Below are 55952 nucleotides of genomic sequence, written 5' to 3'. Positions count from 1 at the left end.
GGCCAGGGTGACCGCGCCGACCGCGAAGACCACCATGGTGCCCAGCCCCCACAGGGCCGCCGTCCCGCCTGGCAGCGCCCCCAGCACCGGGCCCGCGACGACCGCGCCGAGCAGCCCGGCGGCGGCCGCGTACACCAGCAGCGCGCCGAGCCGGATCGCGGCGCGGACGGTGTTCGCCGGGCGGGCGCCGGCGCTGACCGCGAGGGCCGCGGCGCAGAGGTAGCCGCCCACGCACCAGCCGACGACGAGGTAGAAGGCGCTCAGGCCCCGGGCGTCGCCCGCGGCGGCCGGGGCGGCGTCGACGACCTGGAGTGTGCGGCCCCGGGACTCCTCGGCGAGGGCGACGACCTGCTCCAGGGCCTGGGAGAGGGAGGCGCCGGCGCCGCTCGCGACGAGCAGCCGGTCGGGCCCGCCGCCCGGCCGGACGATCAGGGCTCCGTCCGCCTCGCGGGTGCGGACCCGGCGGAGCGCGGCGGCCTCGCCGGACACCGCGTATGCGTCGAGCGGGTCGCCCTCCAGGCCGTCGAGCTGCCGCGCGGTCTCCTCGGCGGCCGGCGCGGAGGGGGCGGCGACGGCGAGGCGGATCCCGCTGGGGCGGGGGTCGTGGAAGGCCCCGACGTAGGAGAGGGAGAAGGCGAGCTGGAGGGCCAGCACGCCCAGTACCAGCAGGGCGGCCCGGGCGGTCACGGCGTCCTTGACCTCCGCGGCGAACCCGCCGGGCGCGGGCGCGTCGCGGCCCTCTTCGGTGCTCTGGGTCATGTCTCACACGCTCGGCGGGCAGGAGGGGGAGCGCAGCAGGGGAGTGCCGGACGGGTGACGGCTGAAGCGGAGGGTCCCGCGGAGCGGACCGCCGGATGATCGAACAACTGTTTCGCACGGGTATTCGAATTGCCTTATGGTGGAGAGAAGGGGGAGGTGACACCTAGGGAGAGCAGGAGGCGCGGGTGCCAGGGTTCACGCATCTGCACACCGTTTCGGGGTTCTCCATGCGCTACGGAGGCTCCCATCCGGAACGGCTCGCGGAGCGTGCCGCGGAGCGGGGCATGGACGCCCTCGCCCTGACCGACCGCGACACCCTCGCGGGCGCGGTGCGGTTCGCGAAGGCCTGCGCCAAGGCCGGGGTCCGGCCGCTGTTCGGGGTGGACCTCGCCGTGGCCGCCGCCCCCGCCCCGGGGTCCGCCGCCGCTGCCGGGCCGGCCGCGGAGGCGTCCCACCGCCGCCGGACCCCCGTCAAGGGCGGGGCCTTCGTCGACGAGTCCGCCCCCCGGGCCGTCTTCCTCGCCCGCGACGGCGCCGCCGGCTGGGCGGAGCTGTGCCGGATGGTCACCGCCGCCCACGCGGGTGCCCCCGGCGCCGCCGCCCCGACCGCCCCGTCCGGCCCGCCCGTACTGCCCTGGGGGGAACTGGCCGGCACCGGCGTGTTCGCCCTGCTCGGCCCCGGCTCCGAGGTCGGCCGGGCCCTGGCCGCCGGCCGGCCCGACCGGGCCGCGCGGCTGCTCGCGCCCTGGCGGGAGGTGTACGGGGACGCCCTGCGGCTGGAGGCCGTCCACCACGGCCGCACCGGCACCGGGCCCGGCTCCCTGCGGCTGGCCGCCCGTACGGTCGGCTTCGCCGCCGAGCAGGGCGTGCCGGCCGTGCTCACCAACGCCGTCCGCTACGCCGATCCCGGGCAGGGGCCCGTCGCCGACATCCTCGACGCGGCCCGCCGCCTGGTGCCCGTCGACCCGCGGGGCCCCCTCGACAGCGGCGAGCGCTGGCTCAAGGACCCGGCCGCCATGGCCGACGCCGCCGAGCGGATCACCCGGGCCGCCGGCCTCGGGCCGGGCGACGCCCGCCGGCTCCTCGCGGAGACCCGGCGCACCGCCGAAGCGTGCGCGGTGGACCCCGAGGACGACCTCGGCATCGGCTCCGTGCACTTCCCCGAGGCCCGCCTCGTCGGCGCCGGCCACCGCACCGCCCAGCGGGTCCTCGCCTCGCGGGCCGCCGCCGGCATGGTGCTGCGCGGCTACGCCGGCAAGCCCGCGTACTGGGAGCGGATGCACCACGAACTCGACATCATCGCCTACCACGGCTTCGCCCCGTACTTCCTGACGGTGGCCCAGGTCGTCGACGACGTACGCGCGATGGGCATCCGCACCGCCGCCCGGGGATCCGGCGCCGGATCCCTCGTCAACCACCTCCTGGGGATCGCCCACGCCGACCCCGTCGAGCAGGGCCTGCTGATGGAGCGGTTCCTCTCCCGGCGCCGCCGCGTCCTGCCCGACATCGACATCGACGTGGAGTCCGCCCGCCGGCTGGAGGTCTACCGGCGCATCATCGACCGGTTCGGCGCCGAGCGCGTCGCGACCGTCGCCATGCCCGAGACCTACCGCGTCCGGCACGCCATCCGCGACGTGGGCGCCGCCCTGTCCATGGACCCGGCCGCCGTCGACCGCCTCGCCAAGGCCTTCCCGCACATCCGCGCCCGCGACGCCCGCGCCGCCCTGGCCGAACTCCCCGAACTGCGTGCCGTCCGCGAGGAGCCGCACGGGCGGCTGTGGGAACTCGTCGAGGCACTGGACGCGCTGCCCCGCGGGATCGCCATGCACCCGTGCGGGGTACTCCTCTCCGACGCCTCCCTGCTCGCCCGCACCCCCGTGGTGCCCACCAGCGGCGAGGGCTTCCCCATGTCCCAGTTCGACAAGGACGACGTGGAGGAGCTCGGCCTGCTCAAGCTCGACGTGCTCGGCGTGCGGATGCAGTCCGCGATGGCGCACGCCGTCGCCGAGATCCGGCGGGCCACGGGGAAGGAGCTCGACCTGGACGACCCGGCACAGGTGCCGCCGGGCGACCCGGCGACGTACGCGCTCATCCGCTCCGCCGAGACCCTGGGCTGCTTCCAGATCGAGTCGCCGGGCCAGCGCGACCTGGTGGGCCGGCTCCAGCCGTCGACCTTCCACGACCTCGTCGTGGACATCTCCCTCTTCCGGCCCGGCCCGGTCGCCGCCGACATGGTCCGGCCGTTCATCGAGGCCCGGCACGGGCGGGCCCCGGTCCGCTTCCCGCACCCGCACCTGGAGCCCGCGCTGGCGGAGACGTACGGGGTGGTGGTCTTCCACGAGCAGGTCATCGAGATCGTGCACGTCATGACCGGCTGCGGGCGGGACGAGGCGGACCGGGTGCGGCGCGGGCTCTCCGACGCGGACTCCCAGCCGCGGATCAAGGTGTGGTTCGCGGCGAAGGCCGCCGAGCGGGGCTACCCGGCCGAGGTGATCACCCGCACCTGGGAGATCGTCGAGGCGTTCGGCAGCTACGGCTTCTGCAAGGCGCATGCCGTGGCGTTCGCGGTGCCGACGTACCAGTCGGCGTGGCTCAAGGCCCACCACCCGGCCGCGTTCTACGCCGGGCTGCTCACCCACGACCCGGGCATGTACCCCAAGCGGCTGCTGCTCGCCGACGCCCGGCGGCGGGGCGTGCCGGTGCTGCCCCTGGACGTGAACCGCTCGGCGGCCGCCCATCGCATCGAACTGGTGTCCGATCAGGGGGGCGGGCCGCCGGTGTGGGGGCTCCGGCTCGCCCTCGACGACGTCCACGGCATCAGCGGCGCGGAGGCGGCGCGGATCGAGGCGGGACAGCCGTACGGGTCGCTGCGCGACTTCTGGGAGCGGGCGCACCCCGGGCACCCCGTCGCCCAGCGCCTGGCTCAGGTCGGCGCACTGGACTCCTTCGGCGCCAACCGGCGCGACCTGCTGCTGCACCTGTCCGAACTGCACGGCGCGCAGCGCGCCGCCGGAGCCCGCGGCGGCGGCCCCCGCAGCGCCCAGCTCCCCCTGGACGGCGGCCGGTCCACGGCCGCGGTCGGCCTGCCCGACCTGACCGACGCGGAGCGGCTCAGCGCCGAGCTGGGCGTCCTCGGCATGGACGCCTCCCGCCACCTGATGGGGGACCACCGGGCCTTCCTGGCGGAGCTGGGCGTCGTCCCCGCCGACCGGCTGCGCGAGGTCGGGCACGGCCGGACGGTCCTGGTCGCGGGCGCCAAGGCGGCCACCCAGACCCCGCCGATCCGGTCCGGCCGGCGGGTCATCTTCAGCACCCTCGACGACGGGACCGGCCTGGTCGACCTGGCCTTCTTCGACGACAGCCACGAGGCGTGCGCGCACACCGTCTTCCACTCGTTCCTGCTGCTGGTCAGGGGCGTCGTGCAGCGCCGCGGCCCGCAGAGCCTGAGCGTCGTCGCCTCGGCCGCCTGGAACCTGGCCGAACTGGTCGAACTGCGCGAGGCCGGCGGGCTGGACGCCGTCGCGCAGCGGCTCGCCGAACCCGCCGCGCCCGCAGGCGGCGAGGCCGGCGCGGACCCCTCCGGCGGCCGCCGGGTCCACCTGCCCACGGGCTACGAGATGAACCCGTGGGCGGACCTCCGGCCGGCCGGGGAAGGGGCGGCGACGGGGCGCCGGCTCTGGCACGCGAGCCCGGGGAGTGCGGGATGACCGGGCAGCAGCAGCCCCGCACCACCGGGCAGCGCGGAGCCGTCGGGCAGCGCGGAGCCGCCGAGCAGCCGGCCGCCCGGCGGCCGGCCGTCAGGCCCGCCCCCGCGGCCGGCCCGGAGGCCGCCGCCGGCGCCGCCGTGCTGTGCGTCCGCCTGCGCCGGCTGGACGGGGAGCCGCTCGGCGCATCCCTCTACACCGGCCTGCTCGAACTGCTCGGCGAACTCACCCCCCTCGTGCAGCCCGCCCCGCCCGACACCGCGCTCCTCGACGTCCGCGGCGCCCTGCGCTACTTCGGCCGCAGCGCACCCGAACTGGCCGCCCTGATACGGGTCCGCGCCCTCGCCCGGTACGGCGTCGACTGCGCGATCGGCATCGCCGGCAACCCGATGCTGGCCCGGATGGCCGCCGCCGGTGCCGCGTACGGGCGCACCGTCCGCGTCGGCCCGGAGCCGGGCGCGGTACGGGAGTTCCTGGACCGCAAGCCCGTCGCCGCCCTCCACGGCGTCGGCCCCAAGGCCGCCCGCACCCTGTGCGCGTACGGCCTCGACTCGGTCGGCCGCGTCGCCGCCGCACCGCCCGCCGTCCTGCGCCGCCTCCTCGGCGCCCGCGCCGGCCGCGAGGTCCACGAACGCGCCCTCGGCATCGACCGCACCCCGGTCCGGCCCGGCGCCGCGGCCCGCTCCCTGGCCGCCGAGCGGCCCTTCACCCGCGACGAGCTGGACCCCGTACGGCACCGCAGCGCGCTGCTCTCGCTGACCGAGGAGCTCGGCGCGCTCCTCCGGGCCCGCGGACAGGTCTGCCGGGCCGTCTCCCTCACCGTGCGCTGCGCCGACCGCACCGGCCTCACCCGCACGAGGACCCTGGCCGAACCCACCGCGCACTCCGCCGACTTGACCGCCGCGGCCTACGCCCTGTACGCGGCGCTGGGCCTCCAGCGGGCCCGCGTGCGGGCGCTGTCGCTGCGGGTCGAGGAGCTCGCCCCGGGCGAACGGGCGGCGCACCAGCTGAGCTTCGACCCCGAGGACGAGAAGGCGCGGCGCCTGGAAGAGGTCACCGACCGCGTCCGAGCGCGCTTCGGCCCGCACGCCATCGCTCGCGGCTCGCTAGCGGCCTAGCAGCAGAGCGGTCGGGGCGCAGTGGACACGTGACTTTTTTACCGACGCGTAACTTCCCTGTATTGCTACCCGCCCGTAATTTGGCCTGAGCAGCACTCCTTGTGATCCGGATCACGGGATTGAACCCCCACGTCCCTTCCCCTTGACCCGCAAGGAGATCACCCGATGCTGCCCTGGCGACGCCTGCTCCGCCCGCTGGCCGTCCTCGTCCTCACCGCCGCCGCACTCGCCGCCCCGTCCGGAACCGCCCAGGCCGCCACCGGCCCGAGCAGCGGCTGGAACAACTTCTCCTGCAAGCCCTCCGCCGCCCACCCCCGCCCGGTCGTCCTCGTCCACGGAACCCTCGGCAACTCCGTCGACAACTGGCTCGGATTCGCCCCGTACCTCGTCCACCGCGGGTACTGCGTCTTCTCCCTCGACTACGGCCAGCTGCCCGGCGTGCCGTTCTTCCACGGGCTCGGCCCGGTCGACAAGTCCGCCGAGCAGCTCTCCGCGTACGTCGACCGGGTGCTCGGCGCGACCGGGGCGCGCAAGGTCGACATCGTCGGCCACTCCCAGGGCGGCATGATGCCGAACTACTACCTGAAGTTCCTCGGCGGCGCCGACAAGGTCAACGCGCTCGTCGGCCTCGCCCCCGACAACCACGGCACCACACTGAGCGGCCTCACCAAGCTGCTGCCCTACTTCCCCGGAGCCGAGGAGCTGATCAGCACGAAGACCCCCGCGCTCGCCGACCAGATCGCCGGATCGCCCTTCCTCACCAAGCTCAACGCGCCCGGCGACACCGTGCCCGGAGTCCGGTACACGGTGATCGCCACCAAGTACGACCAGGTGGTCACCCCGTACCGCACCGGGTTCCTCCAGGGCACCGGGTCCCAGGTGCGCAACGTCGTCCTCCAGGACCTGTGCCCCCTGGACCTCTCCGAGCACCTCACCATCGCGCTCACCGACCGGATCGCCTGGCACGAGGCGCTCAACGCCCTCGACCCGGCGAACGCCGAACCGACCACCTGCGCCTCGGTCTTCGACTGAGCCGCCCGGGCCGGGTCACGGCAGCAGGGCGCGGAGGCCTTCCGCGGTGCGGGCCTGCCGGTCGAGGGCGTCCAGCGCGCGGACGGCCTCGGCGGCAGCCCCCGGGTCGCGGTCGGCCAGCCCGCTCGCCGCGAACTCGTCCTCGTCCAGGCGCAGGACGGCCGACGCGTCCGCCGAGACCCACAGGTCGAGGTCGAGGTCCTCGACGCGGATCTCGCCGCCCGCGACTGCCGCCGGGCGCGTGATGTCGCAGTACCAGCCCTTCAGCACGCCGTCGCCGGCCCGCACCTCCTTCACCGCGTACCAGCGCGAGCGCCAGTAGTGCTCGGTGAAGACGTCGCCCGGCTCGAAGCGGACGAAGCCGAAGTCGCGGACGCCGTCGGCGGCCCACCGGGCGCGGACCGTGATCCGGTCGCCGTCGTCGGACAGCACCCGCGCCGGGTAGCGGATCTTGGTGCGGCCCGCCTTCGAGAGGGCGACGGCCACGTCGTCCGCCGCGCCGGCCCCGTCCGCGGGGCCGGCCAGCGGCTTCGCGTAGCGGACCTCCGTCGCGCAGACCTCGTACCCGAACCACTCGTTGACCGCGAGCATCGGCCCGTTCCCGGTGTCGTTGCCGGTGAAGGCCTCCCGGTAGCCGGCCGCGCGGGCCCGGCGCAGCGAGTCCGCCTTGGCGAGCTTGGCCAGGCCGCGCCCGCGGAAGGCCCGCGCGGTGCCGGTCATCGCCGAGCCGTAGCGCGCGGCCCCGTCGGTGCGGGCCGCGCTGAACGCGGCGACGGCCCCGTCCACCACCACGACGGAGGTCAGCTCCCTGTCGAGCTCCGGGTCGTTCCAGACGGTCCGCAACCAGTCCTCGTAGTCGTCCAGCAGCAGCGGCACGTCCCCCGGCTCGTCCGCGGAGGCCTCCGCGTCCGCCTCGAACAGCGGGCGCGGGTCGTCCGCGAACGCCGAGCCGGGGCGCAGCCCGACGCCCGGAGGCAGCTCGGCGGGGGCCGGAGGCAGTGCCGCCTCGGACAGGTCCAGACGCAGGAAGTGCGCGGAGCGGCTCGCCCGGTAGCCGTGCCGCTCGGCGAACGCCCGCGCCGGCTCCTCGTCCAGCACCCACGCGTACACCTCCACCGCCCCGCAGGCGGCGAGGTGCTCCTCGGCCGCCCGCAGCAGCGCCGTCCCCGCCCCGCGCCGCCGGTGCGCCGGGTCCACCTGGGCGTTGACGAAGGCCCGGCCCGGCTCGGCGCCGTCGTGGGCGATGCCGGTCTGCGCCGTGCCGACCACCCGCCCCGCGCCGTCCTCGGCGACGAGGATCCGCGCCCGCCGTGCGGCGGGCGCGGAGGCCAGCTCGAAGGCGACCCCGGCAGGCGTGGAGATCATGAACGGCAGCGCCGCACGGCGGATCCGTACGACTGCCTCCACGTCGGCGGGGTCGAGCGGACGGAGATCACGGATCGAGACGGTCATGGGCCGACCGTAGGCGCCGGGACCTGCCCGACGCCTGCGAATATCCCGGCGGATGGGGGAGAATCGGCCCGTGACCTCGATGAACCCGACGAACCTGAGCATCCGGATCGACGGCTCGGCCGGCGCCCCCGCCCCGTACGAGCAGCTGCGCGCCCAGATCGCCGACGCGGCGCTGGCGGGCCGGCTGCCGGTCGGACACAAGCTGCCGACGGTCCGGGGCCTCGCCGAGGAGCTGGGGCTCGCCGCGAACACGGTCGCCAAGGCCTACCGGATCCTGGAGGGGGACGGCGTGGTCGAGACGCGGGGCCGGCACGGCACGTTCATCGCGGCCGCCGCCGACTCCGCCGCGCGGGAGGCGGCCGCCGCCGCCCAGGCCTACGCCGAACGCGCCCGCCGCCTGGGCCTCACCTTCGACGAGGCCGCCGCCGCGGCCATGGACGCCCTCCGCGCCCGCTTCAACTGATCAGACCTCAGAGGTACAGGCCAGCCTCCGCCGTGTGGTGCTGGGGCGGCAGCAGCGGGCCGGCCGGGCCGGTGCCGCGGAGGCGGGCGTACAGTTCCGCCAGCGTCGCGCCGTCCCGGGGGACGTCCTCCTGCGTGCCCAGCCAGGCCGCGGCCTCGCCGTGCGTGAGCCGGCCGACCTCGATGCGGGCCAGGCACCGGCCGGGGCGCACCACGGCGGGGTGCAGCCGCTCCAGGTCCTCGTTGGTCGTCACGCCGACGAGGACGTTGCGGCCCTGGCCCAGCAGGCCGTCCGTCAGGTTCAGCAGCCGCGACAGGGCCTGCCCGGCGGTGTGCCGGGCCTCGCCTCGGATCAGCTCGTCGCAGTCCTCCAGCAGCAGCAGCCGCCACCGGCCGCGGGCCGTGCCGTCGTCCTCGCCGATGGCGATGTCCATCAGGTAGCCGACGTCGTTGAAGAGCCGCTCGGGGTCGAGGACGCAGTCCACCTGGCACCAGTCCCGCCAGGACCGGGCCAGCGTCCGCAGCGCGGACGTCTTCCCCGTCCCGGGCGGGCCGTGCAGCAGCAGGAGCCGCCCGGTGATGTCGTCCGGGGTCACCTTCATCAGGCGGTCCATGGCGGACGCCACCGGCGCCGTGTAGTTCCGGCGGACCTCCTCCCAGGTGCCCGCGGAGATCTGACGGGTCGTGCGGTGGGGGCCGCGGCGCGGTGAGACGTACCAGAAGCCCATGGTGACGTTCTCCGGCTGCGGCTCCGGCTCGTCCTGCGCGCCGTCGACGGCCTCGCCGAGGACGCCCTCGGCGAGTTCGTCGCTGACGGCGGTCACCGTCACGTCCGCGCCGCGGCTCCAGCGCGAGACGAGCACCGTCCAGCCCTCGCCCTCCGCCAGGACGGCGCTGCGGTCGGAGTCGCGCGCCGCGCGGAGCACGGCGGCGCCGGGCGGCAGCAGCGTCGCCTCGGCCTTCACCCGCTCGATGCTCACGCTCCGCGAGTAGGGCTGCTCGCCGGACGCGAACCGGCCGAGGAACAGCGCGTCGACGACGTCCGCCGGCGAGTCGCTGTCGTCGACGGTGAGCCGGATCGGCAGGGAGTCATGGGGGTTGGCTGGCATGGCGCCCATGATCCGGCACGGGCCGTCGCGGCGCACCGGTGTTTCCCCGGAACGGCCCAGGGGCTCCCCGTTCGGCTCCCACCCCAAACGCCGGCGGGGTGAAGGTCCGGCGCCCAATCCTGCGCCGAACCTCCTTGGCATGAACACTTCCGGCCAATCGCGGCTCCTTGTACCACGGACTCAGGAGTAACCCCGACTCCCGAGTAACCCCCCCCACGAACACCCCCACGAGGAGCCGCACATGCCCCTGCGCAGCATGCCCCGCCTCGCCGCCTGGACCTCCTCCCTGCTGCTCGCCGCCGGCGCCGCCCTGTTCGGATCCGGCCAAGCAGCCGCCGCCTCGGCCGACTTCGGCTACGCCGCCCTGGGCGACTCGTACTCCTCCGGCCTCGGCGCCGGCGGCTACGACTCCACCAGCGGCAACTGCAAGCGCACCCCCCGCGCCTACCCGGCCCTGTGGGCCGCCGCCAACTCCCCGCAGACCTTCGCCTTCACGGCCTGCTCCGGAGCCCGCACCGGCGACGTCGTCTCCAACCAGCTCGGACCGCTGAACTCCGGAACGGACCTGGTCAGCATCACCATCGGCGGCAACGACGCCGGATTCTCCGACGTCATGACGACCTGTGTGCTCCAGTCCGAGTCCACCTGCGTCAACCGGGTCAACCAGGCCAAGGGATACGTCGACTCCACCCTCCCCGCCCAACTCGACCGGGTCTACGGCGCCATCCGCGGGAAGGCCCCCGCCGCCCGCGTCGTCGTCCTCGGCTACCCCCGCTTCTACCAGCTGAACGGCACCTGCATCGCCGGCCTCACCGAGGGCGAGCGCGCCGCCATCAACGGCGCGGCCGACCACCTGAACGCCGCCATCGCCAAACGTGCCGCCGCGCACGGCTTCACCTTCGCCTCCGTCGCCGGCACGTTCACCGGGCACGAGATCTGCTCCGCCAGCCCCTGGCTGCACAGCGTCAACTGGGCGAACATCTCCGAGTCCTACCACCCGACCGCCGCCGGGCAGTCGGGCGGCTACCTGCCCGTCCTCCGCAACGCGGCCTGACCGCCGCGGGCGGCGGACCCGCAGGCCGGCCCGCCGCCCGCAGCGCCCCGTACGCGCGCAGCCCGTACGCGCCGTGCTCAGGCGGTGGCCTCCGGGTCGAACTCGGACCCGGTGCCGGCGCCCGGCTCCGGCTCGGTCCCGCCGTCCGCCTGCGGGTCCGGCTCCGGGGCCGGGGACACGGCCGGGCCCGGCGAGGCGCTCGCACCGGGGGAGGGGGACCCGCCCGACGGGGGCTCCTCCTCGCACACCACCGAGAACTCCACCCACTCCGAGACCGCCTCCGCCGGCCCCCGGACCTCCAGGCGCACCGCGTCCTCCAGGGTCCCGCCGGACCGGTGCGCGAACTCGGTGTGCCCCAACTCCAGCTTCCCGTCCGCCGGGTACGGGGCGGACCGCCAGCCCTCGGCGGAGCCGCCGCCGCGCCGCACCCACCGGTACTCCACGGACGCCGGCCGCGGCTCCACCGCGACGGCGGCGGTGAAGGCGGGCGCCCGCGACGCCGCGGGCGGACAGGTCCCGCCGTACGCGGCGCGCACGGCGCGCACGGCGGCGGAGGCGTGCGGCTCGGCCGTCACCGACGGCGAGGCGGACGCGGACGCGGAGGCCGACGCGGACGCCGAGGCCGAGGCGGACGCCGGCCCCGATCCGCCGGAGGGGCCCGCCGACCCGCCCGCCGTCCCGGGAGCGGGCCCGGATGCGCCGGGCGTGTCGGCGGAGGCCGGCGGGCCGGCCGAGCCGGAGCCGTCCCCGCCGCCGGCGGCCCGGTCCGCGAGCAGCAGCCAGGTCAGCACCGCCACCGCCGCCACCAGCACCGCGACCCCCGCGGCGAGCACCGTCCCGGCCCGCCCCGGGCCCTGCGGCCGCGGCCCGTACCCGGCACCCGGCTCCGCGACGGGTGCCGGGCCGGTCCGCGGCATCGGCGCGGTCGGCCCGGGGTGCGCGAGCGCCCCGACCGGACCGGCCTCCCAGCCGCCTCGGGCGGGGGCGGGGGGCGCGGCCGCGCCGGACGCGGACCGGGGCCCGCCCGGATCCCGCACGACCCCGCCCGCGGCGACGGTCCGCAGCATCCGGGCCGCCTCCTCCGCGGGCGGCCGCCCGCCCGGGTCCTTGTGCAGCAGCCCCTCCAGCACGGGCGCCAGCGGCCCGGCCCGCCGCGGCTCCCGGGGCTCGTCCTCCACCACCGCCCGCAGCGTGGACAGCGCGGACTCCCGGCGGAACGGCGAGACGCCCTCCACGGCCGTGTACAGCGTCACCCCGAGCGACCACAGGTCCGAGGCCGTGCCGGGCTCCTCGCCCAGTGCCACCTCCGGCGCGATGTACTCGGGGGAGCCGACCACCTCACCCGTCACCGTGAGCGCCGTCGTCCCCTCCAGGCGCGCGATGCCGAAGTCGCCCAGCACCACCCGGCCGTCGTTGGCCAGCAGCACGTTCGCGGGCTTGACGTCCCGGTGCAGAACCCCCGCCGCGTGCGCGGCCCGCAGCGCCGCCAGCACCTGATCGCCGACGTGAGCGGCGCGCTGCGGGGCGAGCGGACCCTCCGCCTCCAGCGCGTCGGCCAGCGACAGGCCCCGCACCAACTCCATCACGATCCACGGCCGGCCGTCCTCGGTCACCACGTCGTACACCGTGACGACCCCGCGGTGCGCCACCCGCGCCGCGGCCCAGGCCTCCCGCTCCAGCCGCCGGTACAGCCGCCCGACCTCGGCGCCGTCCAGCCCGGCGGGCGCGCGCACCTCCTTGACGGCGACCTCCCGGGCCAGCACCTGGTCCCGGGCCCGCCACACGACACCCATGCCGCCCCGGCCCAGCAGGCCCAGCAGCCGGTAGCGGCCCGCCAGGAGCCGGTCCGGGCCCGCCGCGCCGCCCGTCCCGCCGCCTACGCCTCCGCCCGCCGGGCCCGTCCCGCCGGCGCCCCTGCCGTCCGTCACGCGAGCCCCCTGTGCATCCGTGCGTCCCTGCGCCCCTGTGCGATCGGGCGGTCACTCCAAGTTAGCGCAGTGCGCCCCGCGTGACGCCTGTCGCGGCGCCGCGACGCGTGGCGCGCCGGGGCGCGGGGCGCCCCCGCCGTGCCCCCGCGTGCCGCCCCGGGAAGGGTTGAAGACCGCGAAGCTTGCGGAGAGTAACCGCCAACTCCACTGAGTAACCGTCAACTCCCCGACGCATAGGGGTAATTCACACCACCGGGATACCCGGGGGCGTCTCGGGGGCGATAGGGTTAACCTGCCCGGGCCGGGTGCCCTCGTACGGGTGGGGAGAGAACATGGAACAGATAACGATGCGCAGCAGGCCGCCTCGCGTGCCTGCCATCACCTGCGGCAGCAGCGCGACCAGCTCGCGCCTCGACCGCCACCTCGCCGTGCTGGGCGGACCCGCCGTCCCGCACCGGGAGGTCGCGGAAGCGACCCTGCTGATGCGCGAACTCACCTCGCGCGACCACACGCACCGGCTGCGGAGCCGGAGCGCGCGCGTCTCGCTCTTCGCACCGCTGCGGCGGCTGCGCCGCTCGCTCTTCGGCAGCCGCCGCTCGTAAGAACGGTCCCACGTCCCGTCAGGTTGCGCCCCGGCCTACGTAATTACTCCATCCCGGCGCAGTGTCGCGATCTGCGCGCCCGACATCCCCAGGGCGCGCAGCAGGGCGTCGGTGTGCTCGCCGAGCGCGGGCACCGCACCCATCCGCGGTGCGGCGCCCCCCGGAAGCCCGATCGGCGGCAGCAGCGCCCGCAGCGGACCCGCCGGCGATCCCACCTCCCGCCAGCGGTCGCGCGCCGCGAGCTGCGGATGCTGCGCGAGCTGCGCCACCGAGTTCAGGCGGGCGCAGGCGATGCCCGCCGCCTCCAGCCGCCTGACCGCCTCGGCCGCGTCCAGCCGCCCCAGCGCCTCCGCGACGACCGCGTCCGTCTTCTCCCGGCCCCGGGTCCGCGCGGCGTTCGTCGCGAACGCCGGATCGTCCGCCAACCCGGGCCGCTCCAGCACCTGCTCGGCCAGCCGCCGCCACTCGCGGTCGTTCTGCACCGACAGCAGTACGCGGTCCCCGTCCGCCGTCGCGTAGGCGTCGTACGGGGCGATCACCGCGTGCGCCAGGCCCGTCCGGGCGGGCTGCTCCCCGCCGTGCATCGTGTGGTGCAGCGGATGCCCCATCCACTCGGCGAGCGCGTCCAGCATCGACACCTCCACGCGGCCCCCGCGCCCGGTCACCCCGCGGCGCAGCAGCGCCGCCAGGACCCCGGAGAACGCGTACATGGCCGCGGCGATGTCCGCGGCCGGAATGCCCGCCTTGACGGGCTGCTCCGGGGTACCCGTCACCGACACCAGGCCCGCCTCGCACTGCACCAGCATGTCGTAGGCCCGCTTGTGTGCGTACGGGCCCTGCGGGCCGTAGCCGGAGACGTCCACGGCGACCAGCCGCGGATACCGCGCGCACAGCGCCGCCGAGTCCAGCCCGAGCCGGGCGGCGGCGCCCTGCGCGAGGTTCTGCACGAACACGTCCGCCCCGGCCAGCAGCCCGTGCAGCACCTCCAGCCCGCGCGGGTCCTTCAGGTCCAGCGCGAGGGACTCCTTGCCGCGGTTGGCCCAGACGAAGTGCGAGGCGAGGCCGTGGGCCGCGGTGTCGTAGCCGCGGGCGAAGTCGCCGCCGTCGGGGCGCTCCACCTTCACCACCCGCGCCCCCAGGTCCGCGAGCTGGCGGGTGGCGAACGGGGCCGACACGGCCTGCTCCACCGCGACGACGGTGACGCCCTCCAGGGGCAGCGGGTCCGCGGGCTGCGCGTGCACGTCCTGAGTGTGAGATGCCATGCGCCCTGCCTACCTGCCCGCACCCCGCCCTGTCACCACCCAGCCCTAGGATGGTCGCGAGGTGATGAGCGATGACAGCCGGCGGACGCCCCGCTGAACCCGAAGTGATCTGGGCCCGCCCGCAGCGCGCCGGCCGCGGCCCCCGGCCCGCGCACACCCGGGAGTCGATCGCCGCCGAGGCGGTCCGCATCGCCGACACCGAGGGCATCGACGCCGTCTCCATGCGGCGCGTCGCCGCCGGCATCGGCGCCGGCACCATGTCCCTCTACAACTACGTGCCGCGCAAGGAGGACCTGTACGAGCTGATGGTCGACGCCGTCAGCGCCGAGTACGCCTTCCCCCCGCCGACCGGCGACTGGCAGGCCGACCTCCTCGGCCTCGCCCGCCAGGCGCGCCGCCTGATGCACCGCCACCCCTGGCTGCCCCGCCTGCTCAGCCCCGTCCACGGCTTCAGCCCCCACGCCCTGCGCTACCTCGAGTACAGCCTGGGCTGCCTCGCCCCGCTGGACCTGCCCGGCGGGCAGAAGCTGGAACTCCTCGCCACCGTCAACGGCTCCGTCGCCACGTTCGCGGCGAACGAGCTCGCCCTGGCCGAGCGGGCCCGCGCCCTGCCATGGAGCGAAGCCGACGAGACGCGCGTACGGACCGCCTGGCTGGGCTCCGCCCTGGCGACGGGCGCCTACCCGCTGCTCGCGGCCGCCCTCGCCGACACCCACCCCGTCGCCGACGCGGCCGCCGACATGGACGCCGTTTTCGACCGCTGCGTGCTCCGCCTGCTGGCCGGCTGGACCCCGAACGCCTGAAAGCCCCTCACAGCAGGGCGAACTGCCCGCCCGGCCCCTCCTCCAGGTGGTCCAGGACGGACGCCGGGCGCCGGGCCCACCGCGGCGGCGGCAGCACCCCGCCGGCCGCCAGGTCCGCCCGGGGCAGCGGCGGCCCCGGCTCGAACGCCGCCCGCTCCGCAGCCGCCCCGGCCAGCAGTGCCAGCGTCGTCACCAGCGCGAGCAGCTCCGACGTCCACGCCTGCGGCCATGCGGCCGGACCCAGCGCCTCCAGCCCCGCCGCGTCCGGGCTGCGGTGCGCGCAGCGGGCCGCGAACCACGCCTCCAGGACCCGCGCCCCGCCCGGAGCCCCGTACTCCCAGGCCTCCGCCGGGACCGGGGAGACCGTCCCGCCGCCCAGGACCAGCGCCTCCGCGGCCGCGTCGTAGCCGAGCCCCTCGGGCCAGCCGGTGACCGCGGAGCGCACGTAGGGGCGGCGGCCGCCCGGCAGCCGGGGCGGCTCCGCGCCGCGGCCCCCGCGCAGCCGCACGGCCAGCAGCCGGGCGCCCAGCTCCAGCCCCGCCCGCCAGCGCTCCGGGTCCGCGGGCAGCGGCACCTCGTACCCGCGCGGCCCCGGCCGGCCCGCGGCCAGGATCCAGCACAGCACGTCCTGCGCGGTGACCCGGCCGCCGAAGCGCTCGCCCAGCAGCGGCAGCAGGCCCGGCGCCAGGTTGGGCTCCGCACCGCCGGGGCGGCGGTGCAGCGGCCGGATCCGGCCCAGCCGGCCGGCCGGCAGGTGAGCGGTGACCGGGAGGCCCGGCTCGGGGAGCGCCGCAGGCCCGGCCGCCCGTACCGCTGCCGGAACCGGCTCCGGGCCCTCCAGGACGAAGAGCTGCCGCCCGTCAAGCACCCGCCACAGCTCCGGCCGGGCCGAGTCGATCAGCCGCTGGTCGGGCAGCAGCCACTGCGCGTCGAAGGGCGCCAGCAGCGCCCGCACCGGCTCCGGGCACGGGCCCGGGGCGTCGGCGAACCGGGCCGTGGACGACGCACGTCGCCCCGGCAGCGCGGCCGCCCCCCGCGCCGCGGACCGGACCCGGCTCGGCCGGAACAGCCGCTCCCGCTCCGCCCCTTCGGCGCCGGCCAGCACGGCCCAGCGGGCCCGCAGCGCCGCCGGATCGGGGGCGGCGACCCACGCGCGGCCCAGGCGCAGGCCGCTCACGGCCCAGGGCATCAGCTCGTCCAGCAGCGGTACGTCGTCGCTCACCCGGCAGATGGTAGCGACGGCCCCCGCACCCGGCGGACCCCGCGCGGCGGTGTCCGGGCCGGGCGGTGGCCGAAGCGTTACGCTCCTTGTGTACGGCCCCATGCGCGGACGCCGCAGGCCCGGACAGGGGCGGGCGGCCCGTCCGCAGAGCCGAGGAGCGGACATGAGTCAGTACGACGAATACTCGACCCCCTCGCAGGCCGAGGGCGAGCGGCTCGACGAGGACATGGACGAGAAGGAGCGGGCGGCGCACCACCACCCGGACACGCTGCGCACCACCCCCTCGCAGGCGGAGGGCGAGCGCCGCGCCGACGACGACGAGAAGTAGCCGCACGGCCGGGGCGGCGGCCACCCGCGCCCGCACAGGCCGCGGTCAGTGCGCGTCGACCGTCACCGTGAAGGAGAAGCGGTCGCCGCGGTACCGGATCCGCGCCACGTCCACGACGCGCCCGTCCTCCCCGTACGTGACGCCCGTGTAGTGCAGGATCGGGCTCAGCAGAGGCACCCGGAGCAGCTCCGCCGTCTCCGGATCGGCCAGCCGCGCCTCGACGGTGTCCGTGATCCGGCTGATCCGCACGCCCACCACGTCCCGCAGGACCTTGGTCATCGGCCAGCGCGCCAGGTCGTCCAGGTCCACCGCCTCCGCGATCTCGGGGCGCACCGCGTTCTCCGCCCAGTTCGTCGGCTCGCCGCTCTCGCCGTCGTGGCGCAGCCGGCGGTAGACGACCACCTCGGCCGTGTCGGGGAAGTGCTCCAGCAGCTCCCCGGACACGGCCGTCCGCTCGTGCCCCAGCACGGTCGTCCGGTCGCCGGACTGCTGCGCGACGATCGCGTCGACCGAGCCGAGCAGCCGCACCGGGGCCCCGCGCATGGCGCCGGGCTCGATGAAGGTCCCGCGCCGCCGGTGCCGGCTGATCAGCCCCTCGCCCTCCAGCTCCTTGAGCGCCTGGCGCATGGTCAGCACGCTCACCCCGTAGTGCTCGGCGAGCTGCTCCTCGGTGGGCAGGCGCAGCGAGGCGTCGGGGGTGCGGCCCAGTATCGAGGCGCGCAACGACTGCGACACCTGATACCAGAGCGGCAGCTTCCGGTTCAGCACCAGCGAGTCTGGGGCGAAGGCGGTCACGGGTGGTTCTCCGTACGGACGAGGCGGCGGGCCGGCGCGCACGGGGCGCGCGGCCCCTCCCGGCGGGGGCCGGGAGCATCTTAGGCGCGGAAGTGCCGTTCCAGCCCCTCCCAGACGCCGTCGTACGCACGCTGGAGGTGGTCCGCACCGGCTGCCTGGGCGGTCGCGGTGATCGGCCAGCGCGTCTCGAACATGAAGGCCAGGCCGTCGTCGATCTTCTGCGGCTTCAGCTCGGCGGCGCTGGCCCTGTCGAAGGTCTCCCGGTCGGGGCCGTGCGCCGACATCATGTTGTGCAGCGAGCCGCCGCCGGGGACGAAGCCCTCGGCCTTGGCATCGTAGGAGCCCTCGATGAGGCCCATGTACTCGCTCATCACGTTCCGGTGGAAGTACGGCGGCCGGAAGGTGTCCTCGCCGACGAGCCAGCGCGGCGCGAACACCACGAAGTCGACGCCCGCCAGGCCGGGGGTGTCCGACGGCGAGGTCAGCACCGTGAAGATCGACGGGTCGGGGTGGTCGTAGCTGATGGAGCCGAGCACGTTGAAGCGGCGCAGGTCGTAGACGTACGGGGTGTGTGTGCCGTACCAGGCGACGACGTCGAGCGGGGAGTGGTCGTACGTCGCCGACCAGAGGTTCCCGCAGAACTTGTTGACGACCTCGGTGGGCCGGTCCTCGTCCTCGTACGCGGCCACGGGCGCCCGGAAGTCGCGGGCGTTCGCCAGGCCGTTGGCGCCGATCGGGCCGAGGTCCGGCAGCTCGAAGGGGCGCCCGTAGTTCTCGCACACGTAGCCGCGGGCGGTGTCGTCGAGCAGCTCGACGCGGAAGCGGACGCCGCGGGGGATCAGCGCCACCTCGCCGGGGCGGGCGGCGAGCAGGCCGAGTTCGGTGCGCAGCAGGAGGCCGCCGCGCTCGGGAACGATCAGCAGCTCGCCGTCGGAGTCGCTGAAGACCCGGTCCGTCATGTCGGTGTCGGCGGAGTAGAGGTGGATGGCGATGCCGGTGCGCTGGGCGGCGTCGCCGTTGCCGCCGAGGGTCCACAGGCCGGCCAGGAAGTCGGTGCCGGGGGCGGGGTCGGGCAGCGGGTTCCAGCGCAGCCGGTTCGGGTCGGCCGGGGCCTCGGTGAACGGCGCCGTCCGCAGGGACCCGTTGTCGACGCGGGTGAACGGCGGGTGCGCGGCCGACGGGCGGATGCGGTACAGCCACGAGCGGCGGTTGTGCTTGCGGGGCTCGGTGAAGGCACTGCCGCTGAGCTGCTCGGCGTACAGGCCGAGCGGGGCGCGCTGGGGCGAGTTGCGGCCCGACGGGAGGGCTCCGGGCACGGCCTCGGAGCTGTGCTCGTTGCCGAACCCGGTGAGGTACTCCAGGGCCTCGGCCGTCTTCCTGGCCTGCTCGCTCATGGGGTGCTTCCGCTCTGTCGAAGGAATCCTATGGCCGACAGTAGGATTCCGCGGCCCGCACGTCAATGGGCGCCCGGAAGGGGGGAGGGGCGCGCCCCGAACCGGTGCTGCCGCAGGGGATCCGAAAACATGAACATTGCTCTACTCTCTCGCGCATGCCGTGGACCCCGTGGACCCGCAGACGCCCCGCCGCCCGACCGGCCCTCCTCGCCGCCCTCCTCGCCCTGCTGCCGCTGCTGACCCTCCTGACCGCCGCGCCCGCCGCCCGCGCGCACGAGGAGCGGCCCGTCGCCTTCCCCGACGGCACCGGATCCGTGCCCGCCTACCGCAGCGCCGAGCCCGACCTGCTGGTCTGCAAGACCGACCGGCCCGGCTTCGAACGCCGCATCGCCGCGTTCCCCGAGGCGCTCAGACAGCGCAACCTCGCCCTGTACGAGCGGTGCGAGAAGACCGGCTACCGCCACCTCCAGCAGGCCGTCGACGCCGTGGACAGGCCCGGCATGAACATCGCGATCCTCCCCGGCCTGTACGAGGAGGAGCCCTCCCTGCCCAAGCCCTCGGGGGAGTGCGCCGCCCTGAAGGCCCCGTCCTCCGCGCTCGGCTACCAGATCCTGTCGTACGAGCAGCAGGTGCAGTGCCGCCACAACCAGAACCTCGTCGCCATCCTCGGCAAGAAGGACCTCCAGATCGAGGGAACGGGGGCGTCCCGGCTGGACGTCGTGATCGACGCCAAGTACCAGAAGCTCAACGCCCTCCGCGCCGACAGGTCGAACGGCGTCTACTTCCGCAACTTCACCGCCCAGCGCACCACCTTCAACGCCCTGTACGTCCTCGCCGGCGACGGCTTCGTCATCGACGACGTCCTGACCCGCTGGAACGACGAGTACGGCTTCCTGACCTTCGCCAGCGACCACGGCCTGTACAAGAACTGCGAGTCGTACGGGAACGGCGACTCCGGCATCTACCCCGGCAGTGCCAGCAACATCAACGACGGCCGCGGCTACGACGTCCCCCGCTACTCCATCGAGATCACCGGCTGCCGCAGCCACCACAACATGGTCGGCTACTCCGGCACCGCCGGGGACTCGGTGTGGGTGCACGACAACGAGTTCGACCACAACATGGGCGGCGCCTCGATGGACAGCGCCTTCCCCGGGCACCCCGGCCTGCCGCAGAACCACGCCAAGTTCGAGCGGAACCTCATCCACGACAACAACCAGGACTACTACCGTTACGTCGCCGACGGCACCTGCGCGAAGCCGCCCGTCGAACGCGGCTACGAGCAGGGCGTCGTCTGCCCGCAGATCTCCATGCCGCCGGGCACCGGCATCATCACCGCCGGCGGCAACTGGAACATCTACGAGGGCAACTGGGTGTACGGGCACCACCGCGCCGGGTTCTACCTGTCCGCGGTGCCCGCCTTCATCCGCGGCGAGAAGGCCTGGTCGAAGCAGGCCGACACCTCCCACCACAACCGGTACGCGGGGAACGTCCTGGGCCGCGACAAGGCCGGGGCCGTCCGCCCCAACGGGATGGACGTCTGGTGGGACGGCCAGGGCCGCGGCAACTGCTGGCAGCCCGGCCCCGACGGCTCCTCCCCGGGCACGCTCCCCGAGTGCGGGGAGCGCCGCGGAGCGGTGTCGGGCGGCTCGCACCGGTTGGTCGGCGAGCCGGTGAAACTCGCGCAGCTGCTCGTCTGCGCCGACTACGACGTACAGGCGCGCAGGCTCCCCGCGGGCTGCGACTGGTACGGCGCCCGGGGCCTGGCCCGGGTGGAGACCCAGATCGCCCTCGGGACGGCCGCCATCCTGGGACTGATCGGGGCGGTCCTGTGGGCCAGGCGGCTGCGCGGCTCCCGCCTGGGCACGGCCGCGTCGCTGCTGGGCCTGGCCGGCCTGGCCCTGGACGTGGCCGGCTCCACGACCCCGCTGGCCGACACCGCCGTCCCCGCCCTGGCGCTGCTCCTCCTGGGCCTGTGGTGGGCCGGCGCCGGCGCGGCCCTGCACGCCGACCGCCCCTGGCTGGCCCGGCTGACCCTCCTCCTGGCCGGCCTGACCCTGCTCGACGCCTTCGACAAGGCCGTCCTCATGATCCCGGGCACCCCCGTCAGCCCCGCCTGGGCCCGCGCCCTGATCGCGGTCGCCTGGACCCTCTGGGCCGCCGCAGCCTCCACCCGCCCCACCCCCACCCCCGCCGCGACGCCCACCCCCGCCCCCGCCGCGAGGAGCCCCAAGTGACCCGGCCCCCCATCCCTCCCGCGCCCACCGTCCCCCCGACCCCGCCCCCCTCCAACCCGCCGACGCCGACGGCCAGCCCCACCCCGCCCGATCCGGAAGCGGGCGCACCGTACCCCGGCCCCGCCGCGACAGCCCCCACGGCGCTCCACCCGTCCCCGACGGCCGCACTCCCGCCGACGGTGGCGGCCCGCCCCGCCCCGTCGGGTCCGGGCGAGGGCGTGCGGGGTCCCGGCCCGGCCGTCCCGTCCCCGGCGGCCCCACCCCTGGCAGTGGTGGCCGCCCGTCCGGCCCCGTCGGGTCCGGGCGAGGGCGTGCGGGGTCCCGGCCCGGCCGTCCCGTCCCCGGCGGCCCCACCCCTGGCAGTGGTGGCCGCCCGTCCGGCCCCGTCGGGTCCGGGCGAAGACGTGCGGGGTCCCGGCCCCGCCGCGGCAGCAGCCTCCGGGGCGGTCCGCCCATCCCCGACGGCCGCACTCCACCCGCCGACGGCGGTGCCGGCCCGCCCCGCCCCGTCGCGTCCGGGCGAGGGCGCGCCCGGGCCCGGCCCCGCATCCGGCGCGGAGGGCCGGTGCGGGGGCGGGGGTGTGGCCGCCGGGCGGGGAGGCAGGTGTGGTCCGGCCGGTGCGGCCGGTGGCGGGGAGCCGGTCGCGGGCAGGCGGGCACGGCGGCGGGAGCGGGGTGCCGTTCTGCTCGTCGCCGTGGTGCTCCTCGGCGGCGCCGTGGCCGGCTGCGGCGGGCGGGCCACCACCCACCACAAGCCGGGGACCAGCCACGAGCAGGCGTCCGGCAGCGCCGGAACCCTGCTTGACGCCCGCGACGGCGCCGGCCACCGGTTCCGCGAGGTGCCCGCCGCAGGGGCCCCGCAGGTCGGCATCAGCGTCCACCCCGACAGCGAGGACGGCTGGAACGTCCAACTGGTGGTACAGAACTTCCGCTTCACCCCCGGCAGCGCCGGCGGCGCTGCCATCCCCGGCTCCGGCCACGCCCACCTGGAGCTGGACGGCCGCAAGGTGGCCCGGCTGTACGGCCCCTGGTTCCACCTGCCCGCGGCGCAGGTGCCCGAGGGCGCACACACCCTGACCGTCCGCCTCTACGCCGACGACCACACCGCGTGGGCCGTCGGCGGCAAGGCCGTGGAAGCCGGCACCGCCCTGTCCGCGCCGGCCGGGGGCTCGCACGGCAGCCACGGCCACGGCGGGCCCGCCTCGCCGCAGGCCCGGCAGCCACCGCAGGCGCAGCCCTCCGCGCCGGCCCCGGCCGCCGTCCGCACGGTCACCATCGCCGTCAAGGACGGCAGGGTGACGCCCGCTCCCGGCCGCACCGAACTCAAGCGCGGCGACAGCGTCGCCCTGCGGGTCACCAGCGACCGAGCCGACACCCTCCACGTCCACGGCTACGACAGGGAACTCGCCCTACCCGCAGGACAGGAGGCCACCCTGGTTCTCACCGCCGACCGCACGGGCCTGTTCGAGGTCGAGACGCACGCCTCCCGGCTCGTCCTGACGCAGCTGCTGGTCCGGTGACGCCGCCGCCCCACGGGCCGGGCAGCGGCCCCCCGTCCGCGGCGGGCTCCCCGACAGCCGACCTCGGCGCAGCCGTCGCCGGCCGGGGCGCGGTCCCCGACCCGGCCGGTGCGGCCGCCCTCGCCGACCACCCGCTCACCGCACTCGCGCACGGCATCGGATCCCAGCACGACCTGCCGATCTCTCCCTTCTACGCGTTCGCCGGCGCCTTCACCGCACTGTTCGCCTCCTTCCTCGCCCTCGGCCTGCTCTGGTCCTCCTCCCGGTTCCGCGGCGGACGGTCCGGCATCGCCATGCCGACCGCCCTCCAGCGGATCGCCGACGCGCCCGCCACACGCGCCGCCCTGCGCGTCGTCGGCCTCGCCGCCGCGCTCGCGGTCCTCGCCTCCCTCCTCCTCGGTCCCGACGACCCCGCCCGCAACCCCGGCCCCGGCGCCGTCTACGTCCTCTTCTGGGTCGGCCTCGTGCCCGCCTCCCTCCTCCTCGGCCCCGTCTGGGGCCTGCTGAACCCGCTCCGCACCCTGTACCGCCTGCTGCCCCGCTCCCTGCGCAGGCAGCCGGCCCCCCTGCCGGCCCGGATCGGCCAGTGGCCCGCCGCGGTCGGGCTGTTCGGCTTCACCTGGCTGGAACTCGCATCTCCGGATCCTGCATCCACCACCCCCCTCCTGATCGCCCTCTCCCTCTACGGCGCCGCCCACCTTGCGCTCGCCGCCCGCTTCGGCGAGCGCTGGTTCGCCGAAGGCGACGCGTTCGAGGCGTACTCCGCGCTCCTGGCCCGGCTCTCGCCCCTCGGCCGCCGAGCCGACGGCCTCCTCGTCCTCCGCAACCCCTTCCACGGACTCGACGCGACGCCCGAGCGGCCCGGTCTCGTCGCCACCGTCTGCGTCCTGCTCGGCTCCACCGCCTACGACGGCTTCAGCGACAACCCCTCATGGATCACCACCCTCCAGACCTCCCCCCTGGGCCGCACCCCCACGGCCACCCTCGGACTGCTCGCTTCCGTCGCCCTCGTCGCCACCCTCTACTGCCTGTGCGCGGCGGCCACCCGCCTCGTCAGCGGCCCTCACCCCGGCCCGCTGACGGCCTTCGCGCACTCACTCGTGCCGATCGCCCTCGGCTATCTCATCGCCCATTACTTCTCCCTTCTCGTGACCGAAGGACCACGCACGGTAATCATGGCACTCGCCGCCGACAATCGGCCCGAGCCCTTGTCCCCCTTGGGCCCCGGCGGTCTCGCGGCCCTCCAGGTCGTGTCCGTCGTCACCGGGCACGTCCTCGGCGTGATCGCCGCCCACGACCGCGCGGTGCGCCTCTTCCCGCCCGGCCGCGCCCTCGCCGGACAGATCCCGCTACTGGCGCTGATGATCACGTACACCCTCGGAGGCATCGCCCTCCTCCTGAACTGACCCGCCGCCGCCCGCCGGGCCCGCGCCCGTCGCGCACGGCGGCTGAAACCGCACGCCCGGAGCGGCATGATGGACCCCGTGCCCGCCACCCACCCCTTGCGCCGTACGCCCGTACAGCAGCGCAGCGCCGACCGGCTCGCCCGGATCCTGGAGGCCTGCGCCGAACTCCTGGACGAATCGGGCTACGAGAGCCTCAGCACCCGGGCCGTCGCCGCACGCGCCGGCGTGCCCATCGGATCGGTCTACCGCTTCTTCGGCAACAAGCGGGCCATGGCCCTCGCCCTCGCCCACCGCAACCTGGACTGCTACACCGACGCCATCGCGGACCGGCTCGCCGCCCTCCCGGCCGCCGGCTGGCGGCCCGTGGTCGACGCGGTCCTGGACGAGTACCTGGCCATGAAGCGGACGGTGCCCGGCTTCGCGCTCGTCGACTTCGGCGTGCCCTCCCCGCCCGAGGACGGCCCGGCCGCCGACCCCAACCGGACGGTCGCCGTACGCCTCACCGAACTCCTCGCCTCCCACCTCGGCCGCACGCCGGACGCCGGCCTGGAGCGGGCCGTCCTGGTCGCCGTCGAGGCCACGGACGCACTGACCAAACTGGCCTTCCGGACCGACCCGGCGGGGGATCCGGCGATCGTGGACGAGATCCGGGCCATGATGCAGGCCTACCTCGCCCGGGTCCTCGACTGAATCGGCGGCCGCCCCCCCAGTCGGCACCGACCCCGGCCTGCCGCGCCTTTCCGGGCCGCACTCTCCCCGACATGCGTACCGGTCGGTATGCTCGGTGGGGCCCGTACGACACCGACGTGACCGCCGCCTGCCGGCCTGCCGCCCGGGAGGGCCCATGCCCCGCACCGCCCTGCGCATCTGCCCCCTCTGCGAAGCCACCTGCGGCCTCACGCTCACCGTCGACGGAACCGCCGTCACCGGCGCCCGCGGCGACCGCGAGGACGTCTTCAGCCGCGGCTTCATCTGCCCCAAGGGGGCTGCCTTCGGTGCGCTCGACTCCGACCCCGACCGGCTGCGCACCCCGCTCGTCCGGCGCGGCGGACGGCTCCGGGAAGCCGGCTGGGACGAGGCCTTCGAAGCCGTCGCCAGCGCGCTCCCGGCGCTCGTCGGGGAGCACGGCGCGCAGTCCGTCGGCGTCGTCCTCGGCAACCCGAACGTCCACACCATGGCCGGCGCCCTCTACCCGCCGCTGCTGCTGCGGACGCTCGGCACGCGCAACCTCTTCACCGCCAGCACCCTCGACCAGATGCCCAAGCACGTCTCCAGCGGGCTCCTGTTCGGCGACCCCTCCGCCATCCCCGTCCCCGACCTCGACCGCACCGACTTCCTGCTCCTGATCGGGGCCAATCCGGTCGAGTCCAACGGGTCGCTGTGCACCGCCCCCGACTTCCCGGGCCGGCTCAAGGCGCTGCGCGCCCGCGGCGGCACCCTCGTCGTCGTCGACCCGCGCCGCACCCGCACCGCCCGCCTCGCCGACCGGCACCTCGCGCCCCGCCCCGGCAGCGACGCCCTCCTGCTGGCCGCCCTCGCCCACATCCTGCTCGCCGAACCCCGCCCCGCGCTGCCGCCGGAACTCGGCGACCACCTCCGCGGACTCCGGGAACTCGGCGAGGCCCTCGCCCGTTTCACCCCTGAGGCCGTCGCCCCGGCCTGCGACATCACGGCCGCCGAGATCCGCGCCCTCGCCCGCGACCTGGCGGCCGCACCCACCGCCGCGGTCTACGGGCGGATCGGCAGCTGCACCGTCGAGTTCGGCACCCTCGCCAGCTGGCTCGTCGACGTGCTCAACATCCTCACCGGCAACCTCGACCGGCCGGGCGGCGCCCTCTTCCCGCTCCCGGCGGCCGGACCCCGGCCCCGGCCCGCCGGGCCGGGCCGCGGGTTCACCCTCGGCCGCTGGCGCAGCCGGGTCAGCGGCCACCCCGAAGCCAAGTCCGAACTGCCCCTCGCCGCCCTCGCCGAGGAGATCGAGACGCCGGGGGAGGGGCGGATCCGCGGCCTGGTCGCCATCGCCGCGAACCCGGTGCTGTCCGCCCCCGACGGGCGCCGCCTCGACGAGGCGCTGGCCGGCCTCGACTTCATGGTCAGCGTCGACCCGTACCTCAACGAGACCTCCCGCCACGCCCACGTCGTGCTGCCGCCCCCGCCGCCCGCCCAGAGCGCACACCACGACTTCGCCTTCAACGGGTTCGCCGTACGCAACCAGGTGCGCTACACCCGGCCCGCGGTCCCGCTCCAGGCCGGGCTGCTCGACGAGTGCGAGATCCACGCCCGCCTCGTCCTCGCGGCGGCCGGCCTGCACGGCCCCGCCGTCCCCGACGCGGCGGCCGCCGTCGACGAGCCCGTCATCCAGGCCGCCCTCGCCAAGGAGACCGCCGACCCGCAGTCGCCGCTGCACGGGCAGGACCCGGGCCGGCTCGCCGGCCTGCTCACCGGCGGCAGCGGCCCCGAGCGGCGGCTCGACCTCATGCTCCGGCTCGGCCCGTACGGCGACCTGTTCGGCGCCGCCCCCGAGGGAGGGCTCAGCCTGGCGCGGCTCCTCGACCGGCTGCACGGCATCGACCTGGGCCCCCTGCAGCCCCGGCTCCCGGGCGTGCTGAAGACGCGCAGCGGCCGCATCGAGCTCCTGCCGGACCCGATCGCGGCCGAACTCCCCCGGCTGCACGACGCCCTCGCCGAACGCCCCGCCGCCCTGGTGCTCGTGGGCCGCCGCCACCTGCGGTCCAACAACAGCTGGATGCACAACGTCCCGGCACTCACCGGAGGTTCCAACCGCTGCACCCTCCACGTCCACCCGGAGGACGCCAAGCGGCTCGGCCTCACCGACGGCGGCCGCGCGCGGATCACCGCCGACGGCGGCAGCCTGGAGGTGCCCGTCGAGCTCACCGACACCGTCCGCACCGGTGTGGTGAGCCTCCCCCACGGCTGGGGCCACGACCGCGACGGCTCCCGGCTGTCCGTCGCCGCGGCCTCGCCCGGGGCCAACGTCAACCAGCTCCTCGACGGCTCCCGACTCGACCCGCTGTCCGGCACGGCGGTCCTCAACGGCTTCCCCGTCGAGCTGGAGCCCCTGCCCTGAGCTGGGGTTTTGCTCGTATTGCTCACGCCCGGACGTCTTGTTGGGCCCTTCGCAGGCCCCCTACGTTCCCTGCATGCTGACCTTCCTCGGCTTCGCCATGATCGTCACCTTCCTGGTCCTGATCATGATGAAGAAAATGTCGCCCATCGCGGCGCTCGTCCTCATCCCCGCGCTCTTCTGCGTGTTCGCAGGGCAGGGCGCCCACCTCGGTGACTACGTCATCGACGGCGTCGGCAAACTCGCCCCGACCGCCGCCATGCTGATGTTCGCCATCGTCTACTTCGGCGTGATGATCGACGTCGGTCTCTTCGACCCGGTCGTCCGGGGCATCCTCCGCTTCTGCAAGGCCGACCCGGTGCGCGTCGTCGTCGGCACCGCCGTCCTCGCGGCGATCGTCTCCCTCGACGGGGACGGCTCCACCACCTTCATGATCACCGTCTCGGCCATGTACCCCCTCTACAAGCGGCTCGGCCTGAGCCTCGTCGTCATGACCGGAGTCGCGGCCACCGCCAACGGCGTCATGAACACCGTCCCCTGGGGCGGCCCCACGGCGCGCGCCGCCACCGCCCTGAAACTTGACGCGGGCGACATCTTCGTCCCGATGATCCCGGCCCTGGCCGTCGGCCTGCTCTGCGTGTTCGCCCTCGCCTACGCCCTCGGGCTGAAGGAGCGCCGCCGCCTCGGCACGCTCGCGCTGCCCGGGGGCGCCGAGCCGCAGCCCGCCGCGGTCGCCGCCGACGCCGCCGACACCGCTGCGGCCGACACCGTCCCGGCCGCCGATCGCGGCACCGACTCCCGCTCGGCAGCCGCGTCCGGCGCGGCCTCCGGTCCCGTCGCGACTGCCGGGGCGGCCGGCGGCGGGCCGCTCCGGGGCGGGTTCCAGGGGCTCGACCCGCGCCGGCCCACGCTGCGGCCGCGGCTGTACTGGTTCAACGCCGGCCTCACCGCCGCCCTCCTCACCGCGATGATCACGGAGCTGCTGCCCATACCGGTGCTGTTCCTCCTCGGTGCGGCCCTCGCCCTCACCGTCAACTTCCCCCACATGCCCGACCAGAAGGCCCGGATCGCCGCCCACGCCGACAACGTCCTCAACGTCGCCGGCATGGTCTTCGCCGCCGCCGTCTTCACCGGCGTCCTCAGCGGCACCGGCATGGTCAAGCACATGGCCGACTGGCTCGTCGCCGCCGTCCCCGAGGGCATGGGCCCCCACATGGCGCTGGTGACCGGCCTCCTCAGCCTGCCCCTCACCTACTTCATGTCGAACGACGGCTTCTACTTCGGCGTGCTGCCCGTCCTCGCCGAGGCCGGCGCCGCGCACGGCGTCTCCCCGCTGGAGATCGCCCGCGCCTCGCTCGTCGGCCAGGCCCTGCACATGTCCAGCCCGCTGGTTCCGGCCGTGTACGTCCTCGTCGGCATGGCCGGTGTCGAGTTCGGCGACCACACCCGCTTCACCGTGAAATGGGCGGCGCTGACCTCGCTCGCCGTGCTCGCGGCGGGGATGCTTTTCGGCATCGTCTGACCGCGGAGGCCCGGCCACCCCCGCGGCGCGGCCGCGCCGGTTTGTAGGGTGGGGCCACCAGACCAGGTCCGCACACCCGTGCGTGTTCGGGGGAGGAAGCGCCATGAAGGCCCACGACGGGATGTACATCGCCGGCGAATGGCGGCCGGCCGCCGGAGGCGACCGCATCGAGGTCGTCAACCCGGCCGACGAGCAGGTCATCGCCGACGTGCCGGCCGGCACCGCGGAGGACGTGGACGCGGCGGTGCGCGCCGCCCGGGCCGCCTTCCCCGGCTGGGCGGCCACGCCGCCGGCGGAGCGGGCGGCCCTGATCCGGGCCCTGCGTGATGCGGTGGCGGCCCGCAAGGCCGAGTTCACCGAGGTCATCACCGCCGAGCTGGGCTCCCCGGCCGGCTTCTCCGAGCGCGTCCACGTGGGGGCGCCGCTCGCGGTGTCCGCCTCCTTCGCCGAACTCGCCGCCTCCTACGCCTTCGAGGAGCGGATCGGCAACTCCACCGTGCTGCTCGAACCGGTCGGCGTGGTCGGGGCCATCACGCCCTGGAACTACCCGCTGCACCAGATCGTTGCCAAAGTGGCACCCGCTCTCGCCGCCGGCTGCACCCTCGTCCTCAAGCCGGCCGAGGACACCCCGCTGACCGCACAGCTCTTCGCCGAAGCAGTGCACGAGGCGGGCATCCCTGCCGGCGTGTTCAACCTGGTGACCGGAACCGGCCCGGTCGCCGGGCAGGCCCTCGCCGCGCACGAAGGCGTGGACCTGGTCTCCTTCACTGGCTCCACCGCGGTGGGCCGGCTGATCGGCGCCACGGCCGGCGCTGCCGTCAAGCGCTTCGCCCTCGAACTCGGCGGCAAGTCGGCCAACGTCATCCTGCCCGGGGCCGACCTGGCCAAGGCCGTCGCGGCGGGCGTGGGCCACGTCATGAACAACTCCGGCCAGAGCTGCAACGCGCTCACGCGGATGCTCGTCCACCGCGACCAGTACGAGGAGGCCGTCTCGCTCGCGGCCGCCGCCGTCGCCCCGTACACCGTCGGTGACCCCCGCGAGCCGGGCACCCGCCTCGGCCCGGTCGTCAACGCCAAGCAGCGCGACCGCGTGCGCGCGTACATCGTTAAGGGCATCGAGGAGGGGGCCCGTCTCGTCGCCGGCGGCCCCGACGCCCCGCACCCCCGCGGCTACTACATCGCCCCGACCGTCTTCGCCGACGTCACCCCCGACATGGTGATCGCGCAGGAGGAGATCTTCGGCCCCGTCCTGTCGATCATCGCCTACGGGGACGAGGACGAGGCCCTGCGCATCGCCAACGGCACCGTGTACGGGCTCGGCGGCGCGGTCTGGGCGGCGGACGACGAAACGGCCGTCGCGTTCGCCCGGCGCATGGACACCGGCCAGGTGGACATCAACGGCGGCCGCTTCAACCCCCTCGCGCCGTTCGGCGGCTACAAGCAGTCCGGCGTCGGCCGCGAACTCGGGCCGCACGGCCTGGCCGAGTACCTCCAGACCAAGTCGCTCCAGTTCTGACGCCGCCCCGAACCAGCCCGGCCGGGCCGAACCAGCCCGGCCGGGCCAAACCAGCCCGGCCGGGCCGGAACTGCCCGGCCGGGCCGGAACCGGTCGGCCGGGCCGGTTCGCCGGCCGGTCCTCCCCTTCCACCCTGCCCTGCCCCGGCCCGCCGGCCGGGGCCCCGAGAGACGGGATCGACCATGGTCCGTGCCGCAGTCCTGCCCGGCGTCGGCGCACCGCTGGAGATACGGGAGGTCGTCCTGCCCGACGCCGGGCCCGGGCAGGTCCGGGTCCGCCTCGCCGCCGCCGGGGTGTGCCACTCCGACCTCTCCCTCTGCGACGGCACGGTCCGGGTCCCCGTCCCCGCCGTACTCGGCCACGAGGGCTCCGGCACGGTCCTGGCGGTCGGCGAGGGCGTCACCCACGTCGCCCCGGGCGACGGGGTGGTGCTCAACTGGTCGCCTTCGTGCGGGCGGTGCCACCACTGCACGATCGGCGAGGTGTGGCTGTGCGCCAAGGCCCTGGCCGGGGTCGGCGCGGTCCACGCCCACGACTCCGCGGGCACACCGCTGCACCCGGGCCTGAACGTCGGCGCGTTCGCCGAGGAGACGGTCGTCGCGGCCGCCTGCGTGGTGCCCGCGCCCGCCGGGATCCCCCTCGCCGAGGCCGCGCTCCTCGGCTGCGCGGTGCTCACCGGCTACGGCGCCGTCCACCACAGCGCCCGCGTCCGGGCCGGCGAGTCCGTCGCCGTCTTCGGCGTGGGCGGTGTGGGCCTGGCCGCCGTGCAGGCCGCGCGGATCGCGGGGGCGGAGCGGATCGTCGCCGTCGACGTCTCCCCGGCCAAGGAGGAACTGGCGCGGGCGGCCGGGGCCACCGAGTTCGTCCTCGCCTCCGACACCGCGGTCGAGGAGGTCCGGGCCGCGACCGGGGGCCGCGGCGCGGACGCGGCCGTCGAGTGCGTCGGCCGCGCCTCGTCCATCCGCGCCGCCTGGGACTCCACCCGGCGGGGCGGCCGCACCACCGTCGTCGGCATCGGCGGGAAGGACCAGCAGGTCGCCTTCAGCGCGATGGACATCTTCCGCTTCGCCCGCACCCTCACCGGCTGCGTCTACGGGAACTGCGACCCGGCCCGCGACCTGCCGGTCCTCGCCGAGCACGTGCGCGCCGGCCGCTTGGACCTCGCTGCCATGGTCACCGACCGGATCACCCTCGACGGCATCCCGGGCGCCTTCGACGCCATGCTGGCGGGCAAGGGCGGACGCTCCCTCGTCGTCTTCTGACCCCGGCCGCGTGCGCGACGGTCCGCGGTGTGCCCAGGGGCGCCGCGGAGCCGTGCACCGGAGGGAGAGACCGTCCGGCAGGGCCGTCAGCCCGGGTTCGAACGCGCCCTCGGCCGGTTGCGCTGCCGCTCGGCCGGCGGGTGGGCCCTGCCCAGGGGAGGCCTCCGGCGCCCGCCGGCCCAGACCCGGCGGGCGCCGCCTCGGCCGGCGCGCCCACCGTGTCGGCCGCCGCGTTCCCCCGGGATCGGCCGCTGGCCGGCGCCTCGACCCCGCCTGCCAGCCGGATCCCGGAAGCTGCCGGTCGGCGTGGCCGCCCTCCGGACCCGGCCGCCGCTGCCCGTCCTGAGCACGGGACTTGAGTACCCGAGCGGATGCGCCCGTGCCCGCCCGCACCGACCCTGGGGCCATGAACGAGACACCGGTCAAGCAGCGCACCACGGCGGCCTACCACGCCCAGGCCGTCGCCTCCTTCGCCGTCGCGCTCACCGCGGTGGCCCTCGGCATCTACCACCTGGACGCGGACGGCTGGGTCCGCGCCTTCCTCGGCGTCGCGGTCCTCTACCTGACCACCTCGGCGTTCACCCTCGCCAAGGTGGTCCGCGACCGCCAGGAGATCACCGGGATCGTCAGCCGCGTCGACCAGGCGCGCATGGAGAAGATCCTCGCCGACTACGACCCCTTCCAGCCGAAGGTCTGACCCGCGGCGGCCATCCATCGCTCCGACGTCTAAGCGCTTGCTCACCCTCCGGTAAGGTGTTCCCTCCGACAGTGACGAGAAGGTGGGCGAACGATGGGCAGCGCGGAGGAGACGGCCGGCGGCTACCGGCCCTGGTCGGAAGTGACCCCCGACGCCGCCCGGCGGCTGCTCGTGGCCGCCGTCGAGGCGTTTGCGGAACGCGGCTACCACGCCACCACCACGCGGGACATCGCGGGCCGGGCGGGCATGAGCCCGGCCGCCCTGTACATCCACTACAAGACCAAGGAAGAACTGCTCCACCGGATCAGCCGGATAGGCCACGACAAGGCCCTGGACATCCTGGAGACGGCCGCCGCCGGTCCCGGCACGGCGGCCGACCGGCTCGGCGCGGCAGTCCGGTCGTTCGTGCTGTGGCACGCCGCGCACCACACCACCGCGCGCGTGGTCCAGTACGAGCTGGACGCCCTCGCCCCGGAACACCGCGACGAGATCGTGCGGCTGCGCCGCCAGAGCGACGCCGTCGTGCGCCGCATCCTCGGCGACGGGGTCGCCGCCGGCGAGTTCGACGTGCCCGACGTGCCGGGGACCACGCTCGCGGTCCTGTCCCTCTGCATCGACGTCGCCCGCTGGTTCAACACGGCCGGGCAGCGCACCCCGGAGGAGGTGGGCGAGCTGTACGCCGACCTCGTCCTGCGCATGGTCGGCGCCGCGCCCGCCGGCCCGGCCTTGCCTCAGAAGTAGTACCGCGACAGCGACTCCGCCACACAGACCGGCTTGTCGCCGCCCTCCCGTTCCACGGTGACGGTCGCCGCGACCTGCACACCGCCGCCCGCGGCATCCGTGACGTCCGTGATCACGGCGGTCGCGCGCAGCCGCGACCCGACGGGCACCGGGGCCGGGAAACGCACCTTGTCCGTGCCGTAGTTGATGCCCATCCGCATGCCCTCGACCCGCATGATCTGCGGTACCAGGCTCGGGAGCAGCGACAGCGTCAGGTAGCCGTGCGCGATCGTCGAGCCGAACGGGCCCGCCGCGGCCCGCTCGGGGTCCACGTGGATCCACTGGTGGTCGCCGGTGGCGTCCGCGAAGAGGTCGATGCGCTTCTGGTCCACCTCCAGCCAGTTGCTCGGCCCGAGCGGCTCGCCGATTCCGGCGCGCAGTTCCTCGGCGGACGTGAAGACCCTCGGCTCCGGCATGCCTCTTCCTCTCCGTGGCGAACAAGCGCTTGCTCAGCATCCCGGGGCCGCATGTATATGTCAACGGAGCGCGGCGGGTCCGACTACCCTCGGCCGGGTGCCGCAGATTCCCGAGAAAATCCACGAACTCACCGTCGGCCAGCTGTCCGCCCGAAGTGGCGCGGCCGTCTCGGCCCTTCACTTCTACGAGACCAAGGGCTTGATCAGCAGCCGGCGCACCTCCGGCAACCAGCGCCGCTACAGCCGCGACGCCCTGCGCCGCGTCGCCTTCGTACGGGCCGCCCAGCGCGTCGGGATCCCGCTCGCTGCCATCCGCGACGCCCTCGCCCAGCTTCCCGAGGAGCGCACCCCCAACCGCGAGGACTGGGCCAGGCTCTCCGAGATGTGGCGCGGCGAGCTCGAACAGCGGATCAACCAGCTGCTGCGGCTGCGCGACCACCTTGCGGACTGCATCGGCTGCGGGTGCCTCTCGCTGCAGAACTGCGCGCTGTCCAACCCGGACGACGTCTTCGGTGAGAAGCTCACCGGCTCCCGCCTGTAGCCGGGCCGCCGCCGCGGGGTCGGGGGTCGGCGCCACGGCGTGGGCCCGCCGCCTGCCGTCCAACCGGGTGCGGGTCCCGCCGCCGCGGGCTCCGACCGCAGGGAGTCCGGGCGCTTCGCGCCCGTCGCGCTCAAGCGCCGCGCGGGCTGGTTTGTGGGCCCGTATGCCGCTGGGTGCGGGGTCTGCCCGTGGGTGCGCAGGGAGTTCGGGCGCTTCGCGCCCGTCGCGCTCAGGCGCCGCGCGGGCTGGATTGGCGCGGGTTGGGTTCGTCTGTGCGGCGTAGGCCGGTGACTGAGGTGGGGGAGCGGGGCGGAGGAGCGGAGCACCCGGGTGTCCGTGTCGGTGGATGCGGCTCGGTGGTGAGGTTCGAGTGCCGTCGGTGGTGCGGAGACCCCCGTGCCCCGCAACGCCACCGGCGGCAGGTTCTCGCGGCCGCGCGGAGCAGGCGGAGGGACGAGTGTCCGGAGCGTCCCGGCCGCCACCTCGTGTGGGGCCCATTGCGTCGGGGCCGCCGCGGTCCGTCGCTCGGCCGGTACGGGCTGGATGGCGCCCGTGCAGGCCTTTCTGCTGTATCCCGGATTCGCCGAGTCCGCCGCCGCCCCGGGCCCGATGCGCCTGGGCGAGCACCGGTGGTTCCGTGCCGGGCGCGGGGCGGGGTCACGCCGCTCCGGCCGCAGCGGGAGTCGGCGGGGCGCCCCAGGCGGAGTCCGCGAGCGCGGGCCTGGGTACCACGATGCCGCAGCCCGCGCAGACCGGGCCGTCCCAGGCCCACGCTCCTTCCCACGACCCGGGCCCGCCGCCGTTGCCGCGGCCCGCCGGCTGCCGAGCGCATCCCGCACCGCGGCCCGCGCCACGCCCCCGTCTCGCCGCGGGCCAGTGCAGCTCGTGCTCGCCGCAGACCGGGCAGGCCGTCCCCGGCTCCGACTCCAGGGCCGCGACCAGCCGCCGCAGCACCTCCGCCAGCGTCCCCTCCGGCCGCACCCCGGGGTCGGCACACCGCACCACGGCGTCCCCGCTGCCGCCCCACGCCCACTCGGGGCGGCGAAGCCCGTCGTGCTTCTCGCGCCGGCGCCGCTCCGCGAACTGCCGCTCGTACGCCAGCCAGACCGCCCGCGCCTCCTCCAGCTCCTCCAGTGCCGCGACCAGCCGCTGCGGGTCCGCCGCCCGGTCCTCCGGCGCGATGCCGTGCCGGTCGCACAGGTGCCACCAGGTCGCCCTGTGCCCGTACGGTGCGAACCGCTCCAGGCAGCGGCGCAGCGAATGGCGCCGCAAAGCACGGTCGTTGCGCGCATCACGCACCTGGTAAGCCAGGCTCCGGAATCCTGCCATCACACCCTCACCTCCGCCTCGCGCCGTCCACACCGCGGCGCCGTACCCGTCGAACGACGGCGCACCACGGGATGTGCCCAACATGCCCCGGCAGGTGCAGGCGCATGCGGGGGCGGACGAGGCGTGCGGGTGGCACATGGCCGGAAGTCAGCGCCCCATGCGCCCCGCGGCCACCACCACGCGTGCCAGCTCCGCGTGGCAGATGTCGCTGTGCGCCCCTGCGGGAGGACCGCCGCGCCGCACGACCGACGCGGCGTCCACGCTGACGCAACCGGACGCCGGCACCCCCGAGCGCAGCGCCGCGGCGAGGGTGAGCCGCACCGCCCCGGGGACGGCCTGCACCCCGCCGTGCCCGATCGCGCCCCACCGGGCGTCGAACCCGAGCAGACCGGCCGAATCCCCTGCCATCCGGGAGGCCAGCGGGTAGAAGACCCGCAGCGCGGCGTCGTGCTTCGAGTGGCAGGCCACCACGGGGCCGTCGACCCGGTGCTGGAGGCCGCGCAGGGCGCCGCCGCGCCCGCCGTCGTGGGGCAGCCGGTCGGCGAACGCGTAGTGCGAGAAGGCGCCCTGCAGCAGGGTCAGCGACTTCACGTGGCGGGCCCCGGCAGGGACGGCGCGCAGCGAGAACGACACCACCCGGGCGCCGAAGCTGTGGCCGATCAGGTGGACACGCAGCTCCGGCCGCCTGGCCGCCAGCTCCGCGAGGGCAGGCCCGAGGCCCCGTTCGCCGACTGCGCCGGCCCGTTTCTTCATCTCGTAGTACGTCGCCTGCCGGAGCAGCTCCTTGGCCCCGCCCCACAGGGCGTGCCGGTCGCCCGCCGCCGTGAGCGCCGGTGCCGACGGGCCCGCGGCCGCCGCCAGGCCCTCCGCGAGGGCACGGCACACGTCGTGCACGTCCTCGGTGAAAATGGCGGGGACCCCGCGATCCGGCGCCCCGCCGACGGCGGCCCCGGCCGCATCGCCGGTCCCCGTCCCGCCGACACCGGCCAGCTGCCGTACGAGTGCCCCGAACTCGGTCAGGGCCTCCTCCCGCTCCGGCCGCGATGCGAGGAGTTCGGCCACCCGGTCCAGTTGCGCGGCGCGCCCGGGCCAGAAGTCCGCGAGGGCCCTTCGGGTGGCGGCGTCCAGGGCCGCGCCCGCGCCCGTCACCGCGCCCGCGCCCGTGCCCGCGCCCGTGCCGGGTTCGGCCGCGCCCGTGTCGGGTGCGATCAGGGACTCGAAGTCCGGGATCGGCTCGTCCGGGAAGCGGATCGACGGCCAGACCACCCCCGCGTACCCCAGCCGCACCCGTGGCCCCACCAGCCCCGCGAAGGGGGCGTAGAAGCGGTCGAAGAGGCGGACGGAAGCGGACCGGTCGCTGTTCCAGCCGTGCGCGAAGACCAGCAGATCGGTGGCCCCGATGCCTGCCAGGGCCCGCAGGCCGGCCGGATCGGCGTCGCCCTGGGCGTCGAAGACCAGCTCCGCGTACGGGGACACGCCCACCGCGGCCGCCGCGAGCGCGCTCCCGGCCGCCGCGCCGCCACCCCCGTCCCCGGCCCCGTCCCCGTGCGCCGGCGCCGTCCCCGCCCGGTGCCCCGTCCCCGTGCCTGCCCCTGTCCCCGTTCCCGTCTCCGCCGCCATGGGTTCCCCTCTCCGCGCCGCCGCCTGGTGCGTCCAGCATCCTGCCGCGCACCCGCACCGGCCAGACCCGTGCAGCCGCCGTCCGCCCTACGGGTAGAGCAGGTACCGCTCCCGCTGCGCGGCGAACCGGGCGAGGCCCGCCGCCCAGTCGCCGGCGATCTCGTCGACGCCGGCGCCCGCGTCCACCATCCGCCGCACCCGGTCCGAGCCGGTCAGCCGGTCGATCCAGTGGTCCGCGCGCCACGCGAAGCCGCTCCAGGAGCGCCGCGCCGTCACCAGCAGCCCGATGCCCGCCCGCACCGGGTCGAACGCGGACCGGTCGTGCACCACCAGTCGCACCCCGCCGCACACCTTCCCCGCGTGCTTGGAGAAGGTGGGCGTGAAGTACGCCTCCCGGAACCACACACCCGGCAGCCCCAGCGCATCCGCGGCCTCCGCCCACCGGCGGTCCGCGCCCTCCGCGCCCACCACCTCGAACGGGGTGGCCGTGCCGCGCCCCTCCGACAGGTTCGTGCCCTCGAACAGGCAGGTCCCGGCGTAGGCGAGCGCCGTGTCCGGCGTCGGCATGTTCGGGCTCGGCGGCAGCCAGGGCAGCCCCGTCTCCCCGAAGAAGGACTCCCGGCGCCATCCCGACATCCGCACCGTGTGCAGCCGGGCGGGGGCGGCCGCGAGGAACTCCCCGTTGAACAGCAGCGCCAGCTCGGCCGCGGTCATGCCGTGCGCGAGCGCGATCGGCTCGCGCCCCACGAAGCTCGCGTACGCCCGCTCCAGGACCGGTCCCGCGGCCCGCCGCCCGCCGACGGGGTTGGGCCGGTCCAGCACCACCACCGCCTTGCGGGCCAGCGCGGCGGCGCGCATGCAGTCGTACAGGGTCCAGATGTAGGTGTAGAACCGCGCCCCGACGTCCTGGATGTCGAAGACGACGGTGTCCACCCCGGCCGCCGTGAACAGGTCCGCGAGCTGCTGCCCGCTCGCGCCGTACGTGTCGTGCACCGGAAGGCCGGTCGCCGGGTCGCGGCCGGGGCCCTCGGAGCCGCCCGCCTGCGCCGTGCCGCGGAAGCCGTGCTCCGGCCCGAACACGGCGACGAGGCGGACCCGCGCGTCGGCGTGCAGGACGTCCACCAGGTGGCGGGCGTCGGCGGTGATCCCGGTGGGGTTGGTGACCACGCCGACGCGCTGCCCGGCGAGCAGCGCGTAGCCGTCCGCGGCGAGCCGCTCGAAGCCCGTCCGCACCCGCTCCGTGCGCCGCCCGGACCGCCCCGGCGGCCCCTCGGCGGCGGTCCGGCCCGCCGCCCCCGCCGCCCCGGCCGCCCCGGCCGGTACGACGGCGGCGCCCGCGCCCGCGGCCAGCCCCAACAGCCCCCGTCGCGACAGCCCAGACGTCGAAGTCATCCGGCCACGCTAGGGCCCGGGACCCTTCCACCCCGACATACCGACCGGTTAGTCTGCCGGGCGTCCGGCCGGCCGGTGAGAGGTGATCCCCATGAGCATGGGCGCAGCGAGCACGTACCAGGACCAGCGAGTCGTCGTCACCGGCGCGGGCGGCGGCATCGGCGCCGCCCTCGCCCGCGGGTTCGCCGCCCGCGGGGCGACCGTCGTCGTCAACGACCTCGACGAGGCCAGGGCCGCCGCCGTGGCCGCATCGATCGGCGACCGCGCCCTCGCCGTGCCCGGCGACGCGTCGGCCGTCGCCGCGGAGGCCCGCGAGGCCCTCGGCGGCGAGGTGGACGTCTACTGCGCCAACGCCGGGATCGCCGCCGGCGGCGACGCGTTCGCCGACGAGGCCGTGTGGGAGGCCGCCTGGGACACCAACGTGATGGCCCACGTCCGCGCCGCCCGGCTGCTGCTCCCGCGCTGGCTGGAGCGCGGCAGCGGCCGCTTCGTCTCGACGGTCTCGGCCGCCGGTCTCCTGACCATGATCGGCGCGGCCCCGTACAGTGTCACCAAGCACGGTGCGCTCGCCTTCGCGGAGTGGCTCTCGCTGACCTACCGCCACCGCGGCATCCGCGTCCACGCCATCTGCCCGCAAGGGGTCCGCACCGACATGCTCGCCGCCGCGGGATCGGCGGGCGAGCTCGTCCTCGCGCCGACCGCGATCGAGCCGGACGCGGTCGCGGACGCCCTGTTCGACGGCATGGAGAAGGGCCGGTTCTTGATCCTCCCGCACCCCGAGGTGGCGCAGCACGCCGCCGGACGCGCCGCCGACCCCGACCGCTGGCTGAGCGGCATGAACCGGCTCCAACGGACGTGGGAGCAGCGGTGACCCCAGCCCGGTTCGCGCCGCACCCCGCCGGGCCGGTCCCGCAGACCGCCTCCCCCTACGCCGCGCGCCCCTGGGTGCGGCTGCTCAGCCCGGCCCAGCGCGCGCCGCTCGACGCGCCGCCGACCCTGCTGCACGCCTTCCGCACCGCCGCCCGGCGCGCCCCCGGCCGTACGGCGCTGGCCTACTTCGACGGGCGAATCGGCTACGCCGCGGCCGACGCGCTCAGCGACTCCCTCGCCGGCCACCTCGCCGCCCGCGGCATCGGCCGCGGCGACCGCGTCGCCGTCGCGCTGCAGAACACCCCGCACTTCGTGCTCGCCGTCCTGGCCGCCTGGAAGGCCGGCGCCGTCGTCGTCCCGGTCAACCCCATGTACAAGGAGGCCGAGGCGCGGCACGTCCTGCGTGACTCCGGCGCCGCCGCACTGGTCTGCGGCGACCGCGCCTGGGCGGCGGAGCTGCGGGCGGCCGCCGCGGGCACCGCGGTGACCACCGTCCTGACCGCCCGGGACCGCGACTTCCAGTCCCGCGACGACACCCGCGTGTTCGGCCCCACTCCCGACGCGCCCGACGGGCCCTACGCGCCGCCCGCACCCGCCCCCGCCGACCTCGCCCGCACGGCCCGCCGGGGCCTCCCGGCCCCGCCCGACCCCGGCCTCACCGCCGCAGACCCCGCGCTCATCAGCTACACCTCCGGCACCAGCGGCACCCCCAAGGGCGCCGTGAACCCGCACGGGGCCCTCACCCACAACGCCCGCCGCCAGGTCGTCGGGCACCCCCTTGCCGAGGGCGCCGCCTACTTCGCCCTCGCCCCCCTCTTCCACATCACCGGCATGGTGTGCGAACTCGGCGCCTGCCTCGTCAACGCCGGCACCCTCGTCCTCGCCCACCGCTTCGAGCCCGGAGCCGTCCTGGACGCCTTGCTCGAACACCGCCCCGCCTACACCATCGGCCCGGCCACCGCCTTCACGGCGCTCGCCGCACACCCGGCCGCCACCCCGGACCACTTCGCCTCGTTCCAGGTGGTCTCCTCGGGCGGCGCCCCCGTCCCGCCCGCCCTGGTCGAGCGGCTCCACGCCCGGTTCGGGATCCGGCTGCGCAACGGGTACGGGCTCACCGAGTCCACGGCGGCCGTCGCCTCCGTCCCCGTCCACCTCGACGCGCCCGTCGACCCGGGCTCGGGCACCCTTTCCGTCGGCCTGCCCGGCGCCGACACCGCCGTCCGCATCCTCGACGGCAGCGGAGCCGAGGTCCCCCTCGGCGAGATCGGCGAGATCGCCGTACGCGGCCCCCAGCTCGCGCACGGCTACTGGGGGCGGCCCGAGGAGACCGCCGAGGCCTTCCCCGGCGGCGAGCTGCGCACCGGCGACGTCGGCTTCATGGACGCCGACGGCTGGCTGTACGTCGTCGACCGCAAGAAGGACGTGATCAACGCCTCCGGGTTCAAGGTGTGGCCGCGCGAGGTCGAGGACGTGCTCCACACGCACCCGGCCGTCCGGGAGGCCGCCGTCGTCGGCGTCCCCGACCCCTACCGCGGTGAGACCGTCAAGGCGTTCGTGAGCCTGCTGCCCGGCGCCGCCGCCGAGCCGGCCGATCTGTCCGCGTACTGCCGCGCCCGCATGGCCGCGTACAAGTACCCGCGCGAAGTGGAGGTCCTGCCCGTCCTGCCGAAGACGACGAGTGGCAAGATCCTGCGTCGGGAACTGCGCGACCGCGGCCGGAAACAGTCGTAGGGTCGCACGAGGCAGGGCCGCAGCGGCCGCACCGGCCGCGGAACACAGGAAGGAAGGACGGCGCCATGGCCGCCAGGACGACGGAGCCCGAGGGCACGCACGACACCCCGGTGCCGCAGCGGCTGCTGGCGGTGGCCACCCGGCTGTTCGCCGAGCGCGGCTACGACCGGACCTCCGTCCAGGAGATCGTCGAGGCGGCCGGGGTCACCAAGGGCGCCCTCTACCACTACTTCGGCTCCAAGGACGACCTGCTTCACGAGGTGTACGCGCGCATGCTGCGGCTCCAGCAGCAGCGCCTCGACGCCGTCGCCGACTCCGACGCCCCCGTCGCCGAGCGGCTGCGGGCTGCCGCCGCCGACGTCGTCGTGACCACCATCGAGAACCTCGACGACGCGGCCATCTTCTTCCGGTCGATGCACCAGCTCAGCCCGGAGAAGCACAAGCAGGTCCGGGCCGAGCGCCGCCGCTACCACGAGCGCTTCCGGGCCCTCGTCGAGGAAGGGCAGCGCAGCGGGGTGTTCTCCACCGCCACCCCCGCCGACCTGGTGGTGGACTACCACTTCGGGTCCGTCCACCACCTGTCGACCTGGTACCGGGCCGACGGCCCGCTCACCCCGCAGCAGGTCGCCGACCACCTCGCCGACCTCCTGCTGCGGGCCCTGCGCCCCTGACGGACCCGGTCAGCGGTACGGCTTCAGCTCGCGCAGCGCCAGGGACCGCTGGTGGACCTCGTCCGGCCCGTCCGCCAGCCGGAGCGTCCGCGCCGCCGCCCACAGCTCGGCCAGCGGGAAGTCCTGGCTGACGCCGCCCGCGCCGTGCAACTGCACCGCGTCGTCCAGGATGCGCACCACCGCCCGCGGCGTCGCGATCTTGATGGCCTGGATCTCGGTGTGCGCGCCGCGGTTGCCGACGGTGTCCATCAGCCACGCCGTCTTCAGGACGAGCAGCCGCAGCTGCTCCACCGCCACCCGCGCGTCCGCGATCCAGCCGCGGACGACGCCCTGCGAGGCCAGCTCCCCGCCGAAGGCCGTACGCCCCACCGCGCGCCGGCACATCAGCTCGATCGCCCGCTCCGCCATCCCGATCAGCCGCATGCAGTGGTGGATCCGGCCGGGGCCGAGCCGGGCCTGGGCGATGGCGAAGCCCGCCCCCTCCTCGCCGATCAGGTTCGCGGCCGGGACGCGGGCCCCGTCGAAGACGACCTCGGCGTGCCCGCCGTGGTCGTGGTCCGCGTACCCGTACACCGTCATCGCGCGGCGCACCTCGACGCCCGGGGTGTCGCGGGGGACGAGCAGCATCGACTGCCGGCGCCGCGGGTCCGGCCCGTCCGGGTCGGTCTTGCCCATCACGATGAACACCTTGCAGTCCGGGTTCATGGCCCCGGAGATGTACCACTTCCGGCCCGTCACCGTGTACGCGGAGCCGTCCGCCGAGCGCTCGATGCGGGTCTCGATGTTGGACGCGTCCGACGAGGCGACCTCCGGCTCCGTCATGGCGAACGCCGACCGGATCTCCCCGGCCAGCAGCGGCTCCAGCCACTGCCGGCGCTGCTCCTCGCTGCCGAACTGCGCGAGCAGCTCCATGTTCCCGGTGTCCGGGGCGGCGCAGTTCACCGCCATGGGCGCCAGGTGCGGGCTGCGCCCGGTGATCTCCGCCAGCGGGGCGTACTGGAGGGTGGTCAGCCCGGCGCCGTACCTCTCGTCGGGCAGGAAGAGGTTCCACAGCCCGCGGCGGCGCGCCTCGGCCTTCAGCTCGCCGAAGACGGGCGGGGTGTCCCACGGCGAGGCCAGCCGCGCGCGCTGCTCGGCGGCAACGGGCTCCGCCGGATACACGTGCTCCTCCATGAACGCGAGGAGCCGCGTCCGGAGTTCCTCGGTCCGGGCGTCGAATGCGAAATCCATGCGGGAGTGCCTCAGCCTTCCTCGTCGAGTGTGGTCAGACCGTGCTCGACGAACACCGGCACCAGCTCGCCGATGCGGTCGAAGCCCCCGCCCACCGTCTGCCCCAGCGTGAAGCGGCGGTGGATGCCCTCGAGGATCACGGCGAGTTTGAACCAGGCGAACGCCGTGTACCAGCCGATCGCCCCGGCGTCCCGGCCGGAGCGGGCCGCGTACCGCTCGACCAGCTCCGCGGGCGAGGGGTGCCCGGGTGCGGAACCCACCGTGCTGACGGGGGAGTCGCCCAGCCCGAGGTCGGTGCTGTACATCACCAGCAGGCCGAGGTCGGTCAGCGGATCGCCGAGCGTGGACATCTCCCAGTCCAGGACCGCCCGGATGCCGCCGTCGTCCTCCCCGACCAGCACGTTGTCCAGGCGGTAGTCCCCGTGCACCACCGTCGACGCGGGAGAGCCGGGCAGGGTCCGGGCGAGTGCGCCGTGCAGCTCGTCGATCCCGGGCAGCTCCCGGCCTCGGGAGGCGTCGAGCTGCTTGCACCAGCGGCGCAGCTGCCGCTCCAGGAATCCCTCCGGCCTGCCGAAGTCCTCCAGGCCCACGACCCGCGGGTCCACCGCGTGCAGGTCCACGAGGGTGTCGACCAAGCCGAGGAGGAGGCCGCGGGTCCGCTCCGGGCCGAGCGCGGCGAGCCGCTCCGCGCTGCGGTAGGGGACCCCCTCCACGAACTCCATCACGTAGAACGGCGCGCCCAGCACCGACTCGTCCTCGCACAGCAGGAGCGGTTCCGGCACCGGCACCGCCGTGCCGTGCAGGGCCGCGACGACCCGGTGCTCGCGCCGCATGTCGTGGGCCGTGGCCAGCACATGCCCCAGCGGGGGGCGTCGCACCACCCAGCGGGAGGCGCCGTCGGTGACCTCGTACGTGAGGTTCGACCGGCCGCCCTCGATCAGCCGGCCCCGCAGCGGCCCGGCCGCCGGCTTCGGCAGGTCGCGGTCCAGGCGGGCGCGCAGCCGCTCCAGGTCGAGGCCGCGGGGGCCGGGTCCGGCGGACGCTGGGCTCATGGAGCGCACCTCCAGGCGCAGAGGACGGGTGGGGCAGAGGCCCGCACCGCCAGCGGCGGGGCGGGCCGTGATCGCCGAAAGCCATCATGCCGACCAGTCGGTATGCCGTCCAGTGCGCGGGGCCGCACGGTCCCGCCCAGGTCCCTGTGCGGTGCCGGCCCCCGGCCCGCGTCAGGCGTGGCAGAGGAGGGGGGTCCCGCCGTTCATCGCCGTCATGTCCGTCAGCACGGCCGCGATGTCCAGCGGCGCCCCCTCCGGCCGGCCGGCCAGCTCCGCGTACGCCCGGTGCAGGTTGGCGACCAGGCGCTCGCGCTCCCGCCAGGCCGCGAACTCGCCGAGGTCCGCCTCCCGGGCGGCCTCCAGCGGGGTGAGCCCCCTGGCCCGGCGCTCCCGGGCCAGCTCGCCCACGTACCGCAGGTAGCGCTCGGTCGCGTCGTACGCCGACGGGTCGGTCAGCGGCCCGTGCCCCGGTACGACGGTCTCCGCGCCGAGGGAGCGCAGCAGCTCCAGCGCCCGCAGCGAGCCGGCAAGCGAGCCCATCGCGAGGAACGGGGTGCCCCCGGCGAACACCAGGTCGCCGGTGAAGACGACCCCCTGCCGCGGCAGCCAGACGACCGAGTCGCCGGTGGTGTGCGCGACTCCGGGGTGGATGACCCGGACCTCCGTCTCGCCCAGGTGGAGGGTGGCCCGGTCGCTGTACGTGAGGTCGGGCGGGGTGATCTCCACGGCGCCGAAGTCGGTCCCCGGCCAGATCAGCTCCAGCTGGTGCCCGGCGGCGAGCTGCTCGGTGCGCGCGTTGGCGTGGCCGAGGACGAGGGCCTCCGGGGTGAACACGCCGTTGCCGTACGTGTGGTCGCCGTGGTGGTGCGTGTTGACCACCGTGCGCGGCAGTGGCACCCCGGCGGCGGTGACCGCGTCCCGCAGCGCCAGCGCCCGCCGCTCGGTGGCTGCGGTGTCGACGAGCAGGGTGCGGCCGCCGTCGCTGACGAAGCCCGCGTTGTTCAGACACCAGCCGCCGTCCGGCTGCACATAGGCGTACACGCCGTCCGCCAGGCGGACGGTGTAGGGCGGTTCGGCGGTCATCTGCGCTCTCCCCTGGTCGCGGTGACGGGCAGTCGGCATCCTGCCAGCCGCCCGGGGCCGGGGGAGAAGGGGGGCGCACGGGGTGCGGGGGGTTTCGTCCGTCAGTGGTCGTCGTAGTGGCCGTCGTGCTCGGCGTGCCGGTGGCCGTCGTGCAGGTAGTCGAGGTGGTCGCCGTGCTCGACGGCGGTGTGCCCGCAGTCCGCGCCGTGCGTGTGCGCGTGCGCCTCGTGCGGGGTGTGGCCGCGGGCCTCGCACTCGTCCCAGTGGCCGGAGTGCTCGCGGTGCAGGTGCCCGTCGTGCGCGTAGTCGAGGTGGTCGCCGTGCTCCACCGCGGTGTGCCCGCAGCCGGGCCCGTGGGCGTGGGAGTGCTCGATGTGCTCGTGGTGCAGGGTGGTCATGCCGCCGAGGCTAGCCCTGAAAGCCGGCTATCGCCCGTTATGTCCGCAACGGCGCGGGCGTGATCCGCCGACCGGACCGCCCGGCACCTCAGAGGACGACCGCCACCGCGAACCCCGCCAGCGCCACCGTGCAGGCCACCGCCGCCAGCGCCGCGCGCGGCGCGAGCCCCGGCGGCCGGGCCGCGGCCAGCTCCCGGATCCGCCGGTGCGCCACCGCCAGGAACGCCAGCCACACCAGCACGATCAGCGCCGCCCCGGCCGTCTCCCACACCGCCCCCGTCCCGCGCAGCGCCTGCCGCAGCCCCAGGACCGCCGCCACCGAGCAGGCCAGCGTCGTACGCCGCCACGCGAGCCGGGTCCGCTCCGGCTGGAGCCCCGCATCCCGCTCGGCGGCGGGGGAGGGGCGTACGGGGCTCACGGCCCGCCGTCCGTCCAGCCGAACAGCACCACCACGACCATCACCGCCGCGACCACCCCGACCCCCACCCCCAGCAGCACCGGGAACCGGGACACCGGCAGGTCCTCGCCCCGCCGCATCGCCGCCTCGCACCGCAGCCAGTGGTTGACGGCCCGCAGCGCGCACGCCGCGCCCACACCCAGCAGCGCGAGCGCCATGCCGACGCGCACGCCCCAGCGCAGGTCCGGCAGGAACTGGTCCACCGCGAACCCGCCGCCGACCAGCGCGAGGGCGGTCCGGATCCAGGCCAGGAACGTCCGCTCGTTGGCCAGGGAAAAGCGATAATCGGGCTGCTTGCCCTCCTCGCGCACCCGCTGCGGCGCCCACCAGAGGCGGGCGGCCCTGCCGAAGTCGATCACCCGGCCAATCTACGTCCCGCGCCCCGGCCGGCGCGCGCCGCATACGGCCCGGCCGCCCGCCACACCCGTCAGGCCGGCCGCCCGCCCCTGCGGAAGGCACGCAGCCGCCGGTATGCCTCCAGCCCGTCCGGCACCCACGGCCAGGAGCCGTCCGCGACCCGGGCGTCCAGCTCGTCCTCCGGCAGCCATGCGTGCCAGGCCACCTCGGACTCCTGCGGCCGCACCTCCAGCCCGCAGCGCACCTCGTGCACGTACGACCACCATCCCCCGCCCGGACCCTCGTAGAGGAACTTGAACAGCGGCTCGGGCTGCGGCAGCCCGGACACCCCCAGCTCCTCCTCCGCCTCCCGCAACGCAGCCGAGGCGTAGTCCTCGCCCGCCCCGAGCACCCCGCCCACGAACATGTCGTAGCGGGAGGGGAAGACCAGCTTCGACGCCGTCCGCCGGTGTACGAACACCCGCCCCCGCCCGTCCCCGGCCAGCACGAACACGCACCGGTGGAGCAGGCCCCGCGCGTACACCTCGCCGCGCGGCGCCCGGCCCGTCACCCGGTCGTCGCGGTCCACCACGTCCAGCACCTCGTCGGCAGCACCCATGCGGTCCATCCAAGCACCGCCATTGACGGGTTACCGCCCCGTAGCCAAGGATCGGCCCCACCGGCGACCGGAGGGCGACTTCGCATGACGTACGACGCAGACGTGATCGTGATCGGGGCGGGGCTCGCGGGCCTAGCGGCCACCGCCGAACTCGCCGACGCGGGCCGCAGCGTGATCCTGCTCGACCAGGAGCCCGCCCAGTCGGCCGGCGGCCAGGCCCACTGGTCCTTCGGCGGCCTGTTCTTCGTCGACTCGCCCGAGCAGCGCCGGATGCGCGTCAGGGACAGCCGCGACCTCGCCCTCCAGGACTGGCTCGGCACGGCCGGCTTCGACCGCGAGGAGGACGCCTGGCCGCGCCGCTGGGCCGAGGCGTACGTCGACTTCGCGGCCGGGGAGAAGCGGCCCTGGCTGCACCGCCTCGGCGTCCGCTTCTTCCCCGTCGTCGGCTGGGCCGAACGGGGCGGCTACGGCGCCCTCGGCCACGGGAACTCCGTCCCCCGCTTCCACATCACCTGGGGCACCGGCCCCGGCCTCGTCGAGCCCTTCGAGCGCCGGGTCCGCGAGGGGGCCGCCCGCGGCCGGGTCCGGATGCTTTTCCGCCACCGCGTCACCGGGCTCTCCCGGACGGCCGGCGCCCTCGACACCGTCACCGGCGACATCCTGGAGCCGTCCTCCGCCGTACGGGGCTCCGCCAGCAGCCGCGAGCCGGTCGGCGCGTTCTCGCTGCGCGCCCAGGCGGTGATCGTGGCGGGCGGCGGCATCGGCGGCAACCACGACCTCGTCCGCAAGCACTGGCCGGACCGGCTCGGCACCCCGCCGGAGCGCATGCTCTGCGGGGTCCCCGCCCATGTGGACGGCCTGCTGCTGGGCATCGCCGAGGACGCCGGCGCCCGCCACATCAACAAGGACCGCATGTGGCACTACACCGAGGGCATCGCCAACTGGGACCCGGTGTGGGCCCGCCACGGCATCCGCATCCTGCCCGGCCCCTCCTCGCTCTGGCTGGACGCCACCGGCCGGCGGCTGCCCGTACCGCTCTTCCCCGGCTTCGACACCCTCGGCACCCTCGACCACATCATGCGGACCGGCCACGACCACACCTGGTTCGTCCTCAACCGCCGCATCATCGGCAAGGAGTTCGGCCTCTCGGGCTCCGAGCAGAACCCCGACCTGACCGGCAAGTCCGTGCGCGGCGTCATCGACCGGGCCCGCCAGGCCGTGCCCGGGCCCGTGCAGGCATTCATGGACCGCGGGGCGGACTTCGTCGTGGAGCGCAGCCTGCCCGCCCTGGTGCGCGGCATGAACGCCGTCACCGGCCTCGGCCTGCTCGACGAGGACACCGTCCGCCGGGAGGTCACGGCCCGCGACCGGGAGATCGCCAACCCCTTCACCAAGGACCTCCAGGTCACCGCCGTCCACGGCGCCCGCAGGTACCTGGGGGACCGGCTGATCCGCACCGCCGCCCCGCACCGCATCCTCGACCCCGCCGCCGGCCCGCTGATCGCCGTACGCCTGTCCGTCCTGACCCGCAAGTCCCTCGGCGGCCTGGAGACCGACCTGTCCTCGCGCGTCCTCACCGCCTCCGGCGAGCCGCTGCCCGGCCTGTACGCGGCCGGGGAGGCGGCCGGCTTCGGGGGCGGCGGCGTCCACGGCTACCGGGCCCTGGAAGGCACCTTCCTCGGCGGCTGCCTCTTCTCGGGCCGCGCCGCCGGCCGGGCTGCGGCCGCCGCCGTGGGCTAGTGCTGTGGCCGGGAAGGTTCACCGGGTCACGGCGCCCGGCACGGCGCCTCGCGGCGTTGTCGGACCGCGCTCGTACGCCCGGTACGCGCCGCGGCCCTCCGCCTTGCGACGCACCGCACCGGACACCGCGACCCGGCAAACCATCCCGGCCACAGCACTGGGAACCGTCCGGCGGGTCAGGGCACGCGGGAGACGACCCGGAACCGCTCGGCGACGACCAGGGTGTCGTCGCCGACCGTGTACTCCGGGTCGCCCAGCAGCGCGCGGATCTCCTCGCTGTGCCAGAACCGCTCGTGCGAGGCACGCCATTCGGCCACTGACGCGTACCCCTCGCCCTCGTCCAGGGCGTGCCGCAGGTCCACGTCGGCGAGCCGCAGCACCCGTACGTCCGCCACCTCCACGACGGCCACCGGACGGTCCTCCGAGTCGACGAGGACCGCTCGGTCGCCCGCGGCGGGAAGGGGCTCGCCCTCCGCCCCGTACTCGGGCAGCAGCCCCGTCGTCGCGGTCTTCGCCCCGCTCAGCACGGCCGCCACCAGCGCGTCGCGCAGCGGCCCGGGGAACCCGAGCAGGTACGGGGGCAGCCCCTCATGCGTCTCCATGCCCCCACCCTACGGCCCGCCCGCCATCCGGCCGGGACCCTGCGCCCCGCCCCCAACTATCGGCCGCACCGCACCAGTTGAAACACGCCACCCGCTGGACCGGACCTTGACTCGGAGCTGTGCCTACCGGTTTGCTGTGCGTGATCATCCCAGCCGTCCCCGTCACGCCCACCGTCCGTCAGCCCGCCACCGCGCCCGTGTCCTGGAGGGAAATCCGCGGATGTCCCCGCCTCCGCCGCCCCTCGGCCGCGCCCGCAAGCGGGACGCCCAGCTCTTCGACCCGGCGCTCTGCGACACCGAACTCGTCGACGTCCGCGCCCGGTTCACCCAGGGCAGGTGGGCCAAGGCGCGCGCCCTCCTCGCCGGCACCGGCGACGACTGGGACCGCCGCGGCCACCGCGTCGTCGTCCTCGCCGAGACCCCCGCCGCCACGGCCTGGGCCCGCGAATGGCTGCTCGCCGAGCCCGAGAGCGCCGACGCCGCCACCCTCCTCGCCTGCGCCGCCGTCTTCGCCGCCCTGCGCCGCAAGGGCACCCCCGAGGCCGCCGAGCAGGCCTGCCACCGCGCCGCCGCACTCCTGCCCGCCGACCCGACGCCCTGGCTCGGGCTGCTCATGCTCTCCCGCGCCTTCGGCTCCCAGGAGGAGTTCAGCCGCCACTTCGACCAGGTCCGCGCCCGCCACCGGGAGCACCACCACGCCCACCACCTCATGGTCGCCCGCCTCGCCGAGCACGCCCCGGCCGCCGGGCAGGACCCCCTCCACGAGGTGTACGACTTCGCGGCCTGGGCCGCCGAGGAGTCCCCGGCCGACTCCCCGCTGGCCGTCCTCCCGGTCATCGCGCACGCCGAGCGCTACCGCGTCCTCGCCGCCGTCCACGGCGCCGGCCCGGCGGGCGCCGCCGCGCACTGGTCGAACCGCCGGGCCCGCCAGGTCCTGCGCGCCGCGTTCGACTGGTGGCTGGAATGGGAGCGCGAGGACCACCCCCGCAACCGCGTCGACCTGAACTTCCTCGCCCACGCCAAGCTGTGCGAGGGCCGGCCTGCCGAGGCCGCCGCCCTCTTCCACCGCATCGGCAGCCACGCCACCCCGGCCCCCTGGTCCTACCCGGACCTCGACCCCCAGAAGGCCTTCCTCGCGGCGCGCAGCGCCGCGCTCGGCACCGCTTGACCCACCTCCGCCGGGCGCACCGCACCACCCCCGCGCACCGCACCGCCCGGCACCGCTCGACCCCCCTGCTCGACCTTCCCCCGAAAGGACCCCGCATGGCGACGGGCAGATCCACCGCGCTCGGCACCCCGCCCGAGATCCGGACCTACAAGGGCCAGGACCGCGCCCTGCGCGCCGGCCGCCTCGGCACCGCCGGCCTGCTGCTCTCCGTACTGGCCGCAAGCGCCCCGCTCATGGTCGTCGCCGGCGTGATGCCCACCATGTTCGGCGTGATGGGCATCGTCGGACAGCCGCTGCTCTTCGTGATCCTCGGCCTCGTGCTCGCCCTCTTCAGCGTCGGCTACGCCGAGATGAGCCGGCACGTCCACAACGCCGGGGCCTTCTACGCGTACATAGCCCGCGGGCTCGGCCCGACCGCCGGCACCGGCGCCTCGCTCACCGCCCTCGTCGCGTACAGCGCGATGCAGGTCGGCGTCTACGGCATCCTCGGCTTCGAGGTCTCCGGCCTTCTCGCCACCTACCTCGACACCGAGATCGCCTGGTGGATCCCCGCCCTGGCCGCCGTCGCCGTGACCGGCGGGCTCGGCTGGCTGAAGATCGACCTGAACGCCCGCGTCCTCGGTGTGCTGCTCCTGATCGAGTGCGTCCTCGTCGTCATCTTCGACGTCGCCGCCCTCGCCGAGCCCGGTCCCGAGGGCATCTCGCTGCACGCCTTCGACCCCGCCACCCTCGGCGGCGCGGGCCTGGGCACCGCCCTGTGCTTCTGCATCGCCGCGTTCGTCGGCTTCGAGCAGTCCCCGGTCTACGCCGAGGAGACCAGCCGGCCGCACATCGTCGTCTCCCGCGTCATGTTCCTCGCGGTGGGCTTCGCCGCCCTCTTCTTCGCGGTGAGCTCCTGGGCCCTCACCGTCGCGACCGGACCGTCCGAGGTCGTCAGGACCTCCGCGGAGGCCGGCCCCGGCCTGCTCTTCCAGCTCACCGAGGCCCGCCTGGGCGGCACCTTCACCGACGTCCTCCACGTCCTGTTCGTCACCGGCATGTTCGCGGCCATGCTCAGCTTCCACAACGTCGTCGCCCGCTACGCCTTCGCCATGGGCCGCGAGGGGCTGCTCCCGGCCGCCTTCGGCCGCACCAACCCCGGCACCGGGGCGCCCGCCACCGGATCGCTGATGCAGACCGCGGTCGCCGCCCTCGTCGTCATCGCCTTCGCGGCCACCGACGACAACCCGGCCGGGGACCCGACGGCGCCGGTCCTGCACCTGTTCACGTGGATGGGCAGCGTCGGCGCCCTCGGTGTGACGCTCCTCATGTCGGCGGCCTCGTTCGCCGTCATCGCCTTCTTCGTCCGCCGGGGCACCGCGGGCGCCCAGCTGTGGCGGCTCGTGGCCGCCGGGCTCGCCGGCACCGCCCTCCTCGGCATCGCCGTGTACACGGTGAAGGACTTCGGGGTCCTGGTCGGAGCCGGGGAGGGCTCGGTCCTGGGCTGGCTGCTGCCCGCGGTCATCGGCGTCGCCGCGGTCGGCGGCCTCGTGTACGGGGCCGTGCTGCGCGTACGCCGCCCGGAGGTGCACGCCCGGATCGGCCTCGGGAACGAGGCCTTCCGCCTCGACCAGGCGGCCGGGACGGCGCCCCGTACCTGATCCTGCTCCGACGGGGCTCCCGCCCTCGCTTTCAGCCCTGCGCCAGGCCCCCGACGCCCCTTTCCAAGGTCGTCGGGGGCCTTCGTCTTCAGGGCCGGGTTTTGGCCATGGCCGACGCTCATGGTCTCCTATGGCGACAAAAACTCCCGGACCCCCGCACAGGTGACACCACCCGACTCCCCTGTGCGGCGGCCCGACCTGCCTGTCCCACCCCAGAAGGCGAAGTCCCACATGAGTGACCGCACCTTGACCAAGGCCCCGGCCACGGCGCCCTCCAGTCACGTCGACGCGGGCGACGAGGGTTACAGCAAGGACCTCAAGTCCCGCCACATCAACATGATCGCCATCGGCGGGGCGATAGGCACCGGCCTGTTCCTCGGCGCGGGCGGCCGGCTCGCCGGTGCGGGTCCGTCCCTGGCCATCGCCTACGCCGTGTGCGGCGTCTTCGCGTTCTTCGTCGTGCGCGCGCTCGGCGAGCTCGTCCTGTACCGCCCGTCCTCCGGCGCGTTCGTCTCGTACGCGCGCGAGTTCATGGGGGAGAAGGGCGCCTACACGGCCGGCTGGCTGTACTTCCTCAACTGGTCGACCACCACCGTGGCCGACATCACGGCCGCCGCGACCTACGCGCACTTCTGGTCGATGTTCACCTCCGTCCCGCAGTGGGTCCTCGCCCTGATCGCGCTCGCCGTCGTCCTGACCGCGAACCTGATCTCGGTGAAGTACTTCGGCGAGATGGAGTTCTGGTTCTCGCTGGTCAAGGTCGCGGCCCTCGTGATCTTCCTGATCGTGGCGATCTACCTGGTCGCCACCAGCCACGACATCGGCGGCCACACCCCCGGCCTGTCCACGATCATGGACAACGGCGGCCTCTTCCCCTCCGGCGTCCTGCCGATGCTGCTGGTGGTCCAGGGCGTCGTCTTCGCGTACGCCTCCGTCGAGCTGTGCGGCGTCGCCGCGGGCGAGACCGAGAACCCCGAGAAGATCATGCCGAAGGCGATCAACTCGATCATGTGGCGCGTCGGCCTGTTCTACGTCGGCTCGGTCGTCCTGCTGGCCATGCTCCTGCCGTACACCGCGTACTCCGCAGACCAGAGCCCCTTCGTCACCGTCTTCGACAAGCTCGGCATCCCCGGCACCGCCGGCATCATGAACCTCGTCGTGCTGACCGCCGCCCTGTCCAGCCTGAACTCCGGCCTGTACTCCACCGGCCGCATCCTGCGCTCGATGGCCATGTCCGGCTCCGCCCCGAAGTTCACCGCCCGCATGAACAAGGGCAAGGTCCCCTACGGCGGCGTCCTGTTCACCGCGGCCTTCGGCCTCGCCGGCGTCGGCCTGAACTACCTGATGCCGAAGGACGCCTTCGAGCTCGTCCTGAACTTCGCCTCGCTCGGCATCCTCGGCACCTGGGCCATGGTCATGCTCTGCTCGCTGCTGTTCTGGCAGCGCTCCCGGCAGGGCCTGGTCGAGCGGCCGGCCTACCGCCTGCCCTGGTCCCCGTACACCCAGATCGTCACCCTGGTGTTCCTGTTCACCGTGCTGGTGCTGATGTGGTGCGACGGCGGCGTGGGCCGCACCACCGTGATGTGCGTCCCGGTGATCGGCGCGATGCTGGTCGGCGGCTGGTTCCTGGTCCGCCGCCGCGTGGCGGAACTCGCCGCCCGCCGCTGACGGCCCCCGCTCCCGGAGGACCCCGCCCGACGGCGGGGTCCTTCCGCGTTCCAGGAGCCGTCCGGCCGTGCCGGGCCGCCCGCCTGGCGGGGAAACGCAGAAGACCCCCGCCGAAGCGGGGGTCTTCCCGTGGTGTCCGAGGGGGGACTTGAACCCCCACGCCCGATAAAGGGCACTAGCACCTCAAGCTAGCGCGTCTGCCATTCCGCCACCCGGACCAGGTGTCTGTCTTCCCGGCCGCTCGGCCGTTCCGACGTGGAAAACATTACCAAACATTCCGGGGGCCCGATCACACCCCCCGGCGGCCGGGGATGCCCTTGGGTGCGGCGGGCCGGCGCGGGAGGATGGGGAGGCGCAGCCGTCGGTACCGATCAGTGGGAGGAAGCAGCGTGAGCGAGTCGAGCGCGGGCAGGACCGTCTCCGGCGAGGACGAGGTCGTCGACCTCTGCCGGGACCTCATCCGGATCGACACGAGCAATTACGGGGACCACTCGGGCCCCGGCGAGCGCAAGGCCGCCGAGTGGGTCGCCGAGAAGCTCGCGGAGGTCGGCCTGGAGCCGCAGATCTTCGAGTCCCACAAGGGCCGGGCCTCGACCGTGGCCCGGATCGAGGGCGAGGACCCCTCGCGGCCCGCCCTGCTGATCCACGGGCACACCGACGTCGTCCCGGCCAACGCCGCCGACTGGACGTACGACCCGTTCTCCGGGGAGATCGCCGACGGGTGCGTGTGGGGCCGCGGCGCCGTCGACATGAAGGACATGGACGCGATGACGCTGGCCGTCGTCCGCGACCGGCTCCGCAGCGGCCGCAAGCCGCCGCGCGACATCGTCCTCGCGTTCCTCGCCGACGAGGAGGCGGGCGGCCTCTACGGGGCCCGCCACCTGGTGGACCACCACCCCGGCCTGTTCGAGGGCGTCACGGAGGCGATCGGCGAGGTCGGCGGCTTCTCCTTCACCGTCAACGAGAACCTGCGCCTGTACCTCGTCGAGACCGCCCAGAAGGGCATGCACTGGATGCGCCTGACCGTGGAGGGCACGGCGGGCCACGGCTCGATGACGAACACCGACAACGCGATCACGGAGCTGTGCGAGGCCGTGGGGCGGCTCGGCCGGCACCAGTGGCCGGTGCGCGTCACCAAGACCGTGCGGTCCTTCCTGGACGAGCTGTCCGACGCCCTGGGCACCCCCCTCGACCCGGACGACATGGACGCCACCCTTGCCAAGCTGGGCGGCATCGCGAAGATGGTCGGCGCGACCCTGCGGAACTCGGCCGCCCCGACGATGCTCGGCGCCGGCTACAAGGTCAACGTCATTCCCGGCCAGGCCACCGCGCACGTCGACGGCCGCTTCCTGCCCGGCTACGAGGACGAGTTCTTCGCCGACCTCGACCGCATCCTCGGGCCGCGCGTCAAGCGGGAGGACGTCCACGGCGACAAGGCCCTGGAGACCGACTTCGACGGCCGGCTCGTGGACGCCATGCAGGGCGCGCTCAAGGCGGAGGACCCGATCGCGCGCGCCGTCCCCTACATGCTCTCCGGCGGTACGGACGCCAAGTCCTTCGACGACCTCGGGATCCGCTGCTTCGGCTTCGCGCCGCTCCGCCTGCCGCCCGAACTGGACTTCGCGGGCATGTTCCACGGCGTGGACGAGCGGGTGCCGGTCGACGGGCTGCAGTTCGGCGTGCGGGTCCTCGACCGGTTCATCGACAACTGCTGAGAATCGGGAACGTGTGCACCGGACCACCGGGAAGAGTGAATGCGCTCATACGCTCGTAGCCCCGGTGATCCCTCCTCGTTACAGGTGATGCGGTCCGCGGCTGGGACCGCATTGCCTACTAGGAGGAACAATGCTGAAGAAGGTTGTGGCCGCTGCCGCTGCCACCGGTGGTCTGGTTCTTGCGGGTGCGGGCGTGGCGGCTGCCGACGCGGGCGCGCAGGGTGCGGCCATCGGCTCCCCGGGCGTTCTGTCCGGCAACGTCGTGCAGGTCCCGATCCACATCCCGGTGAACGTCTGCGGCAACACCGCCGACGCCGCCGGCCTGCTGAACCCGTCCTTCGGCAACACCTGCGTCAACGCCTGACGCATCTGAGGTCTTGGGGCCCCGGAGCGCAATCCAGCGCTCCGGGGCTGCCGGGCTTTCGGGCCCGGCGTTGTTCTTACACGGCAGGGGGACGAAAGAGATGCGACGACAGGCAGCGACGGCCAGGAAGACCCTGATCACGATGGCCGCGGCCGGGGGCGTCCTCGCCCTGGGCGGGGGATACGCGCACGCGGCCGGCGGCGCCGCCGCCTCCGGGCAGGCCGCCGGTTCGCCGGGCGTGCTGTCCGGCAACAACGTGCA

The 55952-nt window shown here is 75.2% G+C and carries 48 protein-coding genes, 1 tRNA gene and 2 pseudogenes (1 of these 51 cut by a window edge); 29 read left to right on the top strand and 22 right to left on the bottom strand.

The genetic code is table 11. From position 1 onward, the window contains the following. Positions 1 to 759, bottom strand: the 5' portion of a protein-coding gene (locus tag ACZ462_RS13845) for a DUF3533 domain-containing protein (protein WP_467806027.1). Its footprint begins 330 nt before the window's first position; 759 of the gene's 1089 nt are visible here — the first part of the coding sequence; it begins with the start codon at positions 757 to 759; the stop codon falls past the left edge of the window. Positions 760 to 944: 185 nt separating this feature from the next. On the opposite strand from ACZ462_RS13845, the gene ACZ462_RS13840 reads away from it, so the two are divergent. The 3 genes from ACZ462_RS13840 to ACZ462_RS13830 all read left to right on the top strand — a co-directional run bounded on the left by ACZ462_RS13840 (position 945) and on the right by ACZ462_RS13830 (position 6613). Further along, entirely contained in the window at positions 945 to 4466 is a 3522-nt protein-coding gene (locus ACZ462_RS13840) for a DNA polymerase III subunit alpha (protein ID WP_467806029.1), read from the top strand. Then, on the top strand, positions 4463 to 5581 hold the full coding sequence (locus ACZ462_RS13835; protein ID WP_467806031.1) for a DNA polymerase Y family protein: 1119 nt from the start codon (positions 4463 to 4465) through the stop codon (positions 5579 to 5581). The genes ACZ462_RS13840 and ACZ462_RS13835 overlap by 4 nt, the downstream gene beginning before the upstream one ends. Before the next feature lie 165 nt (positions 5582 to 5746). Then, positions 5747 to 6613, top strand: a complete 867-nt coding sequence (locus ACZ462_RS13830) for an esterase/lipase family protein (protein ID WP_467806033.1) — start codon at positions 5747 to 5749, stop codon at positions 6611 to 6613. A 15-nt stretch (positions 6614 to 6628) separates the two neighbouring features. On the opposite strand, the pseudogene ACZ462_RS13825 reads toward ACZ462_RS13830, so the two are convergent. Both ACZ462_RS13825 and ACZ462_RS13820 read right to left on the bottom strand, forming a co-directional pair. After that, positions 6629 to 7039: pseudogene (locus ACZ462_RS13825) on the bottom strand (ribonuclease FAU-1 family protein); the annotation flags it as partial. A 96-nt stretch (positions 7040 to 7135) separates the two neighbouring features. Next, a pseudogene (locus ACZ462_RS13820) lies at positions 7136 to 8065 on the bottom strand (GNAT family N-acetyltransferase); the annotation flags it as partial. Between the two features lie 79 nt (positions 8066 to 8144). Between ACZ462_RS13820 and ACZ462_RS13815 the strand changes: the two are divergent. Continuing rightward, positions 8145 to 8528: a GntR family transcriptional regulator gene (locus ACZ462_RS13815; protein ID WP_467806138.1), complete on the top strand. Its 384-nt coding sequence runs from the start codon at positions 8145 to 8147 to the stop codon at positions 8526 to 8528. A 7-nt stretch (positions 8529 to 8535) separates the two neighbouring features. Here ACZ462_RS13815 and ACZ462_RS13810 read toward each other — a convergent pair whose 3' ends face one another. Next, on the bottom strand, positions 8536 to 9645 hold the full coding sequence (locus tag ACZ462_RS13810) for a DUF5925 domain-containing protein (protein ID WP_467806035.1): 1110 nt from the start codon (positions 9643 to 9645) through the stop codon (positions 8536 to 8538). A gap of 232 nt (positions 9646 to 9877) precedes the next feature. Here ACZ462_RS13810 and ACZ462_RS13805 point away from each other — a divergent pair, with 232 nt between their 5' ends. Then, the gene (locus ACZ462_RS13805; protein WP_467806037.1) at positions 9878 to 10690 is read left to right on the top strand and encodes an SGNH/GDSL hydrolase family protein; all 813 of its coding nucleotides are present in this window, start codon (positions 9878 to 9880) and stop codon (positions 10688 to 10690) included. A gap of 77 nt (positions 10691 to 10767) precedes the next feature. Here the strand turns inward: ACZ462_RS13805 and ACZ462_RS13800 are convergent, their stop codons facing one another. Continuing rightward, entirely contained in the window at positions 10768 to 12483 is a 1716-nt protein-coding gene (locus ACZ462_RS13800; RefSeq protein ID WP_467806139.1) for a serine/threonine-protein kinase, read from the bottom strand. A 467-nt stretch (positions 12484 to 12950) separates the two neighbouring features. Between ACZ462_RS13800 and ACZ462_RS13795 the strand changes: the two genes are divergently transcribed. After that, complete coding sequence (locus ACZ462_RS13795) at positions 12951 to 13220, top strand: hypothetical protein (RefSeq protein ID WP_114056943.1); 270 nt, start codon at positions 12951 to 12953, stop codon at positions 13218 to 13220. 35 nt (positions 13221 to 13255) lie between these two features. On the opposite strand, the gene ACZ462_RS13790 is transcribed toward ACZ462_RS13795, so the two are convergent. Next, a complete protein-coding gene (locus tag ACZ462_RS13790) occupies positions 13256 to 14482 on the bottom strand; it encodes a CaiB/BaiF CoA transferase family protein (protein ID WP_467806039.1) in 1227 nt (408 codons plus the stop codon). 71 nt (positions 14483 to 14553) lie between these two features. Here ACZ462_RS13790 and ACZ462_RS13785 point away from each other — a divergent pair, with 71 nt between their 5' ends. Further along, positions 14554 to 15285, top strand: coding sequence for a TetR/AcrR family transcriptional regulator (locus ACZ462_RS13785; RefSeq protein WP_467806040.1), 732 nt, complete (start codon positions 14554 to 14556; stop codon positions 15283 to 15285). A 7-nt stretch (positions 15286 to 15292) separates the two neighbouring features. Here the strand turns inward: ACZ462_RS13785 and ACZ462_RS13780 are convergent, their stop codons facing one another. Beyond that, positions 15293 to 16609 carry a type ISP restriction/modification enzyme gene (locus tag ACZ462_RS13780; protein WP_467806042.1) on the bottom strand — a complete coding sequence of 439 codons (1317 nt, stop codon included), beginning with the start codon at positions 16607 to 16609 and terminating at the stop codon, positions 15293 to 15295. Positions 16610 to 16670: 61 nt separating this feature from the next. On the opposite strand from ACZ462_RS13780, the gene ACZ462_RS13775 reads away from it, so the two are divergent. Further along, positions 16671 to 16835: a hypothetical protein gene (locus ACZ462_RS13775; protein ID WP_185902778.1), complete on the top strand. Its 165-nt coding sequence runs from the start codon at positions 16671 to 16673 to the stop codon at positions 16833 to 16835. Positions 16836 to 16880: 45 nt separating this feature from the next. Here ACZ462_RS13775 and ACZ462_RS13770 read toward each other — a convergent pair whose 3' ends face one another. Together ACZ462_RS13770 and hmgA are read right to left on the bottom strand one after the other, a co-directional pair. After that, the gene (locus ACZ462_RS13770) at positions 16881 to 17630 is read right to left on the bottom strand and encodes a GntR family transcriptional regulator (RefSeq protein ID WP_467806045.1); all 750 of its coding nucleotides are present in this window, start codon (positions 17628 to 17630) and stop codon (positions 16881 to 16883) included. 80 nt (positions 17631 to 17710) lie between these two features. Continuing rightward, the gene (hmgA, locus tag ACZ462_RS13765; RefSeq protein ID WP_467806047.1) at positions 17711 to 19024 is read right to left on the bottom strand and encodes a homogentisate 1,2-dioxygenase; all 1314 of its coding nucleotides are present in this window, start codon (positions 19022 to 19024) and stop codon (positions 17711 to 17713) included. A gap of 155 nt (positions 19025 to 19179) precedes the next feature. Between hmgA and ACZ462_RS13760 the strand changes: the two genes are divergently transcribed. The 10 genes from ACZ462_RS13760 (at position 19180) to ACZ462_RS13715 (ending at position 33010) form a co-directional block, all read left to right on the top strand. Next, complete coding sequence (locus ACZ462_RS13760) at positions 19180 to 21261, top strand: right-handed parallel beta-helix repeat-containing protein (RefSeq protein WP_467806049.1); 2082 nt, start codon at positions 19180 to 19182, stop codon at positions 21259 to 21261. A 695-nt stretch (positions 21262 to 21956) separates the two neighbouring features. After that, entirely contained in the window at positions 21957 to 22781 is an 825-nt protein-coding gene (locus tag ACZ462_RS13755) for a cupredoxin domain-containing protein (RefSeq protein ID WP_467806051.1), read from the top strand. 155 nt (positions 22782 to 22936) lie between these two features. Next, complete coding sequence (locus ACZ462_RS13750; RefSeq protein WP_467806140.1) at positions 22937 to 24187, top strand: hypothetical protein; 1251 nt, start codon at positions 22937 to 22939, stop codon at positions 24185 to 24187. 69 nt (positions 24188 to 24256) lie between these two features. Further along, positions 24257 to 24877 carry a TetR/AcrR family transcriptional regulator gene (locus ACZ462_RS13745; protein WP_467806142.1) on the top strand — a complete coding sequence of 207 codons (621 nt, stop codon included), beginning with the start codon at positions 24257 to 24259 and terminating at the stop codon, positions 24875 to 24877. A 154-nt stretch (positions 24878 to 25031) separates the two neighbouring features. Beyond that, positions 25032 to 27275 (top strand): molybdopterin-dependent oxidoreductase, encoded by a 2244-nt coding sequence (locus tag ACZ462_RS13740; protein WP_467806052.1) that lies wholly within the window; start codon positions 25032 to 25034, stop codon positions 27273 to 27275. A 73-nt stretch (positions 27276 to 27348) separates the two neighbouring features. Next, entirely contained in the window at positions 27349 to 28794 is a 1446-nt protein-coding gene (locus tag ACZ462_RS13735; protein WP_467806053.1) for a CitMHS family transporter, read from the top strand. A 103-nt stretch (positions 28795 to 28897) separates the two neighbouring features. Then, on the top strand, positions 28898 to 30310 hold the full coding sequence (locus ACZ462_RS13730; RefSeq protein ID WP_467806055.1) for an aldehyde dehydrogenase family protein: 1413 nt from the start codon (positions 28898 to 28900) through the stop codon (positions 30308 to 30310). 182 nt (positions 30311 to 30492) lie between these two features. Further along, entirely contained in the window at positions 30493 to 31572 is a 1080-nt protein-coding gene (locus ACZ462_RS13725) for a zinc-binding dehydrogenase (RefSeq protein ID WP_467806056.1), read from the top strand. A gap of 406 nt (positions 31573 to 31978) precedes the next feature. Then, on the top strand, positions 31979 to 32269 hold the full coding sequence (locus ACZ462_RS13720; RefSeq protein WP_467806058.1) for a YiaA/YiaB family inner membrane protein: 291 nt from the start codon (positions 31979 to 31981) through the stop codon (positions 32267 to 32269). Between the two features lie 93 nt (positions 32270 to 32362). After that, on the top strand, positions 32363 to 33010 hold the full coding sequence (locus ACZ462_RS13715) for a TetR/AcrR family transcriptional regulator (protein WP_467806060.1): 648 nt from the start codon (positions 32363 to 32365) through the stop codon (positions 33008 to 33010). Here the strand turns inward: ACZ462_RS13715 and ACZ462_RS13710 are convergent. Next, positions 33001 to 33465 (bottom strand): MaoC family dehydratase, encoded by a 465-nt coding sequence (locus tag ACZ462_RS13710; RefSeq protein WP_467806061.1) that lies wholly within the window; start codon positions 33463 to 33465, stop codon positions 33001 to 33003. The two genes, ACZ462_RS13715 and ACZ462_RS13710, sit on opposite strands and share 10 nt — an antisense overlap. A gap of 97 nt (positions 33466 to 33562) precedes the next feature. On the opposite strand from ACZ462_RS13710, the gene soxR reads away from it, so the two are divergent. Continuing rightward, entirely contained in the window at positions 33563 to 34006 is a 444-nt protein-coding gene (gene soxR, locus ACZ462_RS13705) for a redox-sensitive transcriptional activator SoxR (RefSeq protein ID WP_467806063.1), read from the top strand. Between the two features lie 657 nt (positions 34007 to 34663). Here the strand turns inward: soxR and ACZ462_RS13700 are convergent. From ACZ462_RS13700 to ACZ462_RS13690, 3 genes are all read right to left on the bottom strand, one after another. Beyond that, a complete protein-coding gene (locus ACZ462_RS13700; RefSeq protein ID WP_467806064.1) occupies positions 34664 to 35335 on the bottom strand; it encodes a hypothetical protein in 672 nt (223 codons plus the stop codon). A 147-nt stretch (positions 35336 to 35482) separates the two neighbouring features. Continuing rightward, a complete protein-coding gene (locus ACZ462_RS13695) occupies positions 35483 to 36955 on the bottom strand; it encodes a serine-threonine protein kinase (protein ID WP_468251993.1) in 1473 nt (490 codons plus the stop codon). 87 nt (positions 36956 to 37042) lie between these two features. After that, positions 37043 to 38347 (bottom strand): exo-beta-N-acetylmuramidase NamZ family protein, encoded by a 1305-nt coding sequence (locus ACZ462_RS13690; protein WP_467806067.1) that lies wholly within the window; start codon positions 38345 to 38347, stop codon positions 37043 to 37045. Between the two features lie 91 nt (positions 38348 to 38438). Here ACZ462_RS13690 and ACZ462_RS13685 point away from each other — a divergent pair, with 91 nt between their 5' ends. From ACZ462_RS13685 to ACZ462_RS13675, 3 genes are all read left to right on the top strand, one after another. Then, entirely contained in the window at positions 38439 to 39218 is a 780-nt protein-coding gene (locus ACZ462_RS13685; protein ID WP_467806069.1) for an SDR family oxidoreductase, read from the top strand. Then, entirely contained in the window at positions 39215 to 40948 is a 1734-nt protein-coding gene (locus tag ACZ462_RS13680) for a class I adenylate-forming enzyme family protein (protein ID WP_467806070.1), read from the top strand. Before ACZ462_RS13685 ends, ACZ462_RS13680 begins: the two co-directional genes overlap by 4 nt. A 65-nt stretch (positions 40949 to 41013) precedes the next feature. Beyond that, a complete protein-coding gene (locus ACZ462_RS13675; RefSeq protein WP_125547948.1) occupies positions 41014 to 41619 on the top strand; it encodes a TetR/AcrR family transcriptional regulator in 606 nt (201 codons plus the stop codon). A 9-nt stretch (positions 41620 to 41628) separates the two neighbouring features. Here the strand turns inward: ACZ462_RS13675 and ACZ462_RS13670 are convergent, their stop codons facing one another. From ACZ462_RS13670 to ACZ462_RS13640, 7 genes are all read right to left on the bottom strand, one after another. Beyond that, complete coding sequence (locus ACZ462_RS13670; protein ID WP_467806072.1) at positions 41629 to 42849, bottom strand: acyl-CoA dehydrogenase family protein; 1221 nt, start codon at positions 42847 to 42849, stop codon at positions 41629 to 41631. 11 nt (positions 42850 to 42860) lie between these two features. After that, complete coding sequence (locus tag ACZ462_RS13665) at positions 42861 to 43901, bottom strand: phosphotransferase family protein (RefSeq protein WP_467806074.1); 1041 nt, start codon at positions 43899 to 43901, stop codon at positions 42861 to 42863. Between the two features lie 171 nt (positions 43902 to 44072). Next, a complete protein-coding gene (locus tag ACZ462_RS13660; protein ID WP_467806075.1) occupies positions 44073 to 44984 on the bottom strand; it encodes an MBL fold metallo-hydrolase in 912 nt (303 codons plus the stop codon). Between the two features lie 101 nt (positions 44985 to 45085). After that, complete coding sequence (locus tag ACZ462_RS13655; protein ID WP_467806077.1) at positions 45086 to 45382, bottom strand: hypothetical protein; 297 nt, start codon at positions 45380 to 45382, stop codon at positions 45086 to 45088. A gap of 88 nt (positions 45383 to 45470) precedes the next feature. Further along, the gene (locus tag ACZ462_RS13650; RefSeq protein WP_467806079.1) at positions 45471 to 45800 is read right to left on the bottom strand and encodes a DUF202 domain-containing protein; all 330 of its coding nucleotides are present in this window, start codon (positions 45798 to 45800) and stop codon (positions 45471 to 45473) included. After that, on the bottom strand, positions 45797 to 46198 hold the full coding sequence (locus ACZ462_RS13645; RefSeq protein WP_467806081.1) for a YidH family protein: 402 nt from the start codon (positions 46196 to 46198) through the stop codon (positions 45797 to 45799). The genes ACZ462_RS13650 and ACZ462_RS13645 overlap by 4 nt, the downstream gene beginning before the upstream one ends. A gap of 68 nt (positions 46199 to 46266) precedes the next feature. After that, positions 46267 to 46794 (bottom strand): NUDIX hydrolase, encoded by a 528-nt coding sequence (locus ACZ462_RS13640; RefSeq protein ID WP_467806083.1) that lies wholly within the window; start codon positions 46792 to 46794, stop codon positions 46267 to 46269. An 84-nt stretch (positions 46795 to 46878) separates the two neighbouring features. Here ACZ462_RS13640 and ACZ462_RS13635 point away from each other — a divergent pair, with 84 nt between their 5' ends. After that, positions 46879 to 48534, top strand: coding sequence for an FAD-binding dehydrogenase (locus tag ACZ462_RS13635; RefSeq protein ID WP_467806084.1), 1656 nt, complete (start codon positions 46879 to 46881; stop codon positions 48532 to 48534). 176 nt (positions 48535 to 48710) lie between these two features. Here ACZ462_RS13635 and ACZ462_RS13630 read toward each other — a convergent pair whose 3' ends face one another. Next, the gene (locus tag ACZ462_RS13630; protein WP_467806086.1) at positions 48711 to 49136 is read right to left on the bottom strand and encodes an ASCH domain-containing protein; all 426 of its coding nucleotides are present in this window, start codon (positions 49134 to 49136) and stop codon (positions 48711 to 48713) included. A 220-nt stretch (positions 49137 to 49356) separates the two neighbouring features. On the opposite strand from ACZ462_RS13630, the gene ACZ462_RS13625 reads away from it, so the two are divergent. From ACZ462_RS13625 to ACZ462_RS13615, 3 genes are all read left to right on the top strand, one after another. Beyond that, positions 49357 to 50304, top strand: coding sequence for a hypothetical protein (locus tag ACZ462_RS13625; protein ID WP_467806087.1), 948 nt, complete (start codon positions 49357 to 49359; stop codon positions 50302 to 50304). Between the two features lie 95 nt (positions 50305 to 50399). Beyond that, complete coding sequence (locus ACZ462_RS13620) at positions 50400 to 51944, top strand: APC family permease (protein WP_467806089.1); 1545 nt, start codon at positions 50400 to 50402, stop codon at positions 51942 to 51944. Between the two features lie 231 nt (positions 51945 to 52175). Then, on the top strand, positions 52176 to 53612 hold the full coding sequence (locus ACZ462_RS13615) for an amino acid permease (protein WP_467806090.1): 1437 nt from the start codon (positions 52176 to 52178) through the stop codon (positions 53610 to 53612). A 130-nt stretch (positions 53613 to 53742) separates the two neighbouring features. On the opposite strand, the gene ACZ462_RS13610 is transcribed toward ACZ462_RS13615, so the two are convergent. Next, positions 53743 to 53830 (bottom strand) — tRNA-Leu (locus ACZ462_RS13610). A gap of 171 nt (positions 53831 to 54001) precedes the next feature. Between ACZ462_RS13610 and ACZ462_RS13605 the strand changes: the two genes are divergently transcribed. The 3 genes from ACZ462_RS13605 to ACZ462_RS13595 form a co-directional block, all read left to right on the top strand. Continuing rightward, entirely contained in the window at positions 54002 to 55327 is a 1326-nt protein-coding gene (locus ACZ462_RS13605; RefSeq protein ID WP_467806091.1) for a M20/M25/M40 family metallo-hydrolase, read from the top strand. A gap of 130 nt (positions 55328 to 55457) precedes the next feature. Continuing rightward, positions 55458 to 55691 (top strand): chaplin, encoded by a 234-nt coding sequence (locus ACZ462_RS13600; RefSeq protein ID WP_467806093.1) that lies wholly within the window; start codon positions 55458 to 55460, stop codon positions 55689 to 55691. A 142-nt stretch (positions 55692 to 55833) separates the two neighbouring features. Next, positions 55834 to 55952, top strand: a 119-nt coding sequence (locus ACZ462_RS13595; RefSeq protein ID WP_468252030.1) for a chaplin family protein, incomplete at its 3' end; no start/stop codon positions are given.

The organism is Streptomyces sp. NPDC031121 (assembly GCF_055570615.1).
This window is presented reverse-complemented; position numbering and strand designations above follow the sequence as displayed.

Coding starts and splice junctions, on each gene's coding strand:
- ACZ462_RS13835 (WP_467806031.1), top strand. CDS start 4,463: ATGACCGGGCAGCAGCAGCCCCGCACCACCGGGCAGCGCGGAGCCGTC.
- ACZ462_RS13830 (WP_467806033.1), top strand. CDS start 5,747: ATGCTGCCCTGGCGACGCCTGCTCCGCCCGCTGGCCGTCCTCGTCCTC.
- ACZ462_RS13815 (WP_467806138.1), top strand. CDS start 8,145: ATGAACCCGACGAACCTGAGCATCCGGATCGACGGCTCGGCCGGCGCC.
- ACZ462_RS13810 (WP_467806035.1), bottom strand. CDS start 9,645: ATGGGCGCCATGCCAGCCAACCCCCATGACTCCCTGCCGATCCGGCTC.
- ACZ462_RS13805 (WP_467806037.1), top strand. CDS start 9,878: ATGCCCCTGCGCAGCATGCCCCGCCTCGCCGCCTGGACCTCCTCCCTG.
- ACZ462_RS13800 (WP_467806139.1), bottom strand. CDS start 12,483: ATGGGTGTCGTGTGGCGGGCCCGGGACCAGGTGCTGGCCCGGGAGGTC.
- ACZ462_RS13795 (WP_114056943.1), top strand. CDS start 12,951: ATGGAACAGATAACGATGCGCAGCAGGCCGCCTCGCGTGCCTGCCATC.
- ACZ462_RS13790 (WP_467806039.1), bottom strand. CDS start 14,482: ATGGCATCTCACACTCAGGACGTGCACGCGCAGCCCGCGGACCCGCTG.
- ACZ462_RS13785 (WP_467806040.1), top strand. CDS start 14,554: ATGACAGCCGGCGGACGCCCCGCTGAACCCGAAGTGATCTGGGCCCGC.
- ACZ462_RS13780 (WP_467806042.1), bottom strand. CDS start 16,609: ATGGGGCCGTACACAAGGAGCGTAACGCTTCGGCCACCGCCCGGCCCG.
- ACZ462_RS13775 (WP_185902778.1), top strand. CDS start 16,671: ATGAGTCAGTACGACGAATACTCGACCCCCTCGCAGGCCGAGGGCGAG.
- hmgA (WP_467806047.1), bottom strand. CDS start 19,024: ATGAGCGAGCAGGCCAGGAAGACGGCCGAGGCCCTGGAGTACCTCACC.
- ACZ462_RS13760 (WP_467806049.1), top strand. CDS start 19,180: ATGCCGTGGACCCCGTGGACCCGCAGACGCCCCGCCGCCCGACCGGCC.
- ACZ462_RS13745 (WP_467806142.1), top strand. CDS start 24,257: ATGGACCCCGTGCCCGCCACCCACCCCTTGCGCCGTACGCCCGTACAG.
- ACZ462_RS13740 (WP_467806052.1), top strand. CDS start 25,032: ATGCCCCGCACCGCCCTGCGCATCTGCCCCCTCTGCGAAGCCACCTGC.
- ACZ462_RS13735 (WP_467806053.1), top strand. CDS start 27,349: ATGCTGACCTTCCTCGGCTTCGCCATGATCGTCACCTTCCTGGTCCTG.
- ACZ462_RS13730 (WP_467806055.1), top strand. CDS start 28,898: ATGAAGGCCCACGACGGGATGTACATCGCCGGCGAATGGCGGCCGGCC.
- ACZ462_RS13725 (WP_467806056.1), top strand. CDS start 30,493: ATGGTCCGTGCCGCAGTCCTGCCCGGCGTCGGCGCACCGCTGGAGATA.
- ACZ462_RS13720 (WP_467806058.1), top strand. CDS start 31,979: ATGAACGAGACACCGGTCAAGCAGCGCACCACGGCGGCCTACCACGCC.
- ACZ462_RS13715 (WP_467806060.1), top strand. CDS start 32,363: ATGGGCAGCGCGGAGGAGACGGCCGGCGGCTACCGGCCCTGGTCGGAA.
- ACZ462_RS13710 (WP_467806061.1), bottom strand. CDS start 33,465: ATGCCGGAGCCGAGGGTCTTCACGTCCGCCGAGGAACTGCGCGCCGGA.
- ACZ462_RS13700 (WP_467806064.1), bottom strand. CDS start 35,335: ATGGCAGGATTCCGGAGCCTGGCTTACCAGGTGCGTGATGCGCGCAAC.
- ACZ462_RS13695 (WP_468251993.1), bottom strand. CDS start 36,955: ATGGCGGCGGAGACGGGAACGGGGACAGGGGCAGGCACGGGGACGGGG.
- ACZ462_RS13690 (WP_467806067.1), bottom strand. CDS start 38,347: ATGACTTCGACGTCTGGGCTGTCGCGACGGGGGCTGTTGGGGCTGGCC.
- ACZ462_RS13685 (WP_467806069.1), top strand. CDS start 38,439: ATGAGCATGGGCGCAGCGAGCACGTACCAGGACCAGCGAGTCGTCGTC.
- ACZ462_RS13675 (WP_125547948.1), top strand. CDS start 41,014: ATGGCCGCCAGGACGACGGAGCCCGAGGGCACGCACGACACCCCGGTG.
- ACZ462_RS13670 (WP_467806072.1), bottom strand. CDS start 42,849: ATGGATTTCGCATTCGACGCCCGGACCGAGGAACTCCGGACGCGGCTC.
- ACZ462_RS13665 (WP_467806074.1), bottom strand. CDS start 43,901: ATGAGCCCAGCGTCCGCCGGACCCGGCCCCCGCGGCCTCGACCTGGAG.
- ACZ462_RS13660 (WP_467806075.1), bottom strand. CDS start 44,984: ATGACCGCCGAACCGCCCTACACCGTCCGCCTGGCGGACGGCGTGTAC.
- ACZ462_RS13655 (WP_467806077.1), bottom strand. CDS start 45,382: ATGACCACCCTGCACCACGAGCACATCGAGCACTCCCACGCCCACGGG.
- ACZ462_RS13640 (WP_467806083.1), bottom strand. CDS start 46,794: ATGGGTGCTGCCGACGAGGTGCTGGACGTGGTGGACCGCGACGACCGG.
- ACZ462_RS13635 (WP_467806084.1), top strand. CDS start 46,879: ATGACGTACGACGCAGACGTGATCGTGATCGGGGCGGGGCTCGCGGGC.
- ACZ462_RS13630 (WP_467806086.1), bottom strand. CDS start 49,136: ATGGAGACGCATGAGGGGCTGCCCCCGTACCTGCTCGGGTTCCCCGGG.
- ACZ462_RS13625 (WP_467806087.1), top strand. CDS start 49,357: ATGTCCCCGCCTCCGCCGCCCCTCGGCCGCGCCCGCAAGCGGGACGCC.
- ACZ462_RS13620 (WP_467806089.1), top strand. CDS start 50,400: ATGGCGACGGGCAGATCCACCGCGCTCGGCACCCCGCCCGAGATCCGG.
- ACZ462_RS13615 (WP_467806090.1), top strand. CDS start 52,176: ATGAGTGACCGCACCTTGACCAAGGCCCCGGCCACGGCGCCCTCCAGT.
- ACZ462_RS13600 (WP_467806093.1), top strand. CDS start 55,458: ATGCTGAAGAAGGTTGTGGCCGCTGCCGCTGCCACCGGTGGTCTGGTT.